Source organism: Streptomyces sp. SD15, from assembly GCF_054462255.1.
Genome location: NZ_JBTLMO010000007.1, coordinates 112161 through 169831 on the forward strand (window position 1 = coordinate 112161; position 57671 = coordinate 169831).

The 57671-nt window shown below is 70.6% G+C and carries 46 protein-coding genes and 1 pseudogene (1 of these 47 only partly in view); 21 read left to right on the forward strand and 26 right to left on the reverse strand.

Going from position 1 to position 57671, the window contains the following annotated elements; all coding sequences use genetic code 11:
* Positions 1-58: 58 nt before the first annotated feature.
* The 5 genes from ACX28W_RS09520 to ACX28W_RS09540 form a co-directional block, all read right to left on the reverse strand.
* Positions 59-799 (reverse strand): chaplin, encoded by a 741-nt coding sequence (locus ACX28W_RS09520; protein ID WP_458998330.1) that lies wholly within the window; start codon positions 797-799, stop codon positions 59-61.
* A gap of 283 nt (positions 800-1082) precedes the next feature.
* A complete protein-coding gene (locus ACX28W_RS09525) occupies positions 1083-1220 on the reverse strand; it encodes a hypothetical protein (protein WP_458998331.1) in 138 nt (45 codons plus the stop codon).
* A gap of 343 nt (positions 1221-1563) precedes the next feature.
* On the reverse strand, positions 1564-3156 hold the full coding sequence (locus ACX28W_RS09530; RefSeq protein ID WP_458998332.1) for a vWA domain-containing protein: 1593 nt from the start codon (positions 3154-3156) through the stop codon (positions 1564-1566).
* Positions 3157-3319: 163 nt separating this feature from the next.
* Positions 3320-4183 carry an ABC transporter permease gene (locus tag ACX28W_RS09535; protein ID WP_458998333.1) on the reverse strand — a complete coding sequence of 288 codons (864 nt, stop codon included), beginning with the start codon at positions 4181-4183 and terminating at the stop codon, positions 3320-3322.
* Positions 4180-6837 (reverse strand): alpha/beta fold hydrolase, encoded by a 2658-nt coding sequence (locus tag ACX28W_RS09540; protein WP_458998334.1) that lies wholly within the window; start codon positions 6835-6837, stop codon positions 4180-4182. Before ACX28W_RS09540 ends, ACX28W_RS09535 begins: the two co-directional genes overlap by 4 nt.
* Positions 6838-7154: 317 nt before the next feature.
* On the opposite strand from ACX28W_RS09540, the gene ACX28W_RS09545 reads away from it, so the two are divergent.
* Both ACX28W_RS09545 and ACX28W_RS09550 read left to right on the forward strand, forming a co-directional pair.
* Positions 7155-8540, forward strand: coding sequence for a condensation domain-containing protein (locus tag ACX28W_RS09545; protein ID WP_458998335.1), 1386 nt, complete (start codon positions 7155-7157; stop codon positions 8538-8540).
* A gap of 36 nt (positions 8541-8576) precedes the next feature.
* Positions 8577-9008 carry a GNAT family N-acetyltransferase gene (locus ACX28W_RS09550; protein WP_458998545.1) on the forward strand — a complete coding sequence of 144 codons (432 nt, stop codon included), beginning with the start codon at positions 8577-8579 and terminating at the stop codon, positions 9006-9008.
* Between the two features lie 6 nt (positions 9009-9014).
* Here ACX28W_RS09550 and ACX28W_RS09555 read toward each other — a convergent pair whose 3' ends face one another.
* The 6 genes from ACX28W_RS09555 to iolC all read right to left on the reverse strand — a co-directional run bounded on the left by ACX28W_RS09555 (position 9015) and on the right by iolC (position 16871).
* Entirely contained in the window at positions 9015-10421 is a 1407-nt protein-coding gene (locus ACX28W_RS09555) for an APC family permease (protein WP_458998337.1), read from the reverse strand.
* 326 nt (positions 10422-10747) lie between these two features.
* Positions 10748-12250 carry a CoA-acylating methylmalonate-semialdehyde dehydrogenase gene (mmsA, locus tag ACX28W_RS09560; protein ID WP_458998339.1) on the reverse strand — a complete coding sequence of 501 codons (1503 nt, stop codon included), beginning with the start codon at positions 12248-12250 and terminating at the stop codon, positions 10748-10750.
* A gap of 14 nt (positions 12251-12264) precedes the next feature.
* Positions 12265-14148, reverse strand: a complete 1884-nt coding sequence (iolD, locus tag ACX28W_RS09565) for a 3D-(3,5/4)-trihydroxycyclohexane-1,2-dione acylhydrolase (decyclizing) (protein WP_458998341.1) — start codon at positions 14146-14148, stop codon at positions 12265-12267.
* On the reverse strand, positions 14145-14969 hold the full coding sequence (gene iolB, locus ACX28W_RS09570) for a 5-deoxy-glucuronate isomerase (protein ID WP_458998343.1): 825 nt from the start codon (positions 14967-14969) through the stop codon (positions 14145-14147). The genes iolD and iolB overlap by 4 nt, the downstream gene beginning before the upstream one ends.
* A 7-nt stretch (positions 14970-14976) precedes the next feature.
* A complete protein-coding gene (locus ACX28W_RS09575; RefSeq protein ID WP_458998345.1) occupies positions 14977-15924 on the reverse strand; it encodes a Cgl0159 family (beta/alpha)8-fold protein in 948 nt (315 codons plus the stop codon).
* Positions 15921-16871 (reverse strand): 5-dehydro-2-deoxygluconokinase, encoded by a 951-nt coding sequence (gene iolC / locus ACX28W_RS09580; protein ID WP_458998347.1) that lies wholly within the window; start codon positions 16869-16871, stop codon positions 15921-15923. The genes ACX28W_RS09575 and iolC overlap by 4 nt, the downstream gene beginning before the upstream one ends.
* Before the next feature lie 122 nt (positions 16872-16993).
* Here iolC and ACX28W_RS09585 point away from each other — a divergent pair, with 122 nt between their 5' ends.
* Positions 16994-17923, forward strand: coding sequence for a sugar phosphate isomerase/epimerase family protein (locus tag ACX28W_RS09585; RefSeq protein ID WP_458998349.1), 930 nt, complete (start codon positions 16994-16996; stop codon positions 17921-17923).
* A 267-nt stretch (positions 17924-18190) separates the two neighbouring features.
* Entirely contained in the window at positions 18191-18388 is a 198-nt protein-coding gene (locus tag ACX28W_RS09590; RefSeq protein WP_458998351.1) for a helix-turn-helix transcriptional regulator, read from the forward strand.
* 93 nt (positions 18389-18481) lie between these two features.
* Here the strand turns inward: ACX28W_RS09590 and ACX28W_RS09595 are convergent, their stop codons facing one another.
* Positions 18482-19516, reverse strand: a complete 1035-nt coding sequence (locus tag ACX28W_RS09595) for a zinc-dependent alcohol dehydrogenase family protein (protein WP_458998353.1) — start codon at positions 19514-19516, stop codon at positions 18482-18484.
* Between the two features lie 221 nt (positions 19517-19737).
* On the opposite strand from ACX28W_RS09595, the gene ACX28W_RS09600 reads away from it, so the two are divergent.
* Together ACX28W_RS09600 and ACX28W_RS09605 are read left to right on the forward strand one after the other, a co-directional pair.
* Positions 19738-19977, forward strand: a complete 240-nt coding sequence (locus ACX28W_RS09600; protein WP_458998355.1) for a heavy-metal-associated domain-containing protein — start codon at positions 19738-19740, stop codon at positions 19975-19977.
* Positions 19978-20069: 92 nt separating this feature from the next.
* Entirely contained in the window at positions 20070-22433 is a 2364-nt protein-coding gene (locus ACX28W_RS09605; protein ID WP_458998357.1) for a heavy metal translocating P-type ATPase, read from the forward strand.
* A gap of 691 nt (positions 22434-23124) precedes the next feature.
* On the opposite strand, the gene ACX28W_RS09610 is transcribed toward ACX28W_RS09605, so the two are convergent.
* Both ACX28W_RS09610 and recD2 read right to left on the reverse strand, forming a co-directional pair.
* The gene (locus ACX28W_RS09610) at positions 23125-24414 is read right to left on the reverse strand and encodes a citrate synthase (RefSeq protein ID WP_362078833.1); all 1290 of its coding nucleotides are present in this window, start codon (positions 24412-24414) and stop codon (positions 23125-23127) included.
* 297 nt (positions 24415-24711) lie between these two features.
* Positions 24712-26958 carry an SF1B family DNA helicase RecD2 gene (gene recD2 / locus ACX28W_RS09615; protein ID WP_458998359.1) on the reverse strand — a complete coding sequence of 749 codons (2247 nt, stop codon included), beginning with the start codon at positions 26956-26958 and terminating at the stop codon, positions 24712-24714.
* Between the two features lie 214 nt (positions 26959-27172).
* Here recD2 and ACX28W_RS09620 point away from each other — a divergent pair, with 214 nt between their 5' ends.
* From ACX28W_RS09620 to ACX28W_RS09645, 6 genes are all read left to right on the forward strand, one after another.
* On the forward strand, positions 27173-28219 hold the full coding sequence (locus ACX28W_RS09620) for a LacI family DNA-binding transcriptional regulator (protein ID WP_458998361.1): 1047 nt from the start codon (positions 27173-27175) through the stop codon (positions 28217-28219).
* Positions 28216-29751, forward strand: a complete 1536-nt coding sequence (locus ACX28W_RS09625; RefSeq protein ID WP_458998363.1) for a sugar ABC transporter ATP-binding protein — start codon at positions 28216-28218, stop codon at positions 29749-29751. The genes ACX28W_RS09620 and ACX28W_RS09625 overlap by 4 nt, the downstream gene beginning before the upstream one ends.
* A complete protein-coding gene (locus ACX28W_RS09630) occupies positions 29741-31690 on the forward strand; it encodes an ABC transporter permease/substrate-binding protein (protein WP_458998364.1) in 1950 nt (649 codons plus the stop codon). Before ACX28W_RS09625 ends, ACX28W_RS09630 begins: the two co-directional genes overlap by 11 nt.
* A 68-nt stretch (positions 31691-31758) precedes the next feature.
* Positions 31759-32658, forward strand: a complete 900-nt coding sequence (locus ACX28W_RS09635) for a ribokinase (protein WP_458998366.1) — start codon at positions 31759-31761, stop codon at positions 32656-32658.
* A complete protein-coding gene (gene rbsD, locus ACX28W_RS09640; RefSeq protein ID WP_458998368.1) occupies positions 32655-33044 on the forward strand; it encodes a D-ribose pyranase in 390 nt (129 codons plus the stop codon). The genes ACX28W_RS09635 and rbsD overlap by 4 nt, the downstream gene beginning before the upstream one ends.
* Before the next feature lie 422 nt (positions 33045-33466).
* Complete coding sequence (locus ACX28W_RS09645) at positions 33467-33859, forward strand: DUF937 domain-containing protein (protein ID WP_458998370.1); 393 nt, start codon at positions 33467-33469, stop codon at positions 33857-33859.
* An 88-nt stretch (positions 33860-33947) separates the two neighbouring features.
* Here the strand turns inward: ACX28W_RS09645 and ACX28W_RS09650 are convergent, their stop codons facing one another.
* Genes ACX28W_RS09650 through ACX28W_RS09660 form a run of 3 tightly spaced genes read right to left on the reverse strand, consistent with a single transcriptional unit; the run spans position 33948 to position 37083 of the window.
* Positions 33948-34748 carry a sugar phosphate isomerase/epimerase family protein gene (locus tag ACX28W_RS09650; protein WP_458998547.1) on the reverse strand — a complete coding sequence of 267 codons (801 nt, stop codon included), beginning with the start codon at positions 34746-34748 and terminating at the stop codon, positions 33948-33950.
* A gap of 32 nt (positions 34749-34780) precedes the next feature.
* Positions 34781-35935 carry a dihydrodipicolinate synthase family protein gene (locus ACX28W_RS09655; protein WP_458998372.1) on the reverse strand — a complete coding sequence of 385 codons (1155 nt, stop codon included), beginning with the start codon at positions 35933-35935 and terminating at the stop codon, positions 34781-34783.
* Entirely contained in the window at positions 35932-37083 is a 1152-nt protein-coding gene (locus tag ACX28W_RS09660) for a Gfo/Idh/MocA family protein (RefSeq protein ID WP_458998374.1), read from the reverse strand. Before ACX28W_RS09660 ends, ACX28W_RS09655 begins: the two co-directional genes overlap by 4 nt.
* Before the next feature lie 396 nt (positions 37084-37479).
* On the opposite strand from ACX28W_RS09660, the gene ACX28W_RS09665 reads away from it, so the two are divergent.
* The gene (locus tag ACX28W_RS09665; protein WP_458998376.1) at positions 37480-38529 is read left to right on the forward strand and encodes a LacI family DNA-binding transcriptional regulator; all 1050 of its coding nucleotides are present in this window, start codon (positions 37480-37482) and stop codon (positions 38527-38529) included.
* A gap of 294 nt (positions 38530-38823) precedes the next feature.
* The gene (locus tag ACX28W_RS09670; protein ID WP_458998378.1) at positions 38824-39501 is read left to right on the forward strand and encodes a formylglycine-generating enzyme family protein; all 678 of its coding nucleotides are present in this window, start codon (positions 38824-38826) and stop codon (positions 39499-39501) included.
* A gap of 3 nt (positions 39502-39504) precedes the next feature.
* Here the strand turns inward: ACX28W_RS09670 and ACX28W_RS09675 are convergent, their stop codons facing one another.
* Complete coding sequence (locus tag ACX28W_RS09675; protein ID WP_458998380.1) at positions 39505-40392, reverse strand: NAD(P)-dependent oxidoreductase; 888 nt, start codon at positions 40390-40392, stop codon at positions 39505-39507.
* A gap of 49 nt (positions 40393-40441) precedes the next feature.
* Between ACX28W_RS09675 and ACX28W_RS09680 the strand changes: the two genes are divergently transcribed.
* On the forward strand, positions 40442-40792 hold the full coding sequence (locus ACX28W_RS09680) for a winged helix-turn-helix transcriptional regulator (protein WP_458998382.1): 351 nt from the start codon (positions 40442-40444) through the stop codon (positions 40790-40792).
* Positions 40793-40948: 156 nt separating this feature from the next.
* On the opposite strand, the gene ACX28W_RS09685 is transcribed toward ACX28W_RS09680, so the two are convergent.
* Positions 40949-41302 carry a winged helix-turn-helix transcriptional regulator gene (locus ACX28W_RS09685; RefSeq protein ID WP_458998384.1) on the reverse strand — a complete coding sequence of 118 codons (354 nt, stop codon included), beginning with the start codon at positions 41300-41302 and terminating at the stop codon, positions 40949-40951.
* A 76-nt stretch (positions 41303-41378) separates the two neighbouring features.
* On the opposite strand from ACX28W_RS09685, the gene ACX28W_RS09690 reads away from it, so the two are divergent.
* The 4 genes from ACX28W_RS09690 (at position 41379) to ACX28W_RS09705 (ending at position 45555) form a co-directional block, all read left to right on the forward strand.
* Positions 41379-42269, forward strand: coding sequence for an NAD(P)-dependent oxidoreductase (locus ACX28W_RS09690; protein ID WP_458998386.1), 891 nt, complete (start codon positions 41379-41381; stop codon positions 42267-42269).
* 139 nt (positions 42270-42408) lie between these two features.
* Positions 42409-43338 carry a GNAT family N-acetyltransferase gene (locus ACX28W_RS09695; protein WP_458998388.1) on the forward strand — a complete coding sequence of 310 codons (930 nt, stop codon included), beginning with the start codon at positions 42409-42411 and terminating at the stop codon, positions 43336-43338.
* 24 nt (positions 43339-43362) lie between these two features.
* Entirely contained in the window at positions 43363-44163 is an 801-nt protein-coding gene (locus ACX28W_RS09700; protein WP_458998389.1) for a sugar phosphate isomerase/epimerase family protein, read from the forward strand.
* Between the two features lie 93 nt (positions 44164-44256).
* On the forward strand, positions 44257-45555 hold the full coding sequence (locus tag ACX28W_RS09705; protein ID WP_458998391.1) for an MFS transporter: 1299 nt from the start codon (positions 44257-44259) through the stop codon (positions 45553-45555).
* A 56-nt stretch (positions 45556-45611) separates the two neighbouring features.
* On the opposite strand, the gene ACX28W_RS09710 is transcribed toward ACX28W_RS09705, so the two are convergent.
* The 3 genes and pseudogenes from ACX28W_RS09710 to ACX28W_RS09720 form a co-directional block, all read right to left on the reverse strand.
* Positions 45612-46187 (reverse strand): GNAT family N-acetyltransferase, encoded by a 576-nt coding sequence (locus ACX28W_RS09710; protein ID WP_458998393.1) that lies wholly within the window; start codon positions 46185-46187, stop codon positions 45612-45614.
* A 174-nt stretch (positions 46188-46361) separates the two neighbouring features.
* On the reverse strand, positions 46362-47600 hold the full coding sequence (gene aroA, locus ACX28W_RS09715; RefSeq protein WP_458998395.1) for a 3-phosphoshikimate 1-carboxyvinyltransferase: 1239 nt from the start codon (positions 47598-47600) through the stop codon (positions 46362-46364).
* Between the two features lie 76 nt (positions 47601-47676).
* A pseudogene (locus ACX28W_RS09720) lies at positions 47677-47790 on the reverse strand (EamA family transporter); the annotation flags it as partial.
* A 319-nt stretch (positions 47791-48109) separates the two neighbouring features.
* Between ACX28W_RS09720 and ACX28W_RS09725 the strand changes: the two are divergent.
* Positions 48110-49963 (forward strand): glycoside hydrolase family 3 protein, encoded by a 1854-nt coding sequence (locus ACX28W_RS09725; protein WP_458998397.1) that lies wholly within the window; start codon positions 48110-48112, stop codon positions 49961-49963.
* A 111-nt stretch (positions 49964-50074) separates the two neighbouring features.
* Positions 50075-50704 (forward strand): hypothetical protein, encoded by a 630-nt coding sequence (locus ACX28W_RS09730; RefSeq protein WP_458998398.1) that lies wholly within the window; start codon positions 50075-50077, stop codon positions 50702-50704.
* An 88-nt stretch (positions 50705-50792) separates the two neighbouring features.
* Here ACX28W_RS09730 and ACX28W_RS09735 read toward each other — a convergent pair whose 3' ends face one another.
* The 4 genes from ACX28W_RS09735 to ACX28W_RS09750 all read right to left on the reverse strand — a co-directional run.
* Entirely contained in the window at positions 50793-52232 is a 1440-nt protein-coding gene (locus ACX28W_RS09735) for a S28 family serine protease (RefSeq protein WP_458998400.1), read from the reverse strand.
* A 97-nt stretch (positions 52233-52329) separates the two neighbouring features.
* A complete protein-coding gene (locus ACX28W_RS09740) occupies positions 52330-52719 on the reverse strand; it encodes a hypothetical protein (protein ID WP_458998402.1) in 390 nt (129 codons plus the stop codon).
* A gap of 83 nt (positions 52720-52802) precedes the next feature.
* On the reverse strand, positions 52803-56534 hold the full coding sequence (locus ACX28W_RS09745) for an ABC transporter ATP-binding protein (RefSeq protein WP_458998403.1): 3732 nt from the start codon (positions 56532-56534) through the stop codon (positions 52803-52805).
* Between the two features lie 60 nt (positions 56535-56594).
* Positions 56595-57671 carry the 3' portion of an esterase-like activity of phytase family protein gene (locus tag ACX28W_RS09750; RefSeq protein WP_458998405.1) on the reverse strand. 3 nt of this gene lie beyond the right edge of the window, so only the last 1077 of its 1080 coding nucleotides appear in the window; its start codon lies beyond the right edge, outside the window; it ends in the stop codon at positions 56595-56597.

Here is a 57671-nt window from a genome sequence, read left to right on the forward strand (position 1 = left end):
TGCTCGGCCGGAGTGGGGGGCGGGTGCCGGGCGGGTTGCGTCCGGCACCCAGGAGCACCTATCGGTGGGAGGCGGCGCGGCCGCGGCGGTACATCACCACCCCGCCCGCGATCAGTGCGGCACCGGCGGTCGAGGCCGCCACCAATCCCCCACTGCCGGTCTCGGCCATCGTGGGCGGCTCGCCGGGCTGCTCGTCGGCCGGAGGCGGCGTCACGCGCGTGGGAGGCGGCGTCACGCGCGTGGGAGGCGGGGTGGTCTTACTGGGGGGCGGAGGCGTCTGACTCGTACTTGGCGACGGAGGCGTCTCCTCCTCCGTGCCGTAGCCGTCATCGCCGTACGAGACGTTGTCGCAGGGGTTGCCGACCGCATAGTTGAACGCCGAGATCGCACCGACGGTGTTGCCGCACAGGTTCACCGGCACCTCGACCGGCACCTTCACGCTGTTCCCGGACAGCGGACTGGAAGAACCCCTTGCGACTCCTGTCACACGCGTGTCGGCAGTGCCGTCGCCGGAGTCACCGGAGTCGCGCTCGGGCGACCCGTACTCCGTCTTGTCCGAGGTGTTTCCGCAGGAGTTGCCGGAGGCGTGGTTGAGCACCGCGAACGCATCGACGGTGTTGCCGCACAGGTTCACCGGCACCTCGACCGGCACCTCCATGCTGTTCCCGGACAGCACACCGGGATCCTCGGCGGCTCCCGCCGCGTGCGTGTCAGCGAAGGCGGAGCTGCCGTACAGGGACAGAATGCCCGTGGCGGCCGCGGCCGCCGCGAACACTCCCCTGCTCAGGGTCTGTCGCAATGTCCTGTCTTCCTGCTTGAAGAATGGGGAAAGCCGACCTTGGAACGGAGATCGACGTCCAAGGCCGGCCATGACACAGCCGGGAGGCTGGTGCGTTGGGCGGTCAGTCGTTCTTGCAATTGCTGCCGATCGCCGGTTTCAGCGCGATGATGAAGTTGACCGAGTTGTCGCTGACTCGCCCGTCTGCCTTGCGCCACCATGTGTTTGACCCTCAGCTCACAAGCGAGATTGCCTGCGCCGAAAAGTCCGTGTGACCGCGGACGGCCCGGGCTGAGGAGTCGGCTCAGCGTTCCTCGCCGTCGCTGTTCGCAACGGTCGGTCCCCTGTCGTCGACGAGGGCAAGCGCCGTGGGAGCGGTCGCCGTCGGCATGCCGACGGCAAAAGCGCCGACCGCTGCGGCGACCATTGCCTTCTTGAGCACTGCGCGTTCCCTTCTCGTAGCGTCGCAAGCTCTACTGCTTCATCAGCTTCATCAACCCGACGCGTGAGAATTGGTTTCGCAGGTTCACCCGGTTGGACCGCGCCTCATTCGGAAACGACGAATTATTTCGATGACCCCGATGGCGCGGAGCAGGTCGCCGCCTCACCGGCTACGGCACCACGTCCTTGCGGGCGAAAACCGGAACACCAAGGCGAACAGCACGAGTGCGTATGTCAAGGAAATTCGCGGGGCCCGGGATCATGCCCGACCCCTCGGGCCGGCGGCCGCGGGCCGCGAGGTCGGTGCGCCGCTCGCGCCGTGCGGGGCCGGCCGACTCCCGTCGTCAACCGGCGAGTTCGCTCGCCTGCTCGATCGCGTTCGCGAGGTCTCGTACCTGCGTGTCCTCCGTGGCGGTGGCCACCCGATGGGCGCGGTCGGCGAGTTCGTGCAACGGGAGGGCGCCCGGCAGGGGGTTCCAGCGGTTGTCGCCGGTGCGCAGGGCGTCGGCGAAGTACGCGGCCACGGCGTCGACCTGGAAACGGGTGGGCGATGTCCACAGGCCGTCGTCGAGGGAGCCGGTCTCCAGCTGGCCGGACTCCTCGTGCGGGGTGCGGGTGTCGGGGTCGAGCCAGCGGACGCTCGCGGTGGCGAGGTGACCGGAGGCGCCGGGCCTGGTGCGGACGGCGTACAGCGCGGTGACCGTGTGGCCGGGGCCGACCTCGCCGCCGTCGACGCGGTCGTCGCGGAAGTCCTCGTCGGCCACCTGGCGGTCGTCGTAACCGATGAGCCGGAACTGTTGCACCGTCGCCGGGTCGAAGGCGACCTGGGCCTTGGCGTCGCGGGCCGTGAGGTCGACGTTCTGCGGGAGCTGCTCGCTGAAGACCTTGCGGGCGTCGTCCTCGTTCGAGACGTACGTCGTGTGGCCGTCGCCCTTGTCGGCGAGGCGTTCCATGAGGTCGTCGCCGTACTCGCTGCCCACGCCGACGCCGAAGAGGGTGATGCCGTGCTCGCGGCGGGCGTCGGAAATGCGCTCCAGTATCGAGTCCGCGTCGGTGTCGCCCGTGTTGGCCAGCGCGTCGGAGATCAGGACGACGCGGTTGGTGGCGCCCTTGCGCAGACCCTCGACGGCCGTCTCGTACCCGGTGTCCACGCCCGCGCCGAGGTTGGTCGACTCCGTCGGCTCCAGCTCGTCGATGGCGTCGTGGACGCGGCCGCGGTGGTCGCCGAGGCGGGTCATCGGCAGCACGGTCTCGGCCTCGTCGCTGAAGGTGACCAGGGCGACCGAGTCGTCGTCGCGCAGCCGGTCCGTCATCACGCCGAGGGAGTCCTTGGCGAGGTCGAGCCGGCCGGGTTCGGCCATGGAGCCGGAGATGTCGATGACGAAGGTGAGGGCGGCGGGCGGGCGTTCGCCCTCCTGTTCGGCGGTGCGGGTGGCGAGGCCGACGCGGACGAGCGACCAGTCCTCCTCGTCGGTGCGGGCGCCGTCGACGGTGACCGAGAAGCCGTTGCCGTCGGGGCGTTCGTAGTCCTGGCGGAAGCTGTTGACGAACTCCTCGGGGCGGACGGTCGCCGGGTCGGGCATCCTGCCGTCGGCGAGGGTGCGGCGGGCGAAGCCGTACGAGGCGGTGTCGACGTCGAGGGCGAAGGTGGAGAGGTGGTCGGGGGACGGCGCGATCTCGCGGTTCGCGTCGCCCGTCTGCTCGCCCTGGGACGTGTCCGAGGACTGGTCGGGGGCCGGGGCGGGCCACTGGCCCGTACCGCCGCCGGAGCCGTACGAACCACGCGACTTGTTCGAACCGTCGGAGGAATTGCCGCTGTCGCTCGCGCCGCAACCGGTGAGCAGCAGGCCGCCCGCGAGCGTCAGGGCGAGCAGCGCGCCACCCGGTCGCCCCCGTCGCAGCGATCGTCGCGGTCGCCCTATGTGGTCGTTCCCCATCCGTGCCCCCTCGGTGAGTCACCCGTCCGCCCACGTCTGTGGGCCGATGTCTGTGACTGTGACGTCCGAGGGGGCCGAGCCGTGCGCTACGGAGCGTTGCGGATGCGTCTCGAAGCGGCCACGGTGGGCGGCCGTCGAGACCGGTGGGTGATCTTCCGGAGACCTAGGACACGATGTCCTTGCGCCGGAAACCCCGGAAGGCCAGGGCGAACAGCACGAGCGCGTACGTTATCGAAATCGCCGTGCCCTGGATCATGCCGGCCCACTCCGGGGTCGGCTGGATGGCGTCGGCCCAGGCGAACTGCCAGTGCGCGGGCAGGAAGTCGCGCCAGTCGCCCAGCGCGGTGACGGCGTCCAGCACATTGCCCACGATCGTCAGGCCGACCGCGCCGCCGACCGCGCCCAGCGGCGCGTCCGTCTTGGTCGACAGCCAGAACGCGAGTCCCGCGGTGACCAGTTGGGACACGAAGATGTACGCGATCACCACGAGAAGGCGCTGGGCCGCCGTGCCCGCGGCGAGCTCGCCGCCGGTGGGGATCTCCAGCGGACCCCAGCCGTAGGCCGCCGTGCCCACCGCCAGCGCGACGATCGGCAGCAGCACCATCGCGGCGAGGCTGAGGCCCAGCGCGACGGTGAGCTTGGACCACAGCAGCCGGGACCTCGGCACGGGCGCCGCGAGCAGATAGCGCAGCGACGACCAGCTCGCCTCGGAGGCGATCGTGTCACCGCAGAACAGCGCGACCGGGATCACCAGCAGGAAGCCCGCGGACACGAACAGGTTCACCGCGGCGAAGTTCGCGCCCGATGCCGTCGCCGTGTCCATCAGCGTGACCTGGCCGCTGCGCGAGCCCGGTTCGCCGCCGATCGCGAAGGCGACGACGAGCACGAAGGGCAGCACCGCGAGGATCGCCCCCATGACGAGCGTGCGGCGCCGCTTCAACTGCCGGAGCAGTTCCACGCGCAGCGGCAACGTCCGCCGCGCCCGGTACCCGTCCGCCGTCTCGGCCCGCTCGACGAGCGCACTCATGCGGCACCTCCGATCAGGGTGAGGAACGCGTCTTCCAGGCGACGATGGGGGCCCACCGACTCCACGGGTACTTCGAGCCGTACGAGCTCCACGACCAGGCGCTGGGCGCTGCCGCCCTCGTCGAGGCGGACCAGGAGCCCGCCGTCGGCGGCGACGGCCGAGGCCACGCCCGGCAACGCACCGATCTTCTCGACGACCGGCTCGTCCACCGGGGAACCGGTGCCGACCAGGAGCGTGTCGCCCGAGCCCACGATCTCGGAGACCGGGCCCGCCTGGATCAGCCGGCCGCGGTCCATGACCACCAGGTGGGTGCAGGACTGCTCGACCTCGGCGAGGAGGTGACTGGAGACGATGACAGTGCGGCCGGCCGCGGCGTAGCGGATCATGACCTCGCGCATTTCGCGGATCTGGGGCGGGTCGAGGCCGTTGGTCGGTTCGTCGAGGATGAGGAGGTCCGGGAGGCCGAGCATCGCCTGGGCGATGGCCAGGCGCTGGCGCATGCCCTGGGAGTACGTGCGCACGGCTCGGGCCAGCGCGTCGCCCAGGCCCGCGATCTCCAGCGCCTCCTCCAGGTGCGCGTCCTCGGGCGGGCGGCCCGTGGCCTGCCAGTACAGCTCCAGGTTCTCGCGGCCCGAAAGGTGCGGCAGGAAACCCGCGCCCTCGACGAAGGCCCCGACCCGGGAGAGCACCGGCGCGCCCGGCCGGATCTCGTGTCCGAAGACGCGGATCTCGCCGGCGTCGGGCGTGATCAGGCCCATGAGCATGCGCAGGGTGGTCGTCTTGCCCGCGCCGTTCGGCCCCAGCAGGCCCAGGACCTGCCCCTTCTCCACGCGGAACGACAGGTCCCGTACCGCGTACCGGTCCACCGCCTTCGCGTAGCGCTTGCTCAGGTCCGTGATCTGGAGCGGGACTTCGGCGAGCTCGGGATCGGGCGCTCCCGCAGTGGTGCGGCGGCGGCCGGTCAGCAGGAGTGCCAGGGCGGCCAGCGCCGCGACCGGCGGCAGCCACCACACCCACGCGGGCAGCGACGCCGCGGCGGTCGTCACCGCGGGGGCGGTCGGGACCTTCAGGTCGCCCTTCAGGGACACGGTGTACGTCGCCGGGGCCGCCGGAGACGCGTAGCCGAGGTCCGTCGAGGAAAGGACCAGGCGCAGCCGGTGGCCCTTCTGGACGTCGTAGTCGATGGCCGGCAGCGTGAGGGTGACGTCCTTGCCCGCCTTCGCACCCTCCACCCGCACCGGTGTCACCAGCTGGGACGGCAGCACCTGCTGGGTGCCGCCGGGGCCGACGTCGTACACCTTCCCGAAGAGGACCGCGTCGTCGGTGCTCGACTCGACGTGGACCGTGACCGTGGGCGACCCGGTGATCCGCAGGTCGCTGCCGAAGGCCGAGGACTCGAACCGGGCGAACTGGCCCGGGAAGTCGAGCGAGACTCCCACGCCGAGCGAGGAGAGCTGCGACAGGCCGCCGGTGCCGCCGATTCCGGGGAGGGCGGAGATCGCGGGCGGACTGGCGCCCGCGGGATTCTGGAAGGTCTGCTCGCGGCCGGTCAGCGCGACCGTGCGCTGCCCGCTCTCCAGGCCCGGGTACGTGGCCGCGCTCGCGCCCCGCAACTGTGCGGCGCCGTCGGTGGAATCGATGCCTCCGGTGCGGGTGACGCGGAAGGCGGGGCCCGTGTCGGCGCCCTTGTCGTCCTTCAGGTACCGGTCGAACCAGAAGCCGACGCGGGACTGGACGCGGTCCGCCTCCATGTCACCGCCGTCGTGCCCGCCGGAGATCCAGTCGACGTCCACGGGCGCGCCATTGGCCCGGATCGCCTTGGCCATCGCGTCGGCCTGACCGAGCGGGAACAGGGAGTCGGACTGGCCCTGCACGATGAGCGTGGGCACCTTGATGCGGTCGGCGACGGCGGAGGGGCTGCGCTCCTCGAGGATGCGACTGGCCGCCAGGTCCGGTGTGCCGGACTCCGCGACCCGGTTGTACATGGCGCACAGCCGCGCCTCGAAGTTGTCGCAGCCGCCGCCGGAGTTGATGAAGATGCCGGCCCAGAGCTTCTTGAACACGCCGTTCGGGAACAGGGCGTCCGACAGGTTCCAGTACGTGACCGCCGGGGCGATCGCGTCGACCCGCTGGTCGTACCCCGCCGCCAGCAGCGAGACCGCCCCGCCGTACGAGGCGCCGGTGACGCCCACGCGCGGGTCGCCGCTCTTGTCGAGCTGGACGTCCGGGCGCTTCGCCAGCCAGTCGATCAGCCGGGAGACGTCGGCGACCTCGCCCTTCGGGTCGTTCAGACCGATCTTCCCGGTGGACCTGCCGAAGCCGCGCGCCGACCACGTCAGCACCGCGTACCCGTCACGGGCGAGCTGCTGCGCCTCCTCCCGGACGTCGTCCTTGCTGCCGCCGAAGCCGTGCGCGAGCAGCACGGCGGGGCGGCGGCCGGAGCTCGAGCCCGCGGTGAAGTACGAGGTGTCGATGCTCACCCCGCCGCCCATGTCCATGACGCGGTCGGCACGGTGCACGGGCGGGGCGCCATCGGAGGCGACAGCCGTCCACGTCCCGGCCCCGGCGAGCACGACAACGGCGGCCGCGGCGGCAGCCCACCGTCGCGGCCTCCGCGGTGCGGGCCCTCGAAGTCGGGGCAGTCGAAGATCCATGCGTCAACGGTAAGGCCCGCCGCCGACAACCGATGCCGTCACCGGTCTGAACCCTCGCCCCTCCTGCGGGAGTACGACGCCGAGGCCACGTACCGCAACCGGAGTACGAAGACGCGTGCCGTCACCCACACCTGAGGCGGCGGAACGGCCCGGAGCGGCCTCGACGTCACGCACGCTTTGCTGAGCACCGTTGTTCGAGATGCCACTCGATCCACTGAAAACCCGGGACACCGCAGGTGAATGGCGTGCGTCGGCCACATACTGGGCGTTCTCTTGAACGGATCCGATCCCATCTGCGAACGGAAACGCCCGTGCGAATGACCGACATCCAGCGCTGCGAGGTCCGGCCCGGGCGGCTCGTCGAGTGGGGGCTCTCGCCGGCGACCGTCGGGGCGGCGGCGGGCCTGTCGGAGGACTCGCGGCCACCGGCGTATGTCCAGGAATCGCACATCAGAACGGCCCGCTGCGTACGCGAGGACGGCCTGTTCGTACCGACCTGGAGCGGCACGGCCTTCGACATCCCGGGCCGGGTCGACCTCGACGCGTTGCAGGACGCGCTGCACAGCTGGACGCTGCGCCACGAGACACTGCGCAGCGGTTTCCGCTGGTCGGGAGCCGAGATGCACCGGTTCACGCTCGACGCCGAGGATGTGTCACTGCACCGCGAAGTGATCGGCGACTTCACCGACGCGGCGGAACTCGTGCAGCACCTCCAGTACCGCTTCGACGTCGCGGCGGACGCGCTCGGCTGGCCGAACTTCCTCTACACGGCGGTGGTCCGGGACGACGGCGCGAGCGTGTACATGGCCTTCGACCACAGCAACGTCGACTCCTACTCCATCCAGCGCATCCCCGCCGAGATCGACGAGTTCTACACGGCGGGCATCGAGGGCCGCACCGTGGCGGAGACGCCGGTCGGCAGTTACGTCGACTTCTGCGAGAGCGAGCGGGCGGCCGCGGACCGGATCGACGACACCCACGAGATCGTCGCCCGCTGGCGGGAGTTCATCGACCGGTGCGGCGGGCAACTGCCGAACTTCCCCGTCGACCTCGGCCTGGAGCCCGACGGAAACCTGCCCACCCAGAAACTCATGCGAGAGATGCTCGTGGGCGCGGACGACGCCGCCGCGTTCGAGGCGTACTGCCGTCCCTTCGGCGGGAGCCTGGTCGGTGTCCTGGCCGCCACGAGCCTCATCGCCCACGAGATCGGTGGAGAGCCCGTCTACCGCGCGATCGTACCGTTCCACACCCGGGTGAAGTCCCAGTGGTCGGACTCCGTGGGCTGGTACGTCGGCGGCGCGCCGATCGAGGTGCCCGTCGCGCAGGACCCCGACTTCCGCAGCACCCTGGAAGCCGTGCGCACCACGCTGCGGACCAACAGGTCGATGGCCCGCATGCCCCTCGCCCGTGTCCTGCGCCTGCTCGGCTCGGACTTCCGCCCCACCTCGCCCGACCTGTACTCGATCGTCTCCTTCGTCGACGCCCGGGGCATCCCCGGCTCCGATCGCTGGGCCGATCAGAAGGCGTACGGACTGATCAGAGTCTCGTACGGCGACAAGGCGTGCGTCTGGTTCAACAGGCTCCACGAGGGCCTGTGGTTCGGCTGCCGCTACCCGGACACCGAAATCGCGTACAAGAACATGCGGCTGTACGTCGAGCGCCTGCGGGACCTCATCACCTCGGTGCCCCGTGTGAAGGGATGACTGCTGCCGCACACCGTGGCCGTGCTACGAAGGCCCATGGGCATCCCCGTGATGCGCCGCGCCGGCACCGTCGCCGAAGTGGCCGCCGCCGAGCACCTCTTCGACCATCCCGTCCGCACCGAGTGGGCCGAGCGGTTCCTGACCGCCGGCGGGCACCATCTCTTCCTCGCCTACGCGGACGGCGAACCGGCGCCCGTCGGTTTCGTCAGCGGTGTGGAGACCGTCCACCCCGACAAGGGCGGCACCGAGATGTTCCTGTACGAGCTGGGCGTGGCCGAGCCCTGTCGCAGACGCGGAACCGGGCGGGTCCTCGTCGAGCGGCTCGGCGCGCCGGCCCGCGAGCTCGGCTGCCACGGCATGTGGGTGCTGATCGACACCGGGAACGACATCGCCCTCGCCACCTATCGCAGCGCGGGTGGCAAGGACGACGGGACGTGCTCGGTGATGACGTGGGGCTTCACGGAGTGAAGTCGCCTACGCCTGCGCGTCCTCCGGGATCGTCACCAGCCACCGGGTCGCGCGGCGCGGCCGCAGGTAGAAGGCCCAGTAGAGGGTGGCGACGGCCGTGATGCCGCCGGTCCACAGCAGGTAGGTCGTCTCCTGCCGGCTCAGGATGTACGCGAGGACGGCGATCAGCAGGAGCGGCATCGCGGGCCACAGCGGCATGCGCCAGGCGGGCGTGTGGGCGTGCTTGCCGCGTCGGGCGAGCAGCGCGGCGACCGCGACCAGCAGGTACATGCCCGTCACCGACACACCGGTCACGCCGTACAGGGTGTCCAGGTTGACGAAGCAGAGGAGGGCGCCGGGGACGCCGACGAGGAGCGTGGCGACCCAGGGGGAGCCGAAGCGGCCGAGCCGCGAGAGGCCCTTGTTGACCGGCTCGGGCCACGCCTTGTCGCGGGCCGAGGCGAACAGCACCCGCGAGTTCTGGATGACCATGACGATGCCCGCGTTGATGATCGCGAGGGCCACGCAGAGGCTGACGAAGGTGCCGACGGCGGAGCTCGACCAGGCCGTGACCATGCCGCTGATGTCGCCGCCGGTGAGGGTCGACAGGTCCGGGGCGCCCAGAGTGATCGCGACGACCGGGACCAGGATGATCACGGACGAGATGGCGAGCGTGGCCAGGACCGTACGGGCCACGTTGCGGCGCGGGTTCTCCAGTTCCTCGGAGAGGTAGACCGCGGTCGAGAAGCCCTGGGTGATGAAGAGGGCGATCGCGAGCCCCGAGACGATCAGCATCGCCGTCACGGTGTCCGTGCCGCCCGCCGAGCCCGCCACCTGCATCGACACCAGGCTCCCGGCGCCGCGCTCGCCGTGCGCGAATCCCAGGACCGCCACGACGGCCGCCGCGATGACCTCCAGGACCAGGAAGACGCCGGTGATCCAGGCGTTGGCCCGCAGGTCGAGCAGGCCGGCGAGGGTGGCGAGCAGCATGACGCCCGCGCCTGCCAGCGACGGGTCGAGGTGCACGATCGGCGCCAGGTAGTCCGCCGTGCCCATCGCGATCACCGGCGGCACGATCATGACGACCAACAGGGAGAGCACGAAGACCAGCCAGCCCGCGAGCCGTCCGGCCAGCGTCGACACCATGGCGTACTCGCCGCCCGCGCTCGGGATGAGGGTGCCCAGCTCCGAGTAGCAGAGCGCCACGGCGATACAGAGCAGTGAGCCGATCGCGATGGTCAGCGCAGTCGCCGTGCCGAGCGAGCCGAACAGGTCGGGCACGACCACGAAGAGCGTGGACGCGGGCGTCACGCAGGAGAGCGTGAGCAGGGTGCCGCCGACGATGCCGATGGAGCGCTTGAGCTTCTGCGGGCTCTCTGGACTGTCCGATACCTCTGTGACGGCGGTCTCGACAGGGCGGAGCGTGTCGGTCATGGAGCGGTTCCGATCGACTCGTGCGTCAGGTGACGGCTCATGCGTCAGGTGAATCGGTCGGGAGCGCTATCGCCTCCGGCGGCTCGCGTCGTACGTCTCGTCTCTTCGTCCGCTCCCGATCGCGCTGATGGAACCCCGACGAAAACCATCACGTCAATAGCTGTTCACCTACGGAATCCGCAGCGGTAACCCCCTCCGAATGTCGTCAAGGGCGCATCAAGGCCGTACGCCCGGCCCCCGCTCCCCGTACGGGAATCGCACCGCGTGCCGGAAAAAAAGCGGGGCCGTCCGCGATGCGGACGGCCCCGGAGCCCTGGAGAGCGGCCTCAGTGGTTGCGCGGGAAGCCCAGGTCGACGCCGGTCGGGGCCTCGGACGGGTCCGGCCAGCGGGTGGTGACGACCTTGCCGCGGGTGTAGAAGTGCGTGCCGTCGTTGCCGTAGATGTGGTGGTCCCCGAAGAGGGAGTCCTTCCAGCCGCCGAAGGAGTGGTAGCCGACGGGCACCGGGATCGGCACGTTCACGCCGACCATGCCCGCCTCGATCTCCAGCTGGAAGCGACGGGCGGCGCCGCCGTCCCGGGTGAAGATCGCCGTGCCGTTGCCGAACGGCGAGGCGTTGATCAGCGCCACGCCCTCCTCGTACGTGTCGACGCGCAGCACGCACAGCACCGGGCCGAAGATCTCGTCCTTGTACGCGTCCGAGGTCACCGGGACGCGGTCCAGCAGCGAGAGGCCGATCCAGTGACCGTCCTCGTAGCCCTCCACCGTGTAGCCGGTGCCGTCGAGGACGACCTCGGAGCCCTGCGCCGCCGCGCCCGCCACGTAGGACGCCACCTTGTCGCGGTGCGCGGCCGTGATCAGCGGGCCCATCTCGGAGGTCGGGTCGTTGCCGGGGCCGATCTTGATCTTCTCGGCGCGCTCGCGGATCTTGTCGACCAGCGCGTCGCCGATCGAGCCGACGGCCACGACGGCGGAGATCGCCATGCAGCGCTCGCCCGCCGAACCGTAGGCCGCGGACACGGCCGCGTCCGCCGCCGCGTCCAGGTCGGCGTCCGGGAGGACCAGCATGTGGTTCTTGGCACCGCCGAGGGCCTGGACGCGCTTGTGGTGGGCGGCGGCGGTGGTGTGGATATAGCGGGCGATGGGCGTGGAACCGACGAAGGACACGGCCTTCACGTCCGGGTGTTCGAGCAGACGGTCGACGGCCACCTTGTCACCGTGGACGACATTGAACACGCCGTCCGGCAGACCGGCCTCGGCCAGCAGCTCGGCGACCTTCATCGCCGCCGACGGGTCCTTTTCCGACGGCTTCAGTACGAAGGTGTTGCCGCACGCGATGGCGATCGGGAACATCCACATCGGCACCATGGCCGGGAAGTTGAACGGCGTGATGCCCGCGACGACACCCAGCGGCTGCCGGATCGAGGCCACGTCGACCTTGGAGGCCACCTCGGTCGACAGCTCGCCCTTCAGCTGCACGGTGATTCCGCACGCCAGGTCGACGATCTCCAGACCGCGCGCGACCTCGCCGAGCGCGTCCGAGTGCACCTTGCCGTGCTCGGCGGTGATCAGCTCGGCGATCTCGTCGCGGTGGGCGTCGAGCAGCGCGCGGAACTTGAACAGGATCGTGGACCGCTTGGCCAGCGAGGACTGCCCCCAGGTCGCGTAGGCGTCCTTCGCGGCGGCGACCGCGGTGTCCACCTCGTCGACCGTCGCGAAGGCGACCTTCGTGGTGACCGCGCCGGTCGCCGGGTCGGTGACCGGCCCGTACGTACCCGACGCGCCTTCGACGGTCTTGCCGCCGATCCAGTGGTTGACGATCTTCGTCATGACCAAGAACTCCTTCACAGATGGCGGCGTCGGGCGGCGACGTGCCGGTCGTACTCCTCGCGCGCCTTGACCGCCGACGATCGGGTCGCGGTCTCGGCCACAGGTACATCCCACCAGGCCTGGGCCGGGGGCGCCCCCGACACTGTGTCTGCCGTTTCGGTCTCCACGTAGACACATGTGGGAGTGTCCGCGGCGCGCGCCTCGGCAAGGGCCGCCCGCAGGTCACGCACCGTCTTCGCGCGCAGCACCCGCATGCCGAGGCTGGCCGCGTTGGCGGCGAGGTCGACGGGCAGCGGCGCCCCCGTGTACGTACGGTCCTCGGAGCGGTAGCGGTACGCGGTGCCGTACCGCTCGCCGCCCACGGACTCGGAGAGGCCGCCGATGGAGGCGTACCCGTGGTTCTGGAGTATGAGGACCTTGATGGCGATCCCCTCCTGCACGGCGGTGACGATCTCCGTCGGCATCATCAGATACGTGCCGTCGCCGACCAGCGCCCACACGGGACGGTCGGGGGCCGCCATCCGCACGCCGATCGCGGCCGGGATCTCGTAGCCCATGCACGAGTAGCCGTACTCGACGTGGTACTGGTCGCGCGAGCGCGCCCGCCACAGTTTGTGCAGGTCACCGGGGAGCGAACCGGCCGCGTTGATCAGGATGTCGTCCTCGGTGACCAGCTCGTCGAGGACGCCGAGGACCTGTGGCTGGGTCGGCCGGATGTCCGGGTCCTCGGACTCGTAGGCCGCGTCGACCCGGTACTCCCAGCGCTCCTTGTCGTCCGTGTACTCGGTGACATATGCGGGCTCGGCGCGGTGGTCGTGCAGCATGAGCGCCTCGGTGAGCTCCTCGAGCCCTACGCGCGCGTCCGCGATCAGCGTCTGCCCGGACAGCTTGTGACCGTCGTACGGCGCGATGTTGAGGTTCAGGAAGCGGACGCCCGAGGCGTTGAAGAGGGTGCCGGAGGCGGTGGTGAAGTCGCTGTAGCGGGTGCCGACGCCGATCACCAGGTCGGCGGTGCGGGCGAGTTCGTCGGCGGTCGCCGTGCCGGTGTGGCCGATGCCGCCGACGTCCTGGGGGTGGTCCCAGCTCAGAGACCCCTTGCCCGCCTGGGTGGAGGCGACGGGGATGCGGGTGGCGCCGGCGAGTTCGGCGAGCGCCTCCTCGGCGCGGCTGTGGTGGACACCGCCACCCGCGACGATGAGGGGGCGCCGGGCCTCGCGGATCGTGTGTACGGCGGCGGCCAGCTCGGACGCGTCGGGCGCGGGGCGGCGCACGGACCACGTCCGCTCCGCGAAGAACTCCTCCGGCCAGTCGTATGCCTCCGCCTGCACGTCCTGCGGCAGCGCGAGCGTGACGGCGCCGGTCTCGACCGGGTCGGTGAGCACCCGCATGGCCTGGAGGGCGGCCGGGATGAGCGCCTCGGGACGGGTGACGCGGTCGAAGTACTTCGACACCGGGCGCAGACAGTCGTTGACCGACACATCGCCCGCGTACGGGAGTTCGAGCTGCTGGAGCACCGGGTCGGCCGGGCGGGTCGCGAAGGTGTCGCCGGGGAGCAGCAGCACCGGGAGGTGGTTGATCGTCGCGAGGGCGGCGCCGGTGACGAGGTTCGTCGCGCCGGGGCCGACGGAGGTGGTCACGGCGTGCGTCGACAGCCGGTTGGACTGGCGGGCATAGCCGACCGCCGCGTGCACCATGGACTGTTCGTTGCGCCCTTGGTGGTACGGCATGTCGTCCGCGTACTCGATGAGCGCCTGGCCGATCCCGGCGACGTTGCCGTGGCCGAAGATGCCCCAGGTGGCGCCGATCAGCCGCCGCCGTTCGCCGTCCCGTTCGGTGTACTGGGCGGCCAGGAAGCGCACCAGCGCCTGTGCGACCGTCAGCCTCGTCGTTGAGGTCATCGGTATCCCTCTGTGCTTTCTACGTGTCCCGGGTGGAAGCAGATCCGCCATTCCCGCTCCTCGCCCGGTCCGGCCATCACGTTCAGGTAGTACATGGTGTGCCCGGGCGCCGCAATGGACGGGCCGTGCCAGCCGTCGGGGACCAGCACTGCGTCGCCGGTGCGGACTTCGGCGAGGACGTCGCTGCCGCCGTCTCGAGAAGGGAATACGCGCTGATAGCCGAATCCGTTCGGGCCGTCGATCTCGAAGTAGTAGATCTCCTCGAGTTCCGACTCGATTCCGGGCCGGTGCTCGTCGTGCTTGTGCGGCGGATACGAGGACCAGTTGCCGCCGGGGGTGATGACCTCGACGGCGATGAGCCTGTCGCAGTCGAAGGCGTCGGCGGAGGCGAAGTTGCGCACCTGCCGGGCGCAGGTGCCGCTGCCGCGGTCTTCGACGGGAACCTCCGGCGCGGGGCCGTAGCGGGCGGGGAGTCGGCGCTCGCACTTCGCTCCTGCCAGGGCGAAGCGGCCTCCCACGCCGGAGGCGATCTGTGCCCGGGCGTCACGGGGCACGTACGCGAAGTCGGTGACCCCCGCGAACACGCTGTCCCTGCCCAGGATTTGGAACTCTTTATCCTCTATGTGCACGGTACAGCCGCCGCTCAGCGGAAGCACGATCCACTCGCTGTCGCCAGTGGTGAACGTGTGTGTGCCGCCCGGCCCGAGCTCCACCACGCGCAGACTGCTGTGGGTCCAGCCGGCCCGTCCGGGGTCGATGTCGAGCGTGTAGTTCGCGCCGGCGGTGGCGCCCTTGGGGACGTACAGCTGGTGGCTCGTCATCGGGTCCTCACAGCAGTCCTACGGCGGTGTCCACGGCGGCGGTCACGTCCCCGTCAGCCGGGTAGAGCAGGGAGCGGCCGACGACCAGGCCCTGCACCGTGGGGAGTTGCAGCGCGCCGCGCCACTTCTCGTACGCGCCCTCCTGGTCCTCGCCGACGTCGCCGCCCAGCAGCACGGCGGGCAGGGTGGAGGTCTCCATGACGCGGGCCATGTCGTCGGGGTTCTCGGTGACGGGCACCTTCAGCCAGGTGTAGGCCGAACTGCCGCCCAGGCCACTGGCGATGGCGATGGACTTGATGACGGCCTCGGCGCTCAGGTCATTGACCAGCTTGCCTTCGGGGGTGCGGCGGCTGAGGAACGGCTCGACGAACACCGGGAGCCGACGCTCCGCCATCTCGTCGACGGCTCGGGCGGTGGACTCCAGGGTGCGCAGCGAGCCCGGGTCGTCGTAGTCGATACGCAGCAGCAGTTTGCCCGCGTCGAAGCCGAGCCGCTCGATGTCCTGGGGGCGGTGGCCGGTGAAGCGGTCGTCCAGTTCGAAGGAGGCGCCCGCCAGGCCGCCGCGGTTCATCGAGCCGAGGACCACCTTGTGGTCGAGGGCGCCGAGGAGCAGCAGGTCGTCGAGGATGTCGGCGGTGGCGAGCACACCGTCGACGCCGGGGCGGGAGAGGGCCAGGCAGAGCCGCTCCAGGAGGTCGGCGCGGTTCGCCATGGCGAACTTCCGGTCGCCGACGGAGAGGGCCCCGCGGGCCGGGTGGTCCGCCGCGACGATCATCAGCCGGCCGGTGTCGTCGACGAGTGGGCGGCGGGGGCGGCGGGCGGCGGCTTCGGCGACGGCCTCGGGGTGGTGGGTGCGCAGGCGGACGAGCTCGGCGACGTTGATGCTGTCGTGCGGGTCGAGGCTGTCGTGTCCTGTGTACGAGGAGGGGTCGCCCCCTTCGTGTCGCGCCTTCATCGGACCGCTCCTGCCGTGAGTGCGTCCTCGACCTCTTCGGGGGTCGGCATCGCGGAGGAGCATTCCAGGCGGGAGGCGACGATGGCGCCCGCGGCGTTCGCGTGCCGCATGATCCGCTCCAGGTCCCAGCCGGCGAGCAGGCCGTGGCAGAGGGAGCCGCCGAACGCGTCGCCGGCACCGAGCCCGTTGAGGACCGTCACCGGGAGGGGCGGGACCTCGGCGGAGGTGCCGTCGCGGTGGACGGCGAGGACGCCCTTGGGGCCCTGCTTGACGACGGCGAGTTCCACGCCGGCTTCGAGGAGGGCGGTCGCCGCCGCGTGCGGTTCGCGCTCGCCGGTGGCGATCTCGACCTCGTCGATGTTGCCGACGGCGACGGTGGTGTGGCGCAGGGCCTCGGCGTAGAAAGGCCGGGCCGAGTCGGGGTCCTGCCAAAACATGGGCCGCCAGTCGAGGTCGAAGACCGTCGTACCGGATGTGGCTCGGTGGGCGAGCGCGGCGAGTGTCGCCGTACGGCTGGGTTCCTCGCTCAGGCCGGTCCCCGTCATCCAGAAGATGCGCGCCTCGCGGACGGCGTCCAGGTCGAGTTCGTGCGCGTCGATCTCCAGGTCCGGGGCCTTGGGCCGCCGGTAGAAGTAGAGCGGGAAATCGTCCGGCGGGAACACCTCGCAGAACGTGACCGGGGTCGGCAGGCCCGCCACCGGGGTGACCCAGCGGTCGTCGACGCCGAAGCCGCGCAGCGCCTCGTGGAGGTACACGCCGAAGGGATCGTCACCCGTACGCGTGATCACCGCAGTACGCCGTCCCAGCCGGGCCGCGGCCACCGCGACGTTCGTCGCCGATCCGCCGAGGAACTTCCCGAAGGACGAGACCTGCGCCAGCGGGACCCCCGTCTGCAACGGGTAGAGGTCCACGCCGATCCGCCCCATCGTGATCAGGTCGTACGCCATCGAGTTCCCTTCGCTTCGGCTGTCCCCAGGTCTAGTCCCGCGCAGGTAGCCCTGTCAACGTTTTGTCCAGACATTCGGACCAGGCCTTGACACCTCCTCCACGTCGCCGGAAGCTGACGCCCATGACGTCGTTGTCACCGCAGGCATCACCTCAGTCCTCACTGTCCCGCATCCGGATCGGTTCGGCGCCCGACTCCTGGGGCGTCTGGTTCCCCGACGACCCCCAGCAGGTCCCCTGGCAGCGCTTCCTCGACGAGGTCTCGCAGTCCGGGTACGAGTGGATCGAGCTGGGCCCGTACGGCTATCTGCCCACCGATCCGGCCGTCCTCAAGGAGGAGACCGCGCGGCGCGGGCTCACCGTCTCGGCCGGCACCGTCTTCACCGGGCTGCACCGGGGTCCCGAGGTGTGGGACGCCACCTGGGCGCACGTCTCGGACATCGCGGCGCTCACCCAGGCGATGGGCGCCGAGCACCTCGTCGTCATCCCGGCCTTCTGGCGGGACGACAAGACCGGCGAGGTGCTGGAGGACAGCACACTCACGCCGGCGCAGTGGCGCGATCTCACCGCTCAGACCGAGCGGCTCGGCCGGGAGGTGCGGGAGCGTTACGGGCTGAGCATCGTCGTCCACCCGCACGCCGACACGCACATCGACAGCGAGGAGAACGTCACGCGTTTCCTCGACGCGACCGACTCGTCGCTGGTGTCGCTGTGCCTCGACACGGGCCACTACGCCTACTGCGGCGGCGACAACGTCAAGCTCATCGAGACGTACGGGGAGCGCATCGGGTACCTCCACCTCAAGCAGGTGGATCCGGAGATCCTGGCCGAGGTGCGGGCGAACGAGGTGCCGTTCGGGCCGGCCGTCGCCCGTGGCGTGATGTGCGAACCGCCGTCCGGTGTACCGGCGCTGGAGCCGGTGCTCGCGGCCGCCCGGAAGCTCGACGTCGACCTCTTCGCGATCGTCGAGCAGGACATGTACCCGTGCCCGCCGGACAAGCCACTGCCGATCGCTCAGCGGACTCGGGCGTTCTTGCGGTCGTGCGGGGCGTAGGGGCTTTGTGTTGAGGCGTTGAGGTGTTGAGGCGTTGAAGTCTTTAACCTTTGAGGCCTAATGCGTCACGCGTGTCACAAAAAACACCTCCCTGTCACGCATGTCGCGTGTACGCGGGTCTTCGGTCACAGCCAGTCGACAGGCACTTCCCGGCGATCACGCTGTGTCGTTCACGGGGCACAGGCTTTGTGATCGCCAGCGCAGCGCTCGGCTCCCCCGACGGCCGCCCCCGGCCGCCGCCGCGGTGCGCGCAGGGAGGTGCCACCCATGACCGACCGTAGGCTCTGGTCGTACAAGGAGATCGCGGCGCACATCAAGGTGCAGCCGGACACCGTGCGGTCGTACCGCAAACACGGGCTGCTGCCCCCGCCCGACCACGTGGAGAACGGAAAGCCCTACTGGTACCCGGAGACCGTCAGGGTCTGGGTCGCCTCCCGCCCGGGAAACCGCGGCCGCAGAGACTGAAGCCGCAGCCACTGAACCCGCACCCCGTCCCTCGCGTGCCCCGTCCCCGCCCAGTGCGTCGGGACGGGGCACGCGGTTCAAAGGGCGAGGCGGTCAGCTCCACGGCTCGATGACCGTCACCCCGGCTCCCGGTGCCGTGCCCATCGCCGCCAGCGCGGCCGGGACCGTGTCCAGCGGGATGGTGGAGGTGACCAGGAGGTCGGGCCGGAGTACCCCGGCGCGCACCAGTTCCAGCATCCGCGGGTAGGCGTGCGCCGGCATGCCGTGGCTGCCCAGGAGTTCCAGTTCGAGGCCGATCACGCGGCCCATCGGGACCTCGGGGTCCTGGGGCAGCAGGCCGACCTGGACATGGCGTCCGCGGCGGCGCAGCCCCCGTACCGAGGCCGCGCAGGTGGCCGGGGAGCCGAGCGCGTCGAGGGAGAGGTGGGCGCCGCCGCCCGTCAGCTCGCGCACCGCCTCCGCCGTGTCGCCGACCCGCGAGCCGTCCACCACCTCCGCCGCCCCGAACTTCCGTGCCAGGTCCAGGGCCCGGGGCGAGAGGTCGACGGCGACGACCCGTGCGCCGCAGGCCGCCGCGATCATCACCGCCGACAGTCCCACGCCGCCGCAGCCGTGCACCGCGACCCACTCCCCCGCCGCCACCCGGCCCTGCGCGACCACCGCACGGAACGCCGTGGCGAACCGGCAGCCCAGGGAAGCCGCCGTCGCGAAGGACAGCTCGTCCGGCACCGCGACCAGGTTCACGTCGGCGTGGTCGAGTGCCACGTACTGCGCGAAGGATCCCCAGTGCGTGAATCCCGGCTGGGTCTGCCGCTCGCACACCTGCTGGTCGCCCGCCGCGCAGGACGGACAGCTGCCGCAGGCGCAGACGAACGGAACGGTGACCCGGTCGCCCGGGCGCCAGCCCGTCACCCGGGCGCCCACCGCCTCGACGACTCCGGCGAGTTCATGGCCCGGCACATGGGGCAGCGTGATGTCCGGGTCGTGCCCCATCCAGCCGTGCCAGTCGCTCCGGCACAGCCCGGTGGACTCGACCCGCACGACCACCCCGTGATCCGCGGGCGCCGGGTCCGCCACCTCACGTACCTCGGCCGGCTCCTCGTACCGCTCGAACACCACTGCCCGCATCCGTCTCGCCCCTCCACCCGGAGATCACCGTTCCGGGGCGAACGCTAGCGGCGAGCCTCGGGCTTGTCGCGTTGCGGCACCAGCGGACAAGCGCCATAAGGTTCGGACAAATCGATCCGATGCGCTCACCGGTGCGGCGCGCCCCCACTTGGAGAAGTACCCCCTAGGGGTATACCTTGGGTGTCACCCGAGCCTCACACGCCTCGACGAGGAGCAACGCCATGACCACGCAGACCGACGCCCCGGGTTCCATCACGACCGTCTACCAGGTGAGCGGTATGAGCTGCGGGCACTGTGAAGGCTCCGTCTCCGGCGAGATCTCCCAGATCGCCGGCGTCAGCTCGGTGAAGGCCGTGGCGGCCACCGGCGAGGTCACCGTGGTCTCCGCCGCACCGCTCGCCGAGGAGGCCGTGCGCGCCGCCGTCGACGAGGCGGGCTTCGAGCTCGCCGACAAGGCCTGAGCGCTCTCCCCGCACACGCCTCTCCACACCGGGCCGTACCGACCAGCTGATACTGGCTCCGTACGGCCCGGCTCAGTCAATGGAGCCCGACCATGACCATCGCAGCACCCGACTCATCCATAGCGGAGACGTCGGCGGAAACGTCGGCGGAAACGTCAGCGAAGACGTCACCCACAACAGAGATCGAGCTGAGCATCGGCGGCATGACCTGCGCCTCCTGCGCGGCCCGCGTCGAGAAGAAGCTCAACCGCATGGACGGCGTCACCGCCACGGTCAACTTCGCGACGGAGAGAGCGAAGGTCTCGTACCCGGAGGGGATACAGGTCGCCGATCTGATCGCCACCGTCACGAAGACGGGATACACGGCCGAGGAGCCCCCGCCTCCCACGCCTCCCCTCGAGGAAACGGCGCCCACCGAGGACCCCGAACTGGCTGCCCTGCGCGGACGCCTCGTCGTATCCGCCCTCCTCGCGTTCCCCGTCGTCCTGCTGTCGATGGTCCCGGCCCTCCAGTTCGACAACTGGCAGTGGCTCTCCCTGACGCTCGCCGCGCCCGCCGTCGTCTGGGGCGGACTGCCCTTCCACCGGGCCGCGCTGACGAACGCGCGGCACGGCGCGGCCACCATGGACACGCTCGTCTCGGTCGGCACGCTCGCCGCCTTCGGCTGGTCCCTGTGGGCGCTGTTCTGGGGGCACGCGGGAATGCCGGGCATGCGGCACGGCTTCGACCTCACCGTCTCGCGTACGGAAGGGTCGTCGACGATCTACCTCGAGGTCGCCGCGGGTGTCGTCGCCTTCATCCTGCTCGGCCGCTATCTGGAGGCCCGTTCCAAGCGGCGCGCCGGAGCCGCCCTCAGGGCGCTGCTCGAACTGGGCGCCAAGGACGTCGCCGTACTGCGGGGCGGCCGTGAGGTCCGGGTCCCCGTCGCACAACTCGAGGTGGGCGACCGCTTCGTCGTGCGGCCCGGCGAGAAAATAGCCACCGACGGCACCGTCGTCGAGGGCTCGTCCGCGGTCGACGCGTCCATGCTGACCGGCGAGTCGGTGCCCGTCGACGTCGCCGTCGGCTCCGTGGTGACCGGCGCGACCGTCAACGCCGGCGGACGGCTCGTCGTCGAGGCGACCCGGATCGGCGCGGACACGCAGCTCGCGCGGATGGCACGGCTCGTCGAGGACGCGCAGAACGGCAAGGCCGAGGTGCAGCGCCTCGCCGACCGGGTCTCCGGGATCTTCGTGCCCGTGGTGCTGCTGATCGCGCTCGGCACGTTCGGGGTCTGGCTCGGCGTCACGGGTGACACGGCCGCCGCCTTCACCGCGGCCGTCGCGGTGCTGATCATCGCCTGCCCCTGCGCCCTCGGTCTCGCGACCCCGACCGCCCTGATGGTCGGCACCGGCCGGGGCGCCCAGCTCGGCATCCTCATCAAGGGCCCCGAGGTCCTGGAGTCCACGCGCCGCGTCGACACCGTCGTCCTGGACAAGACCGGGACGGTGACGACGGGCCGGATGACACTCCAGGAGGTGTACGTCGCCGCGGGCACCGACGAGGAGGAGCTCCTGCGGCTCGCCGGCGCCCTGGAACACGCCTCCGAGCATCCGGTGGCCCGGGCGATCGCCGCGGGCGCTCAGAAGCGCGCTGGGACGCTTCCCCCGGTGGAGGACTTCGAGAACCTCCCGGGGCTCGGCGTACGCGGGCGGGTGGAGGGTTACGACGTCCGGGTGGGGCGGTTCCATGAGGGCACGCTCCATGCGGGTGTACGTCATGAGGGTGTACGTCATGAGGGCGAACGCCATGAGGGCGTACTCGACCAGGTCGCGCTTCCTCAGGAGTTGGCCCGCGCCAAGTCAGAGGCCGAGGCGGCGGGGCGGACGGCCGTCGTGGTCACCCGGGACGGGGTGGCACTCGGCGTCCTGACCGTCGCCGACGCGATCAAGGAGACCAGCGCGCAGGCCGTGCGCGAACTGCGCGCCCTGGGGCTCACGCCCGTCCTGCTGACCGGTGACAACCGGGCGGTCGCGGAGTCGGTGGCGCGTGCCGTCGGCATCGATCTCGCGGAGGTGATCGCCGAGGTACTGCCCGAGGACAAGGTCCACGTCGTCGAGCGGCTGCGGGCCGAGGGGCGGACCGTCGCGATGGTCGGAGACGGGGTGAACGACGCGGCGGCCCTCGCCACCGCCGACCTGGGCCTGGCGATGGGCACGGGCACGGACGCGGCGATCGAGGCGAGCGATCTGACGCTGGTCCGTGGGGATCTGCGGGTGGCGGCCGACGCAATCCGACTGTCGCGCAGGACCCTGTCCACGATCAAGGGGAATCTCGTCTGGGCCTTCGGCTACAACGTGGCCGCGCTGCCGCTCGCCGCGGCAGGACTCCTCAACCCCATGATCGCGGGGGCCGCGATGGCCTTCTCGTCGGTCTTCGTGGTGACCAACAGTCTTCGTCTCAGGGCATTCTCATGACGACGGAGTAAGAGTCCCCCTAGAGTCCAACGGAAGCCTCACATAAGCTCTTCACAAGGCTCGCGCATCCTCCTTACGCTTGGCCCCGGTTGCCTTTTCGGGGCTCTTGCGCATCTTCAGGACATATGCAAGAGACGCAGATCACAGTGATGTGAACGTAACCAACGAAGGGGTTCGTGAGTCTAAGTTGGCGATGCCAGCGACGTCTTGGGGGGCGTTTCTGGCATCGGGGGATGTCTTGGGGGACGTTCCCGGAATTGCGTTGCCGGGGCACGTGCAGCGGGGAGCTTTGAGCGGCCCTCCCGTCGGTACGGGTCCCGGCAGACCGCACCGCAGTACCTAGAGTCTTGCTCGTTTTGCTCACGGCAGCCCCGGAGCAAGCCGCTGGCAAGCTCGCAGCGATTCAGGCGCTGTCCACAGACGCCCGGCCGGATCCCGTGGGGGGAATCCGCACCGGGACAAGGAAAGCGCCCTGACTTCCGGCCCGTGGGGGGACCGGTAGCAGGGCGCTTTCCGTATTTTTTGGGGCTCGGTTCGCCTCCGGGGCGCTTGTGCCGGTGTCGAGAGCCCGATCGTGCTCGGCCCTTCGGGCCTCCGCGCGTTCGGGCTCTCGACACCGGCGCGCCCCTTCGGCTCACTCGCCGTAGGGCACCGGCGTTGTGGGTGCCGTAGAAAGCTGCAGGTGTCGGGGTTAGCGGGCCTCGACCGGGACGAAGTCGCGCTCGACGACGCCCGTGTAGATCTGGCGCGGGCGGCCGATGCGGGAGCCGGGCTCCTTGATCATCTCGTGCCACTGGGCGATCCAGCCCGGGAGGCGGCCGAGGGCGAACAGGACCGTGAACATCTCGGTCGGGAAGCCCATGGCGCGGTAGATCAGGCCGGTGTAGAAGTCCACGTTCGGGTAGAGGCTGCGCGAGACGAAGTAGTCGTCGGAGAGCGCGTGCTCCTCGAGCTTGAGCGCGATGTCCAGCAGCTCGTCGGACTTGCCGAGCGCCGAGAGGACATCGTGCGCGGCCGCCTTGATGATCTTCGCGCGGGGGTCGAAGTTCTTGTAGACGCGGTGGCCGAAGCCCATCAGGCGGACGCCGTCCTCCTTGTTCTTCACCTTGCGGATGAAGGAGTCGACGTCGCCGCCGGAGGCCTGGATGCCCTCCAGCATCTCCAGCACGGACTGGTTGGCGCCGCCGTGCAGCGGGCCCCAGAGCGCCGAGATACCGGCCGAGATCGACGCGAACATGTTCGCCTGCGACGAGCCCACCAGACGCACGGTGGAGGTCGAACAGTTCTGCTCGTGGTCAGCGTGCAGGATGAGCAGCTTGTCGAGCGCGGAGACGACGACCGGGTCGAGCTCGTACTCCTGGGCGGGGACCGAGAAGGTCATGCGCAGGAAGTTCTCGACGTACCCGAGGTCGTTGCGCGGGTAGACGAAGGGGTGGCCGATCGACTTCTTGTACGCGTACGCCGCGATCGTCGGAAGCTTGGCGAGAAGGCGGATCGTCGAGAGGTGACGCTGCTTCTCGTCGAACGGGTTGTGGCTGTCCTGGTAGAACGTCGACAGCGCACTGACCACCGACGACAGCATCGCCATCGGGTGGGCGTCGCGCGGGAAGCCCTGGAAGAAGCGCTTGACGTCCTCGTGCAGCAGGGTGTGCTGCGTGATCTCGTTCTTGAAGGTGGAGAGCTCGTCCACGTTCGGCAGCTCGCCGTTGATCAGCAGAGAGGCCACCTCAAGGAAGGTGGAACGCTCGGCCAGCTGCTCGATCGGGTAGCCGCGGTACCGAAGGATTCCCTGCTCGCCATCGAGATAGGTGATCGCGGATTTATAGGCGGCGGTGTTCCCGTAACCGCTGTCCAGAGTCACCAGCCCGGTCTGGGCGCGGAGCTTCCCGATGTCGAAGCCCTTGTCACCGACGGTGCTGTCGATCACCGGGTAGGTGTACTCGCCATCGCCGTACCGCAGTACTACAGAGTTGTCGCTCACGTCATCCCTCACCGACGTTGTGCCTCTTCTTCGAGGTGCCCTGACTGTCTCTACCATCCCCCATTTGGCCCTGGAGAGTGCACTCGGGGTCGACCATTGGGCCTATTGGCGGCACTCAGTGCCGCCAGCCTGCTCATCCTGCCCCCCTTCGCCCTGGTTCCGGAAGTACTGTGTGACCTTTACGACGAATTTGATCGATCATTTTTGCCGAAGGGGCCCTCACGGGGCGGCGGGAGGGGCGTCAAGGGGAGATCGAGGGGGCGGCCAGGGCGCCATCGAAGGGCGGCTGGAGCTCCATCAGGCGTGTGAGAGCCGGAAGTCCAGGGCCGTGCAGCGCCTGCCGGCCGACACCGTGCGCACCGCCTGGCCGATCGCCTTGCGGGAGCCGACGAGGACGACCAGCTTCTTGGCGCGGGTGACCGCCGTGTAGAGCAGATTGCGCTGAAGCATCATCCAGGCGCCCGTGGTGACCGGGATCACCACCGCCGGGTACTCACTGCCCTGGGAGCGGTGGATCGTCACCGCGTACGCGTGGGCCAGCTCGTCGAGTTCGTCGAAGTCGTACGGCACTTCCTCGTCCTCGTCGGTCAGCACGGTCAGGCGCTGCTCCTCGGCGTCGAGGGAGGTGACCACGCCGACGGTGCCGTTGAAGACGCCGTTCTCGCCCTTCTCGTAGTTGTTGCGGATCTGGGTGACCTTGTCGCCGACGCGGAAGACGCGGCCGCCGAAGCGCTTCTCGGGGAGGTCGGGGCGGGCGGGGGTGATGGCCTGCTGGAGCAGGCCGTTCAGATTGCCCGCGCCCGCCGGGCCCCGGTGCATCGGGGCCAGCACCTGCACATCCCGGCGCGGATCGAGCCCGAACTTGGCCGGAATCCGCCGTGCCGCCACGTCCACCGTGAGCCGTCCGGCCTCCTCGGTGTCGTCCTCGACGAACAGGAAGAAGTCCTTCATGCCGTCGGTGACCGGGTGCTGTCCCGAGTTGATCCGGTGCGCGTTGGTCACCACGCCGGACTGCTGGGCCTGGCGGAAGACCCGGGTGAGCCGGACGGCCGGGACCGGGCTGTGGTCGGCGAGCAGATCCCGCAGGACCTCTCCCGCGCCGACGCTGGGGAGTTGGTCCACGTCTCCCACGAACAGCAGATGGGCGCCCGGAGGCACCGCCTTGGCCAGCTTGTTGGCGAGCAGCAGGTCGAGCATGGAGGCCTCGTCGACGACCACCAGGTCGGCGTCCAGCGGCCGGTCCTTGTCGTACGCCGCGTCCCCGCCCGGCTTCAGCTCCAGGAGCCGGTGCACGGTGGAGGCCTCGGCCCCGGTCAGCTCGGCGAGCCGCTTGGCCGCGCGGCCGGTGGGGGCGGCGAGGACGACCTTGGCGCCCTTCGCGCGCGCCAGCTCCACGATCGAACGGACCGTGAACGACTTGCCGCAGCCGGGGCCGCCGGTGAGCACCGCGACCTTCTTGGTCAGCGCGAGACGGACGGCGTCCTCCTGCTCGGGCGCCAACTCCGCGCCCGTACGCCCCTTCAGCCACGTCAGTGCCTTGTCCCAGGCCACGTCGTGGAAGCCGGGCATCCGGTCCTGGTCGGTGCGCAGGAGGCGCAACAGCTGGGCGGAGAGGGAGAGCTCGGCGCGGTGGAAGGGGACCAGGTAGATGGCCGTCACGGGCTCCCCGCCGTCGGGGCCGGGGACTTTCTCCCGTACGACACCGGGGTCCTCGCCGTCCTCGGCCGGCGCCGCCAGCTCGGCCAGGCACTCGATGACCAGGCCGGTGTCCACCTGGAGCAGCTTCACCGCGTCCGCGATCAGGCGCTCCTCGGGGAGATAGCAGTGGCCCTGGTCGGTGGACTGCGAAAGGGCGTACTGGAGGCCCGCCTTGACGCGCTCCGGGCTGTCGTGCGGGATGCCGACGGACTGGGCGATCTTGTCGGCGGTGAGGAAGCCGATGCCCCAGACGTCGGAGGCCAGGCGGTAGGGCTGGTTCTTGACGACGGAGATGGAGGCGTCGCCGTACTTCTTGTAGATGCGCACGGCGATCGACGTCGACACCTGGACGGTCTGGAGGAAGAGCATGACCTCCTTGATCGCCTTCTGCTCCTCCCAGGCGTCGGCGATCTTCTTGGTGCGCTTGGGGCCGAGGCCGGGGACCTCGATGAGCCGCTTCGGCTCCTCCTCGATGATCTGGAGGGTGTCCAGGCCGAAGTGCTGGGTGATGCGGTCGGCGAAGACGGGGCCGATCCCTTTGACCAGACCCGAGCCCAGGTAGCGGCGGATGCCCTGGACGGTGGCCGGGAGGACGGTCGTGTAGTTCTCCACCGTGAACTGCTTGCCGTACTGCGGGTGGGAGCCCCAAAGGCCCTCCATCCGGAGCGACTCGCCGACCTGGGCACCGAGCAGCGCCCCGACGACCGTGAGGAGGTCGCCGCCGCCTCTGCCGGTGTCGACGCGGGCGACCGTGTACCCGTTCTCCTCGTTGGCGTACGTGATCCGCTCAAGGACGCCTTCCAGCACGGCAAGCTGCCGCACCCCGTTCCCCGCCTGCTTGGACATGATCCGACGGTATCGGGTCCGACTGACAGCACCCCGGGCGGAAGGGGAGGCGATCCGGAAGGCGATCGGCGCCCTCCGCCGGAGCTCACGCCTGCGCTCATCCGAGCGCAATTCATCACGATCTCGTCACGGGGTGTCTTTCGACTCTTGTTAACTCTCATGTAATCGATTCCAATCCTCCGTGTAATCGATTCCACGAGGAGGTGGGGCGATCATGGCGAGCATCAAGGATGTCGCCTTGGAGGCGGGCGTGTCCGTCGCCACGGTGTCCCGCGTGCTGAACGACCATCCGTCGGTCAGCCCGGACGCACGGGCCCGTGTGCTGGCCGCCGTACAGACCCTGGGCTATCGCCCGAACGCCGTCGCCCGCTCCCTGCGCACCGACCAGACCCGCACCCTCGGCCTGGTCATCAGCGACGTACTCAACCCGTACTTCACCAAGCTGGCCCGCTCCGTCGAGGAGGAGGCCCGCGCGCTGGGCTACAGCGTCATCATCGGCAACGCCGACGAACGGCCCGACCTGCAGGACCACCACGTACGGACCCTGCTGGACCGGCGCATCGACGGCCTGCTGGTCTCCCCCACCGACGGCGGCTCCCCCGGCATGCTGGACGCCGCGCGCGCGGGGACCCCGATGGTCTTCGTGGACCGCTGGATCCCGGGCGTCGAGGTCCCCGTCGTACGGGCGGACGGGCGCGCGGCCGTGCGTGACCTGGTCGCCCATCTGCACGGTCTCGGACACCGGCGGCTCGCCATCATCACGGGCCCGACGGCGACCACGACCGGCAGCGAGCGCGTGGAGGCGTTCCGCCAGGCGCTGGGCGAGTACGGCATCGAACTCCCCGACGCCTACATAGGTCAGGGCGACTTCCAGGCCGACAGCGGGCGTCGGGCCACCGAGCGGTTCCTCGACCTGGCCGAGCCGCCCGAGGTCGTCTTCGCCGCCGACAACCTGATGGCGCTCGGCGCGCTGGACGCGATCCGCGCGCGCGGGATGCGGGTTCCGGACGACATCGCGCTCGCCGCGTTCGACGACATCCCGTGGTTCGTGCACACCGATCCGCCGATCACCGCGATCGCCCAGCCGACGGGCGCGCTGGGCCGGGCCGCCGTACGCGCCCTGGTCGACCGGATCGAGGGACGGACCCCGCAGTCCGTCACTCTCCCCGCCCGTCTCGTCGTGCGCCGCTCGTGCGGCGAGTCGGCCCCGATCCCGACCCCCACCCCGCACTCCCCCGCAACGAACAGGAGTAAGTCGTGAGCAACCAGGACGAGTTGCTGCGCATCGAGGGCATACGCAAGGTCTTCCCGGGCGTGGTCGCGCTCGACAGCGTCGACTTCGATCTGCGCCGCAGTGAGGTGCACGTGCTGCTCGGCGAGAACGGCGCGGGCAAGAGCACGCTCATCAAGATGCTCTCCGGCGCCTATCACCCCGACTCCGGGCGCGTCCTCGTCGACGGCGAGGAGGTCCGTATCCAGGGGGCGCAGGACTCCGAGCGTCTCGGGATCGCGACCATTTACCAGGAGTTCAACCTCGTTCCCGATCTGACGGTCGCCGAGAACATCTTCCTGGGGCGGCAGCCGCGCCGCTTCGGGATGATCGACCGGAAGACGATGGAGGCCGAGGCCGCCGAACTGCTCGAGCGGGTGGGTGTCGACGTGTCCCCCCGCGCGCGGGTGCGTGAACTCGGTATCGCACGCCTGCAGATGGTCGAAATCGCCAAGGCGCTCAGCCTGAAGGCGCGCGTCCTGATCATGGACGAGCCGACCGCGGTGCTCACCTCCGAAGAGGTCGAGAAGCTCTTCACCATCGTGCGCCAGCTGCGCGAGGACGGTGTCGGCATCGTCTTCATCACGCACCACCTGGAGGAGATCGCCGCCCTGGGCGACCGGGTCACGGTCATCCGGGACGGCAAGAGCGTCGGCCAGGTGCCCGCGTCCACGCCCGAGGACGAGCTCGTACGCCTCATGGTGGGCCGTTCCATCGAGCAGCAGTATCCGCGCGAACGCACCGATTCCGGGGCCGCGTTGCTGACCGTCGAAGGGCTGACCCGTGACGGTGTCTTCCACGACGTGAGCTTCGAGGTGCACGCCGGTGAGGTCGTCGGTATCGCCGGGCTCGTGGGGGCCGGACGTACGGAGGTCGTCCGGGCCGTCTTCGGGGCCGATCCGTACGACAAGGGTGCCGTGAAGGTCGCCGGTGCCGTGTTGCGCCGTCATGACGTGAACGCCGCGATGGAGGCCGGCATCGGCCTCGTACCCGAGGACCGCAAGGGTCAGGGGCTTCTCCTCGACGCCTCCGTCGAGGAGAACCTCGGCCTGGTCACCCTGCGGGCGGCGACCCGCGGCGGACTCGTCGACCTCAAGGGGCAGCGGGAGGCCGCCGCGCGGATCGCCGAGCAGCTCGGCGTCCGGATGGCCGGGCTCGGCCAGCATGTGCGCACCCTCTCCGGCGGCAACCAGCAGAAGGTCGTCATCGGCAAGTGGCTGCTCGCCGACACCAAGGTGCTGATCCTCGACGAGCCGACCCGCGGCATCGACGTCGGCGCCAAGGTCGAGATCTACCAGCTGATCAACGAACTGACCGCCGCCGGCGCCGCGGTCCTGATGATCTCCAGCGATCTGCCCGAGGTGCTCGGTATGAGCGACCGGGTGCTGGTGATGGCCCAGGGGCGGATCGCGGGCGAACTCGCCGCCGACGAAGCCACCCAGGACACCGTCATGGCTCTCGCCGTCAGCACGAACACCACCAGCACCACCAGCACTGAGAAGGAGGCCCCCCGTGGCCACTGACACGCTCAAGAAACCAACGGGCGCGAGTGGCGCCTCGGCGGTCCGCCGACTCCTGCTCGACAACGGCGCGCTCACCGCGCTCATCGCCCTCGTCATCGTGATGTCGGCGCTGTCCGGCGACTTCCTGACGACGGACAACCTGCTCAACATCGGCGTCCAGGCGGCCGTGACCGCCATCCTCGCCTTCGGCGTCACCTTCGTGATCGTCTCGGCGGGCATCGACCTCTCGGTCGGCTCCGTCGCCGCGCTCTCCGCCACCGTCCTGGCCTGGATGGCGACTTCGGAGGGCGTCCCGGTCTGGATCGCGGTGATCCTCGCGGTCGTCACCGGCATCGCCTGCGGCCTGGTCAACGGCGTGCTGATCGCGTACGGGAAGCTGCCGCCGTTCATCGCGACGCTCGCCATGCTCTCGGTGGGCCGCGGTCTGTCCCTCGTCATCTCGCAGGGCTCGCCGATCGCCTTCCCCGACTCCGTCTCGCACCTCGGTGACACCCTCGGCGGCTGGCTGCCGGTGCCGGTGCTGGTCATGGTCGTGATGGGGCTCATCACCGCGGTGATCCTCGGCCGTACGTACATCGGCCGTTCCATGTACGCGATCGGCGGCAACGAGGAGGCGGCCCGCCTCTCCGGCCTCCGGGTGAAGAAGCAGAAGCTCGCGATCTACGCGCTGTCCGGGCTCTTCGCGGCCGCCGCGGGCATCGTGCTCGCCTCCCGCCTCTCCTCCGCGCAGCCGCAGGCCGCGCAGGGCTACGAGCTGGATGCCATCGCCGCGGTCGTCATCGGCGGCGCCTCCCTCGCGGGCGGCACCGGCAAGGCGTCCGGGACGCTGATCGGCGCGCTGATACTGGCGGTGCTGCGGAACGGTCTGAATCTGTTGTCGGTCTCCGCCTTCTGGCAGCAGGTCGTCATCGGTGTCGTCATCGCGCTCGCCGTCCTGCTCGACACCGTGCGGCGCAAGGCCGGGGCGACCCCGGTCGCGGCCGGTGCTTCGGGTGGTGGCAAGGGCAAGCAGGCGGCGACGTATGTGATCGCTGCCGTGGTCGCGGCGGCCGTCGTCGGCGCGATGTCCTTCCTGCACAACGGTTCGTCCTCGTCGACGACGCAGAAGGTGGGCCTGTCCCTCTCCACCCTGAACAACCCCTTCTTCGTACAGATCAAGAAGGGTGCGCAGGAGGAGGCGAAGAAGCTCGGCGTGGACCTGACCGTCACGGACGCGCAGAACGACGCCTCGCAGCAGGCCAACCAGCTGCAGAACTTCACCAGCTCGGGCCTCGGTTCGATCATCGTCAACCCGGTGGACTCGGACGCGGCGGGCCCGGCGGTGCGCTCCGCGAACAAGGCCGACATCCCCGTCGTCGGCGTGGACCGGGGCGTGAACAAGGCCGACACGGCCGCGCTCGTCGCCTCCGACAATGTCGCGGGCGGCAAGCTGGGCGCCCAGGCGCTGGCCGAGAAGCTCGGCGGCAAGGGCAAGATCGTGATCCTGCAGGGCCTGGCCGGTACGTCCGCGAGCCGCGAGCGCGGCGCGGGCTTCGCCGAGGGTCTGAAGGCCTACCCCGGCATCAAGGTCGTCGCCCAGCAGCCCGCGGACTTCGACCGCACCAAGGGTCTCGACGTCATGACGAACCTGCTCCAGGCGCACCCGGACATCCAGGGCGTGTTCGCCGAGAACGACGAGATGGCGCTCGGCGCGGTCAAGGCGCTCGGCTCCAAGGCGGGCAAGTCGGTCTCGGTCATCGGCTTCGACGGCACCCCGGACGGTCTGAAGGCGGTCAAGAACGGCACGATGTACGCCTCCGTGGCCCAGCAGCCGACGGAACTCGGCCGGATCGCGGTCGAGAACGCACTGAAGGCCGCTGAAGGCGAGAAGGTCGAGAAGACGGTGATGGTCCCGGTGAAGGTGGTCACGGCGCAGAACGTGGCCGACTTCACCGGATGACACCGGGGACGGCCGGGCCGCGTATGCCGCCCGGCCGTCCTCGTCGTTCTGCTTTAGGGAGACAGTTCATGTACGACTACGACCTCCTGGTCGTGGGATCGGCCAACGCCGACCTCGTGATCGGGGTCGAGCGGCGGCCCGCGGCCGGCGAAACGGTGCTCGGCTCCGACCTCGCCGTCCACCCGGGCGGCAAGGGCGCCAACCAGGCGGTCGCCGCCGCCCGCCTCGGGGCCCGTACGGCCTTGCTGGCCCGGGTCGGTGACGACGCGCACGGCCGGCTACTGCTCGACTCGCAGCGGGCGGCCGGTGTCGACACGGTCGGCGTCCTGGTCGGCGGGGCACCCACCGGGGTCGCGCTGATCACGGTCGACCCGTCCGGGGACAACAGCATCGTGGTCTCGCCGGGCGCGAACGGCCGTCTGGCACCGGAGGACGTCCGCGCGGCCGTCGGCCTCTTCCACACCTCCCGAGTGGTCTCGGCGCAGCTGGAGATCCCGTTGGAGACGGTCGTGGAGGTCGTACGGAATCTCGCTCCCGGCGGCCGTTTCGTACTGAATCCGTCGCCGCCGCGCGCTCTTCCCGCCGAGGTCCTCGCGGCCTGCGACCCGCTGATCGTGAACGAGCACGAGGCGCGAGTGATCGTCGGCACGGACCTGGGTGACTCGCCGGAGGACTGGGCGACGGCGCTGCTCGCGCTCGGCCCGCGCTCGGTGGTCATCACGCTGGGCGCGGAAGGCGCGCTGGTGGCGGATTCCGCGGGAGCCGTGCGGGTGCCGTCCGTGAAGGTGCAGGCGGTGGACACGACCGGGGCGGGTGACGCGTTCACGGCGGCGCTGGCCTGGCGGCTGGGGCTGGACGAGCCGCTGCCCGTCGCCGCCGCGTACGCGGCCCGGGTCGGGGCCGCCGCCGTCACACGCCCCGGCGCGCAGATATCCTTCCCGACCGCCGAGGAGGTCGCGTCGCTATGAAGAAGGCCGGAATTCTGAACCGCCACCTGTCGGGCGCGCTGGCCGAGCTGGGCCATGGGGACGGGGTGCTGGTGTGCGACGCGGGCATGCCCATACCGGAGGGGCCGCGCGTCGTGGACCTGGCCTTCCGGGCCGGGGTGCCGTCCTTCGCCGAGGTGCTCGACGGGCTGCTGGCGGAGCTGGTGGTGGAGGGCGCCACGGCCGCGAGCGAGGTCCGCGAGGCGAACCCGGAGGCGGCGGCACTGCTGGACGCGCGCTTTCCCGCGCTGTGGACGGTCCCGCACGAGGAGCTGAAGTCGCTGTCGGCGGGCGCGCGACTGATCGTCCGTACGGGGGAGGCGCGGCCGTACGCGAATGTGCTGCTGCGGTGTGGGGTGTTCTTCTAGGACCTGTCCGGTCGATCACGGTGGAGGAAAGCAGCGGTGCCTGTCCGATGCCGGTGAGCGGGGTGTGGTGCGTGCAGCTGCAAGGCGGAGGAGGGCGGCGACGCGGAGCGTCGGCAACCGACGACAACGCGGCAGATGCGCGTGCCACACCCCGCGTCTCCGCCGTGATCGACCGGACAGGTCCTAGCGCCCGCGCTTGGCGCCGCGCTCTCCAGCGCTGTCGGAAGACTTCGAGGGGCCCGGCCCGTCGACCAGGCCCCTCGGCTTTCCCCTCCCCCACATCAGAACCCCCGCGATCCCCCCGGATCCCCCTCCAGAAGTCCTGATGCCAAGTACGACCCACGTGGTGCGGAAAGGGTTGCACGGTCTTCTGAGATTTTTTCGGCGTGCCGACGAAACGGGGCGGACGTAGCGTTTCCGTCATGAGCGAAGATCCCGGTGCATCCCTGGAGGACGAGGTCCTCGACGAGCTCGACGACGACAGGCTCCAGGAGATCGCGAACCTGCTGGGGACGGATGACACCGGGGCCCGGGAGATGGTCGGTACGACGGTTTCGGCACTCTCCGGCGAGGTGCGCGCCGCGCCGGCCCCGGAGACCCCGCCGGAGGAAGCGCCCCTCCAGGGCGTGTCGACCCTGGGCGGGTTCGCCACCGGCGGCCTCATGGCCGGCGTACTGGCCAAGGTGAGCAAACCCGTCGCGAACGCCGTCGCCAAGAAGACGGGCATCCCCGCGGCGACCGTCACGCGCGTCATCGAACTGCTGATCCCGGTGGTACTGACGGTGCTGACGAAGCGGGCGGCGAGAAAGAGATGAGCACGGGATGAACGGCACTGCCCCACCCCGGAACATCCGGGGTGGGGCAGTGCGCGAGCGCGGTGCCGGCTGTCGACGTGCGTCCGGTTCACCGCATCGCGTGCTCCACGAACCGCGCCGCCGTCTCCGCCAGGACCTCGCGGCCGTCCCGCGCCCACAGCCCCTCGTTGAACAGCTCGACCTCGATGGGGCCGGTGTAACCGGCGGCCTCGACGTACGAGCGCCACTCCCGCATGTCGATCGCACCGTCGCCGATCTGGCCCCGGCCGTTCAGGACGCCCTCCGGCAACGGAGTGGTCCAGTCGGCGAGCTGGAAGGTGTGGATGCGCCCGCCCGCGCCCGCCCGGGCGATCTGCGCGGGGGCGTTGTCGTCCCACCAGATGTGGTACGTGTCGACGGTGACGCCCACCTGGTCCGCGGGGAAGCGTTCCGCGAGGTCCAGGGCCTGGGTGAGGGTGGAGACGACACAGCGGTCGGAGGCGTACATGGGGTGGAGGGGTTCGATGGCGAGCCGGACGCCGTGCGCTGCGGCGTACGGGCTCAACTCCCCCAGCGCGTCCGCGATGCGCTCGCGCGCTCCGTGCAGGTCCTTGCTGCCCGCCGGCAGGCCGCCGGAGACGAGCACCAGTGTGTCCGTACCCAGCGTCGCCGCCTCGTCGATCGCCGCCCGGTTGTCGTCCAGGGCCCGCGCCCGCTCCTGCGGGTCGATCGCCGTGAAGAAGCCGCCGCGGCACAGCGTCGTGACGGACAGGCCCGCGTCGCGGACGAGTTTGGCCGTCGCCTCGACGCCGTACGACTGGACCGGCTCGCGCCACAGACCGATGCCCGGGACGTCGAACTCCAGGCAGGCATCGACCAGTTCGGGCATGGACAGCTGCTTGACCGTCATCTGGTTGATGCTGAAACGCTCAAGGGCATTGCTCACTGGGCCACTCCGTACAGTGCGAGCAGGTTCTTCATCCGGGCCTGGGCGAGGGCAGGGTCCGGGAACAGGCCCAGCCCGTCGGCGAGTTCGTAGGCCCGCGCGAAATGGGGCAGCGAGCGCGCCGACTGGAGTCCGCCCACCATCGTGAAGTGGGACTGGTGGCCCGCGAGCCATGCCAGGAACACCACGCCCGTCTTGTAGAACCGGGTCGGGGTCTGAAAGAGGTGGCGGGACAACTCGACGGTCGGGTCGAGGAGTTCGCGGAACCCCTTCACGTCACCCGTGTCCAGCACCCGTACGGCTTCCGCCGCCAGGGGGCCCAGCGGGTCGAAGATGCCGAGCAGCGCGTGGCTGAAGCCCTGGTCGTCGCCCGCGATCAGCTCGGGGTAGTTGAAGTCGTCGCCCGTGTAGCAGCGCACGCCGACCGGGAGGCGGCGGCGCAGGTCGATCTCCCGCTGGGCGTCCAGGAGGGAGACCTTGATGCCGTCGACCTTGTCGGGGTGGGCGGCGATGACCTCCAGGAACACGTCCGTCGCCGCGTCCAGGTCGGACGAGCCCCAGTAACCCTCCAGCGCCGGGTCGAACATCGGGCCGAGCCAGTGCAGGATCACCGGGTCGGAGGCCTGGCGGAGCAGGTGGCCGTACACGTCGAGGTAGTCCTCGGGGCCCTTCGCGGCCGCCGCCAGCGCCCGCGAGGCCATGAGGATCGCCTGCGCGCCCGTCCCCTCCACGAGCGCGAGCTGCTCCTCGTACGCCGTCCGGACCTCGTCCAGGCCGGCCGGGGCGGTGAGCTGGTCCGTGCCGACGCCGCACGCGATGCGCCCGCCGACGGCCTTCGCCTCCGCCGCCGACCGGCGGATGAGTTCCGCCGCGCCCGCCCAGTCCAGGCCCATCCCGCGCTGCGCCGTGTCCATGGCCTCGGCCACGCCCAGCCCGTGCGACCACAGGTGGCGGCGGAAGGCGAGCGTCGCGTCCCAGTCGACGGCGGCGGGCGAGTCGGGGGACACATCCGCGTACGGGTCGGCGACCACGTGCGCCGCCGAGAAGACCGTACGGGCGGTGAAGGGGGCGCCGGTGGTGAGCGCGAGGGGTTCGGAGCGGGGCGTGTAGGCGCGCAGCCCTCCGCTCGCGTCCGGGAGGTGGAGGGTCACAGCGCGATCTCCGGTACGTCGAGACGGCGGCCCTCGGCCGAGGACTTGAGGCCCAGTTCGGCGAGCTGGACGCCGCGGGCGCCGGCGAGGAGGTCCCAGTGGTAGGGCGCGTCGGCGTAGACGTGCCGCAGGAACAGCTCCCACTGGGCCTTGAAGCCGTTGTCGAACTCGGCGTTGTCGGGGACCTCCTGCCACTGGTCGCGGAAGGAGTAGGTGGCGGGGATGTCGGGGTTCCAGACCGGCTTGGGGGTCGCCGAGCGGTGCTGGACGCGGCAGTTGCGCAGGCCCGCGACCGCCGAGCCGTCCGTGCCGTCGACCTGGAACTCGACCAGTTCGTCGCGGTTGACGCGCACGGCCCAGGAGGAGTTGATCTGGGCGATCGCACCGCCTTCGAGTTCGAAGACCCCGTACGCGGCGTCGTCCGCCGTCGCGTCGTAGGGCTTGTCCTGCTCGTCCCAGCGCTGCGGGATGTGGGTCGCGGTGAGGGCCTGGACGGAGGTGACCCTGCCGAAGAGCTCGTGCAGGACGTACTCCCAGTGCGGGAACATGTCGACAACGATGCCACCGCCGTCCTCGGCACGGTAATTCCAGGAGGGGCGCTGCGCGGTCTGCCAGTCGCCCTCGAAGACCCAGTAGCCGAACTCCCCGCGGATGGACAGGATCCGGCCGAAGAAGCCGCCGTCGATGAGGCGCTTGAGCTTGAGCAGGCCGGGGAGGAAGAGCTTGTCCTGGACGACGCCGTGCTTGATGCCCTTCTCGCGCGCGAGGCGGGCCAGCTCCAGGGCGCCGTCGAGGCCGGTGGCCGTGGGCTTCTCGGTGTAGATGTGCTTGCCCGCCGCGATCGCCGCCTTGATCGACTCCTCGCGGGCGGAGGTGACCTGCGCGTCGAAGTAGATGTCGATGGTGGGGTCGGCCAGCACGGCGTCCAGGTCGGTGGACCAGTGCTCGAGCCCGTGCTGCTCGGCCAGCGCCTTCAGGGCGTGCTCGCGGCGCCCGACGAGGACCGGTTCGGGCCACAGCACGGTGCCGTCACCCAGGTCCAGACCGCCCTGGTCGCGGAGGGCGAGGATGGAGCGGACGAGGTGCTGGCGGTAGCCCATGCGTCCCGTCACGCCGTTCATGGCGATGCGCACCGTCTTGCGTGTCACGTCATTCCCTTCGTACGCGTCCGGCTCCCCGTACGCCCATCGGCGAGCGTCGCAGCAAGCGCTTTCTATCTGGTGAGAAGCTAGCCTCTGAGCAGCGGATCGGACAAGACCGTATGGAAGACGAGTTGTTCGAGCGGGCGAACAGGGTGGGGCGTGGGGCCGTAGGGTCTGCTCGGGCGTTTGCCCGAGAACCATGCGGACGGCACGGGGCTGTGGGTCTGAGGGCGGTTACCGGCCCATGGGCTCGGTGGCCCTGAAGGCGGTTACAGGCCCACGGATCCTGTGGACCTGAAGGCGGTTACAGGCCCACAGACCATGTGGACCCGAAGGCGGTTACAGACCTATGTGCCCGCGAGACGAGGACGAGGACGAGATGCGCGACCGGAGGACGACGAGATGACGGTGACCCTGGCGGACGTGGCGGCTCGCGCGCAGGTCTCCCCCGCGACGGTGTCGCGCGTGCTGAACGGGAACTATCCCGTGGCCGCCTCCACCCGTGAGCGGGTGCTGCGGGCGGTGGACGAGCTGGACTACGTGCTCAACGGGCCGGCGAGCTCACTGGCCGCCGCCACTTCCGACCTGGTCGGCATCCTGGTCAACGACATCGCCGACCCCTTCTTCGGGATCATGGCGGCCGCGATCCAGTCGGAGATCGGGGGGCCCGGGGGCCGTGCGGGCGGGGAGCGGCTCGGCGTGGTGTGCAACACCGGCGGCTCCCCGGAGCGCGAACTGACGTACCTCACGCTTCTTCAGCGCCAACGCGCTGCCGCGGTCGTCCTGACCGGCGGCGCCGTCGAGGACGCGCCGCACGCGGCGGCGGTCTCGGCGAAGCTGCGCAAGCTCGAGGACGCGGGGACCCGGGTGGTCCTGTGCGGGCGCCCGCCCGCGCCCGACGCCGCCGCGGCGATCGCGCTCACCTTCGACAACCGCGGGGGCGGGCAGCAGCTCACTGAGCATCTGATCGGGCTCGGGCACCGGCGCATGGGCTACATCGCGGGGCCCGAGGAGCGGACGACGACCCGCCACCGTCTGGAGGGGCACCGCGCCGCGCTCGCCCGGCACGGCATCGAGGACGATCCGCGGCACACGGTCCACGGACGCTACGACCGCCGTTCCGGGTACGAGGCGACGCTCGAACTCCTCCGCCGTGACCCGTCGTTGACGGCCGTCGTCGCCGCGAACGACACCGTCGCGCTCGGCGCGTGCGCGGCGCTGCGGGACTCCGGGCTCCGTATCCCGGACGACGTGTCCGTCGCCGGCTTCGACGACCTGCCGTTCAGCATCGACGCGGTGCCCGCGCTCACGACGGTGCGGCTGCCGTTGTCCGAGGCGGGGGCGCGGGCCGGGCGGATCGCGATGGGGCGCGAGGAGCCGCCGCCGGGCGGGATCGCCACGGTGCGGGGGGAGTTGATGGTGCGGGGGTCGACGGGGGGGCCGCGGGTCTGACGGGCGTGGTGGGGCGGTGGACCCAGTGGACCCAGTGGACCCAGTGGACCCGGTGGTCCTGGCTGACCCGGTGGACCCGCTGGCCATGGCGGGCCCGGCGGGCCCTCGCGGGCATAGCGGGCCCGGCGGTCGTGGCGGCCCCGGTGGTCCTGGCGGCCTCGTTGCTGCGGTGCGGGAGCCGGGAGCTCGGGGTGTCCTTCCGGCGGGCGCCCGCTGTCGGGGTACGGGGCGCAGGCCCGAGGGAACGCCGGCCGTACGGCGTCCATGGGCAGGCGCCGGTACGATCACCTGCCCATGGACGCCGCCGCAGGAAACGAAATGATCTCCATCCCGCCGGGGCGGGTCACGCTGTCGGACCGGCGGACGCGGCGCAGCTGGTCGGCCGAGCTCGCGCCCTACCGGCTCGCGGCGTTCCCGGTCACGCAGGCGCAGTACGCGGAGATCACCGGCCGACGGCCGAGCACCGCCCATGGGGACCGGTTGCCCGTCGAGGGCGTTTCCTGGTGGGACGCGGTCCGCTTCTGCAACGCCCTGTCCGAACGTGACGGGTTCGCGCCCGCCTATCACCTCGATGTCGCCCACGAGGGCATCGCATGGGACGCGTCCGCCGACGGATACCGGCTGCCGACCGAAGCCGAGTGGGAGCACGCCTGCCGCGCCGGTACGACCGGACCGCATTACGGGCCGCTCGACGAGATCGCCTGGTACCGCGGCAACGCGCACGAGCGAATCCACGACGTGGGCGGCAAGCGGCCCAATCCCTGGGGCCTGTACGACATGCTCGGCAACGTCTGGGACTGGTGCTGGGACCTCTACGACGCCGAGGTCTACGGCACCTACCGGGTGCTGCGCGGCGGCGGCTGGTTCGACGAGCACTGGAGCTGCCGGGCCTCCGCGCGGCGCCGCAGCCACCCGACCTACCAGGTCGACGACGTGGGATTCCGCATCGCGCGTTCCGAGGCGGGAATGTGACGCCTAGCGGCGGCCCAGGAGTTCGGCGATCCGGATGAACCCGTCGGAGCCGTGCCCCTGCCCGATGGCTCGGCGGGCGAGGCCTTCGGCCGCGCGCATCACGCCCGCGTCGATGCCGTGGGCCTCGGACGTGTGGACGATATGGGCCATGGACGACACCGCCGAGGTGAGTGGGTTGCCCTCACCGGAGAAACGTCCGCTGTCCAGTTCCTCCGCGTCCTGTTCGAAGATCGGCGGGAGAATGGCACCGATGCCTCTGGCGAACGGTGCGAGCTCCCGTGCGGTGACCCCTTCCGCCCGCGCCACCGCCAGGGCGTGCGCGTACCCGGCCATCGCGGTCCAGAAGATGTCGAGCAGCGCGATGTCGTACGCCGCCGCCCGGCCGATGCCCTCGCCGAGGTGGGTGTGGGTGCCGCCCAGTGCGTCCAGCACCGGCCGGTGCTCCTGATAGAGATCCGCCGGACCACTGTGGAGGAACACCGCCGCCGGCGTTCCGATGGTCGTGGTCGGCGTCATGATCGCACCGTCCAGGTAGCGGATACCGTGCCCCGCCGCCCACGCCGCGGCGTCACGGGCCCGCTCCGGGGTGTCGGCGGTCAGGTTCACCACCGTGCGCCCCTTGAGCGCGTCGGTGACCGCACCGCGCCGCAGAATGGCGTCCACCGCGTCGTAGTTCACCACGCAGGTCACGGTCAACCCGCTCGCGGAGACCGCCTCCTCGGCCGACCGGGCGGGCAACGCACCCCTCTCGACCAGTTCTCCGTCCCGGCCCGGCGTCCGATTCCAGACCGTGGTCCGCAGACCGGCGTCCAGGAACGCCCCGGCCAGAGACCGGCCCATCGGCCCCAGGCCGAGCACGGTGACGGCAGACTGTTCGCTGCGCGAGGACATGACTCAACTCCCGTATGAAGTAAGACAATTGATAACGAAGAGGACGGCGATGACGCGCACTCGTGCCCAGGACCCGAACGTCTGTGGAGTAACCGCCGCGATCGCCGTGATCGACGGAAAGTGGAAGACGGCTCTGCTCTGGCTGCTGGAATCCGGTCCGCACCGACCTGGCGAGCTGCGCCGGCGGCTCCCCGGCCTCAGCGAGAAGGTGCTGACTCAGGCGCTCCGCGAGATGGAGACCGACGGGCTGGTGCACCGAGAGGCGTACGACGTGCTCCCGCTGAAAACCGTGTACTCCCTGACCCGATTCGGTCGAGAACTCTCCGAGGCACTGGCCCCTCTCTCCGACTGGGGCCACCGCCGCTTGGAGAAGCTCACGGAGCCCCGCTCGACCTCCTGACCGTTCGCATGGTTCGCGTCACCGCCCCGTTCCCCATCAGGGTCGTACCTCCACCCGCCCGTCGCCAAGTACCCACAAAAAAGTGGCCACCGCGCGCCGCACTCCGCCGCTCGGTCGAAGCACCGGCCCGGGGCCGGCTGGAACTGCCGGAACACGCTACGAAGACCTGGGCTCGTCGTCTGCGCCAGGTCCACCGAGGAGGTGCTCCCGGCCCCAGGCGCCCAGGGGACCCAGCGCCTCGTTCAGGGAGACGCCGAGCGGGGTGAGGGCGTAGGTGACGCGGCGTACCTCTCCTTCGATCGCCTCCTCGCGGGAGACGATGCCGTCGGCCTCCAGCTCCCGCAGATGCGAGGCGAGGACCTTCTCGGTGACACCGGGGATGCCGCGCCTCAACTCACCGAACCGGCAGGGCCCTTCGCCCAGCGCCCACAGGATGAGCACCTTCCACTTGCCACCCACCACGTCGATCGCCGCGTCGATGCCGCACACGTACGTGTCCCGCCTGGTCATCCACCCACTTTAAGGTAACCACCCACAAAAGAGTGCGTACTTGATCATGGTTCGGGCGTATACGAACCTGATCGGCATGGACACCCACACCACCTCCAAAACCCCCGTCACCCTCCTGGGCCTCGGCGACATGGGCACCGCACTCGGCCGCGCCTGGCTCGCCGCGGGGCACCCGCTGACCGTCTGGAACCGCACCCCGGAAAAGGCCGAACCGCTGGCGGGCGCGGGCGCCCGGGCGGTGGCCACCCCGACCGAGGCGGTAGCTTCGGCAACCGGTCCGGTCGTCCTTTGCCTCCTGGACGACGCCTCCGTGGGCGCGACCTTGGACGGCACCGACCTGAACGGCAAGGACGTGGTCAACCTGACCACCAGCACCCCGGCCCAGGCCCGGCAGCGCGCCCGCTGGGCCGAGGAGCGCGGCGCTCGTTTCCTGGACGGCGGGATCATGGCCGTACCACCGATGATCGGCTGGCCGGAGACCGGCGGCTACATCTTCTACAGCGGCGACCGCGCCCTGTTCGAGCGCCACCACGAGGCACTGGAGGCTCCCGCCGGTGTGAAGTTCGTCGGCGAGGACCCCGGCCACGCGGCGCTGCACGACATCGCCCTGCTCAGCGCGATGACCGGCATGTTCGCGGGTATCACCCACGCCTTCGCCCTCGTACGCCCCGAGAAGGACCTCGACCAGGCCGGATTCGCCACCCTGCTCGCGGAATGGCTCGGTGCCATGTCGGGTCTCACCCACGGCATCGCCGCGCAACTGGAAAGCGGCGACTACACGGAGGGCGTCACCTCCAACCTCGCCATGATGACGGCGGGCAACGACGGGCTCCTGGCGACGGCGAAGGACCAGTCCGTCGATCCGCGGCTCCTCACCCCCTATATGGAGCTGATGCGCCACCGGGTGGCCCAGGGCCACGGCGACGAGGGCCTGGCGGGCACGGTCGGCCTGCTGAGAGGCGAGTGATACAAGCCCTGGCCCGGACGATCGTGGCGCGAAGGCCGGCCCCGAGGTCCGGCCGTCGCCCCCATGGACGACTCGTTGAAAACGGTCGTAAGCTGACACCACATCTCTGACTGAGTCAACCATCCGGGATGGATCAGCCATGACCGTTCACGACATCCGCTCGTTCAACCGCTTCTACACGAACCTCATCGGCGCGCTGGACTACGGCCGCCACCTCTACGCCCCGTACACGCTGACGGAGTCCCGCGTGCTGTACGAACTCGCGCATTCACCCCGTACGGACGCCGCCGACCTGCGCACCGAACTCTCCCTCGACGCCGGGTACTTGAGCCGCATCCTGAACAAGTTCGAGCAGGACGGGCTGGTCGAGCGGACGCCGTCGGAGCGGGACCCGCGGCGCCGCCGGATCACGCTCACGACCCGTGGCCGGGAGACCGCGGACCTGCTGGACGAGCGGGCGCGGGAATCGGTCAGCTCGCTGCTCGCGACCATTGCGGCCGACGACCGCCCCCGCCTCGCCGAGGCGATGCGGACCGTGCGCACGCTGCTCTCCGACGGGCGCCCGCCCCGTCGCGAGGACGTCGTCCTGCGCGAACCCGGCCCCGGCGACCTCGGCTGGATCGTGCAGCGCAACGCCGCGCTGTACGCCGCCGAACACGGCTGGAACGCCGACTACGAGGGGTTGGTGGCGAGGATCGTGGCCGACTTCGCCGAGGACCACGACCCGCACCTCGAACGCGTGTGGATCGCCGAGCTCGACGGTCGGCCGGTGGGGTGCGTGATGTGCGTACGGGACGACGCGCCCGGAAGCGCCCGGCTACGGCTCCTGCTCGTCGAGCCGGACGCGCGCGGGCTCGGGATCGGCGACCGGCTCGTCGAGGCCGTCGTCGACTTCGCGCGGGGCGTCGGCTACCGCGAACTCGTCCTGTGGACCAACGACGTCCTCGACGCCGCCCGCCGCGTCTACCAGCGCCACGGCTTCACCCTCGTCACCGAGAAACCGCACCGTTCCTTCGGCGCGGACCTCGTCGGCCAGGACTGGCGTCTGGACCTGCACGGCACGGAGTGACGTTGCCGGGTAGGGTCCCGGAGCATGAAGCTGGCCTTCTCCACGCTCGGCGTGCCCGGGCTTCCGATCCCCGATGTCGTACGACTGGCCACCACGCACGGCTACCACGGTGTGGAGCTGCGCGCGCATCCCGAGGAGCCGGTGCACCCCGGCATCGGGGCCGCCGAACGGGCCGATGTGGCCGCCGAGTTCAAGGCGTCGGGCATCGAGATCCTGGGCGTTGCGGGATACGTGCGCGTGGCGGCGCCGGGCGACGACGAGCCCGTACTCGCCGAGATCCGCGAACTCCTCGACCTCGCACACGACTTGGGCGCCCCCTTCGTACGGGTCTTCCCGGGCGCGGCCCCCGAGCAGAGCCCCGAGGAGGCGGACGCGACGGCGGCGCGACGGCTCGGCACGGCCGCGGAGTACGCCGCCGACCTGGGCGTACGCATCCTGCTGGAGACCCACGACTCGCACCGCACCGGCGCCGACGCGATCCGGGTACTCGGCCTGGTCGGCCACCGGCACGTGGGCTCGCTGTGGGACGTGATGCACACCTGGCTCGGCGGCGAACAGCCGACGTCGACGTACGCGGCCCTGTGCACCTACCTCGGCTACGTCCAGATCAAGGACATCGCCTCGGCCGAAGACACCACCCCGCTCCCGCTCGGCGCGGGCGTCCTCCCGCTCGCCGAGTGCGTGGAACAGCTCTCGCGGGCGGGCTGGGACGGCTGGCTGTGCTGGGAGTACGAGAAGCGGTGGTACGAGGGGGCGGCGCCGCTTCCGGAGCTGCTGGGGGCGGGACGGGAGCACCTGGCTCGGCTCCTGAACGAGTCCGCGTAGGGGCGGGACGTAATGCGGTGGCGGTGGTGCGGGGGTGGTGGGTTAGCCTCCGGCGGTGATTGAGCACCATTCACCCCGAGATCCGGCCGCCCCGTGGGCCTGACGCGTACCTTGATCGACGTCCGGCCGCTGCGGACCTCGCCCGTCTTCCGGCGGCTGCTGATCGGCCGGACGCTGTCCGTGCTCGGCAGCATGATGACCATGGTCGCCGTCATGTTCCAGGTCTGGCGGTCGACGCACAGCACGGTGTGGACCGGTGCGGTCGGGCTGGCGCAGGCGCTGCCGCTGATCGCGTTCGGGCTGTTCGCCGGTTCGCTGGTGGACCGGGGGGACCGGCGGCGGCTCTATCTGGCCTCCCAGGCCGGGCAGGCGGTGTGTTCCGTACTGCTGGCGCTTCAGGCCTTCGTCGGGCATCCGCCGGTGCTCGTCGTCCTCGCCCTGGTCGCCGCGCAGTCCGCCTTCGGAGCGGTCAGCGGCCCGGCGGCGGGCACGTTCGTGCCGCGGCTGCTGCCCAAGGACCAGGTGGGGGCCGGGCTGGCCCTCAACCAGATCACCTCCCAGGCGATGCTGCTGGTGGGCCCGGCGCTCGGCGGTCTCCTGCTGGGCTGGGTGGGCGTGGGCGGCTGCTACGTGGTGGACGCGCTCAGCTTCGGGCTGTCCTTCTACGGAGCGTTCGGGCTGCCTCCGCTGCCTCCCGAGGGGGAACAGTCACGGGCCGGACTGCGCGGCGTCCTGGACGGGCTGGCCTTCCTGGCCGGTCACCGCGTGGTGCGCGGCGCGCTGATCACCGACCTCGCCGCCACCGTGCTGTCGATGCCGCTGAGCCTGTTCCCGCTGGTCAACGCCGAGCGGTTCGGCGACAACCCGCGCACGCTCGGTCTGTTCCTGTCGGCCCTCGCCGTCGGGGGTGTCGCGGCCTCGGCCCTGTCCGGCTCCCTCACCCGCCTCGCCCGCCCGGGGGTGGCGATGCTCTGGGGCGCGGCGACCTGGGGGATCTCCCTCGCCCTCTTCGGCCTGATGACCAACCCGTGGGTCGGGCTCGCGCTCCTCGTCCTCGCCGGGGCCGGCGACACCGTCTCCGTCATCTCCCGCAGCACCATCGTCCAGACCCGTACGCCGGACGCGCTACTGGGCCGGGTCACCGCCGCCGAGCAGATCGTCGGCCAGGCCGGGCCCAACATCGGCAGCCTGCGCGGTGGCCTGGTCGCGGGCTGGACCTCCGGGGTGACCTCTCTGGTCAGCGGCGGCCTGCTGTGCGTGCTCGCGGTGGTGGTCGTGGGCGCGAGTACGCCGGAGCTGCGGGGCTCCGGGTCCGACCCTTCAGCCGATCACCCGGACCCGGACGGTCTTCCCGAGACCGCGTCGGGGTCGAAGGACCTCACTACCGGGTGACCGGGTGGCGCGTAGCACGACACTGGCCAAGAAGCGGGCGGACCCAACTGTGCCGGTCAAAAGCCGCCCACCCGCGACTCCAGCCGCTTGCGGCACTCCGGCCACTCCGCCGCCGTGATGGAGTAGATCGCGGAGTCGCGCAGGCGGCCGTTCTCGCCCGGGGCCCAGGAGCGGGACCAGTTGCGCAGGACGCCTTCGAAGCGGGCGCCCACGCGCTCGATCGCGGCGCGGGAACGGCTGTTGCGGGCGTCCGTCTTCAAGTCCACGCGCGCGACACCCCACTCCTCGAAGGCGTGCCGGAACAGCAGGAGCTTGGCCTCGGCGTTCACTCCCGTGCCCTGGGCGGATGCGGCGAGCCAGGTGAACCCGACCTCGATGGCGTCGAGTTGATCGTCCGCCAGCCAGAAGCGCGGCTCCCAGTACGACGTGGTGCCGACCGCTCGTCCCGAGGCGAGGGACACCTGGGCGTACGGTGCGAGCTTGCCCGTCGCGGCCCGGGCGAGCTGTGCGTCGATGTACTCCCCGACCTCGGCGGCCCTGGGAACCCAGGTGAACTCGTACGAGCCCCGGTTCTCCTCCGCCGCCACGGCGAGGTCGGCCGCGTGACGATGGCCGAGCGGCTCCAGTCGCACGAGCGCACCTTCGAGAACCGGCCCCTCCAACTGGAAACCCGACACCCGACATCCCTTCGCAAGCAACGGCCGACGACGCGCACTCCGCGTGGAAACGCGGAGTGCGCGGAAGTCCGGCGAAGTCTGCCGTACACGCCCGAGGCCGTCGAACGAAATTCCCGGGACCCGGGGGATTCACGATTCCGCCCAGGCCCCGAACGCCTCGTGGAACCCGGGGAACGTCTTGCGTACGCACCCCGGGTCGTCGAACTCGATCCCCGGCACCCGCAGCGACGTCACCGCGAAGGACATGACGACGCGGTGGTCGCCGTACGTCTTGATGTCCGCGCCGACGGGAGCGGCGCCCGGGTGGATCTCGATCCAGTCGGGGCCGGTGTCCACACGTACGCCCAGCCGCCGGAGGTTCTCCGCGCAGGCGTCCAGACGGTCGCACTCCTTCACCCGTGTGTTGGCCACGTCCTCGATGCGGACCGGGCCGGAGGCGAACGGCGCGATCGCAGCCAGCGTCGGCATCGTGTCGGAGATGTCCCGCATGTTGACGGTGAGGCCGCGCAGTTCGCCGGTGCCCCTGACCGTCGTGCGGTCGGATGCGGTCTCCACGTGTGCGCCCATGCGCCGCAGTACGTCCACGAAGCCGAGGTCGCCCTGGAGCGCACCCTCGCCCAGGCCCTGGACCGTGACCTCGCGGCCGGTCAGCGCCGCCGCCGCGAAGAAGTAGCTCGCGGTGGAGGCGTCGGGCTCGATGGAGTAGGTGGTGGCACGGTAGCCGCCGGGTTCGACGACGAAGACCTCGCCGCTTTCGCCCTCGCGGCGTACGGTCGCGCCGAACGCGCGCATCATCGCGAGCGTGATCTCGACGTACGGCGCCGAGACCAGGTCCGTGACGGTGATGCGCAGGCCCTTGCGGGTCAGCGGGCCGAGCAGCAGAAGCGCGGTCAGGTACTGGGAGGACTGGCCGGCGTCCAGCGTCACGTCCCCGCCCTCGACCCCCGCCGCCGCGATCCGCAGCGGGTGATGCCCCTCCGCCTCCTCGTGCCGCAGGTCCACGCCGAGGTCGCGCAGGGCGCGGGTCAGCGGGGCCAGCGGGCGGCGGCGCATCTGCGCGGAGGCGTCGAAGCGGTAGGTGCCGTGTCCGGCGGCGGCGAGCGTCGGCAGGAAGCGGGCGGTGGTCGCGCCGTCCCGGCAGTACACGTCGGCGTCCGTGGCCGCCGGGCCCTGCGGGCGGCCGTCGACCTGCCAGGCGCGCGGCGTACGGCCGACCCGGTAGCCGAGCCGGGTCAGACCTTCCGCGAAACCCTCCGTGTCGTCGGACCGGAGCGGCCGTACGAGGGTGGTGACCCCGTCGGCCGCCGCCGCCAGGAAGAGGGCACGCGCGGTGATGGACTTGGAACCGGGGATGTCGACAACGGCCATGCCCTCATGCTGGCTCCCCGACCCGGTCCGGCGCCGGAACGTCCGCCAAATGGACCCCATTCGGCGGTGTCATTCACGTCAGCGCCACACCTCCCACCAGCAGCGCCGCCGCTCCCCACCGCAGCGGGCCGATCGGTTCGCCGAGGAACAGGGCCGCCGATGACATGCCGAAGACCGGGACCAGGTGGGAGGACACCGGCTGAGCCGGTTTCACCACTCCCGCCCGACACACCCGTACCAACTTCACTGGACCTCCGAAATCCGGGGAACCCGGACCCCCGCCGGTTCGTCCAAAGCGCATGCTGCCGGAGAGTCTCCGCAGAGCGGTGTCGGCCTCGCTGCTGGCTGCGAACGCTGACCACCCTCTCCGCCGCCTGCGGCCGACAGCACGCCGTCACCGGCGCGCCCCCCTCCAACTGCGCCGGTGACGGCCCCTGCCCGGGTTACTGTGCACACCCTTGACTGGAAGAAACTTCCCGGATATTCGTGACTCCTCGGAAGTTTCCTTCATGAGGGAAGGAGCGCACGTGCGCGACTCCAGCACGGGAAGCACCGCACAACCGTCCAGACGTACCGTTCTCGCCGCCACCGTGGGAAGCACCGCCGCGCTGGCCATCAGCACGGCCGTCCCCGCCCGAGCGGCCGATGACCACCACGCCGAAGCGTCACTCCGCTCCCTCGTCTCCCGTATGACGCTGGAGGAGAAGGTCGGCCAGCTCTTCGTGATGCGCGTGTACGGCCACTCGGCCACCGCGCCCGACCAGGCCGACATCGACGCCAACCTAAGGGAGATCGGCGTCAGAACGGCCGCCGAGCTGATCGCCAAGTACCGGGTGGGCGGAATCATCTACTTCACCTGGGCGCACAACACCCGGGACCCCCACCAGATCGCCGCTCTCTCGAACGGCATCCAGCAGGCCTCCCTCGCCCAACCGCGGGGGCTGCCTGTTCTCATCTCCACCGACCAGGAGCACGGGATTGTGGCCCGCGTGGGCCGGCCCGCGACGCTGTTCCCGGGCGCGATGGCGCTGGGGGCGGGAGGCTCGCGGGAGGACGCCCGTACGGTGGGGCGCGTCGGCGGCGCCGAGTTGCGCGCGCTGGGGATCCGCCAGGACTACACCCCGGTCGCCGACGTGAACGTCAACCCGGCCAACCCCGTCATCGGCGTACGCTCCTTCGGCGCCGACCCGGACGCGGTGGCCGGGCTGGTGGCGGCCGAGGTGAAGGGGTATCAGGGCTCCGGTGTCGCCGCCACGGCCAAGCACTTCCCGGGGCACGGCGACACCGCCGTCGACAGCCACTTCGGGTTCCCGGTCATCACGCACAGCCGGGAGCTGTGGTCGGCCCTCGACGCCGTGCCCTTCCGGGCCGCCATCCGCGCCGGCATCGACTCGATCATGACCGCGCACATCATGGTCCCGGCGCTCGACCCGGCCGGCGACCCGGCCACGCTCTCCCACCCGATCCTCACCGGCATCCTGCGCGAGGAGCTCGGCTACGACGGGGTCGTGGTCACGGACTCGCTCCAGATGGAGGGCGTACGGACGAAGTACGGCGACGACCGCGTCCCCGTCCTGGCCCTGAAGGCCGGGGTCGACCAGCTCCTCAACCCGCCCTCCCTGGACGTGGCATGGAACGCCGTCCTGAACGCGGTGCGCGGCGGCGAGCTGACCGAGGCCCGCCTCGACGAGTCGATCCTGCGCGTCCTGCGGCTGAAGGCGAAGCTCGGGCTGCTGCGCGACCCGTACGTCACCGACGGCGGCGTCGACCGCGCGGTGGGCGTCGCGGCACATCTGAGGGCAGCCGACCGGATCGCCGAGCGCACGACCACCCTGCTCGTCAACCAGCGAGGCCTGCTGCCTCTTTCGCGGCGTTCACAGGTGAACGTCCTCGTTCTGGGTGCCGACCCCGCCTCCCCGTCCGGCACCGACGGACCGCCCACCACCGTCCTCGCGAGGACCCTCACCGAGCTGGGTTTCGCGGCGACGGCGCTGTCCACCGGGACGGCGCCCACCCAGGCGACCATCGACAGGGCGGTGGCGGCGGCCAAGGGCAAGGACGCCGTGATCGTCGGGACGTACAACGTGACGGCGACCGGTTCACAGAAGAACCTCGTCGAACAGCTCGTCGCGACCGGCGTCCCGGTCGTCGCGATCGCATTGCGCAACCCGTACGACGTGGCCCAACTCCCCTCAGTGGGCGCCTGCTTGGCCGCATACTCCTGGACGGACGTCGAACTGCGCGCCGCCGCACGGGTGATCGCGGGCGAGGTGAAGCCCCGCGGCAGGCTTCCGGTTGCGGTGCAGCGGGCGGACGACCCGGCGCAGGTTCTGTATCCGATCGGGTACGGATTGACGTATTAGTCCTACGTCGCACACCCGGCGCACCACCCCCAAGTGGCGCAAAGCACCCCGGATGTCTGGCGTGTGCCCGCCGCGACGGGTCACGCTGGACCGGGGTATCGGGGGGAAGCCATGCGAGCCAACTCGTTGGGTCGGCGTTCCGTTGGGGTGGTGTGCGCGCTGCTGATGGCCACGGTCGCGGGATGCGACCGCTGGTCCGGCGGCTCCGGGGGCGCCGAACCCGGCGCGGCGCCGACGTCGACACAACCCTCGGGGTACGGGGCGGTGTTCCTCGCGGTCGACGAGTGCAGCTCCTTCGGCACGACCAGTTTCACGGAAGTGCTCTGCAGCAGCGAACGGGCCGCCGCGCGCGTGATCGCCCGCTACGACGGCAAGGTGGCCGACGGGCCGCTGTGCCCGGCGACCACGGACTTCGTCCTGCACATCAGCGAGACCAGGCCCGCCTCGGACGAGAACGGCGACGGCGTGATCCCGCAGGGCTACGCCTGCATGCGCAAACTCGAGCGCCCGCACCCCGGCGATCCGGGCGGCGGCGGAGGCCCCCGCACGATCGTCGGCGACTGCGTCTACAGCTCCGGCAGCGGCCAGGTCCGCGAGACCGCCTGCGACGGCCAGGGGAAGATGCCCCCGGAGTACAAGGTGACGTCGGCGGTCGTCGAGCGGGCCACATGCCCCGCGTCCACCGAGTTGTATGTACAGCTGGGCGGAGACAAACCGGTGGGCTGCGCCCGGCCGGTGTGACGACGCCGGTGCGGCGGACAGAAGGTTCTGTCCGCCGCACCGGCGAGCGACCATGACGGCGCGGTGGTCCGGCGGTGCCGAACCGGCGTTACGGGCGCAGCGACAGTTCGCGGTCCGCCTCGTGGCGGTCCAGCTTCGCGTCGAACTTCGCGAGCGGCTTGGCCGCCGACGGGTTCGACTGGACCGTCGCCGAGGCGACGCCCGCCCACTCCAGGATGCGGGCCGTGGCGAGGGCCTTCTCGTCGGCGACGAGGCCGCCGACGTTGGCGCCGTGGTTCAGGCCGGGGGCCGTGAGGACGTACGAGTCACGCGCGCCCTTGCCGAGGCGGAAACGCTCCGCGCCCCACGGGTCGTTCTGGCCGTAGACGAAGAGCATGTGGTCGGCGTGGTGGCGGACCCAGGAGTCCACGTCCCGCATGGCCGACGGCTGGAACGTCATCGGGATGGAGCGTGGCACGAAGTTCCGCGGCGGCTGGTAGCCGTAGCGGACCAGCTTCTTCTCGATGTGCGGGAAGCCGATCGTGGGCGCGCCGAGCTGTGTGCCCGCCTGGTAGTAGTACGGCGTGTACGGCTCCAGGCCCTGGTCCGTGTAGAAGGAGAACCCGGAGATGGTGTCGATGGAGGTCCAGATCTCCTCGTCCGTGGCGTTCGCCGCGTCCGCGGGGATCGTGTCGCAGTCGGCCAGCAGGCTGTACTGCCAGAAGCCCCACACGTAGTCGAGGACGACCGCCTCGTACGCCTTGTCGAGGCTGCCGACCGTCGTGAACGTGAAGCCGTTCTCGGCCGCGAGCGCCTCGTACCTCTTCTCCAGCGGCTCCCGGCGCACCAGCGCCTCGCGCTGTACGGCGTTCAGCCGGTCGCGGCACTCCTTGGTGCCGACGGTGGCGAAGAAGCGGTCGTACGCCGAGTCCTCCTTGTTCACCACGTCGTTGGGGGCGACGTAGGCGACGACGCCGTCCATGTCACGCGGGTAGAAACGCTCGTAGTACGTGGCGGTCATGCCGCCCTTGGAGCCGCCCGTGGAGATCCACTTCTGGTGGTAGAGCGGCTTGAGGGCCTTGAAGATGCGGTGCTGGTCGCTGGCCGCCTGCCAGATGTCGAGCTTCGTCCAGTCGGCCGGGTCGGGCCGGGACGGGGTGAAGAAGCGGTACTCCATCGACACCTGGTTGCCGTCCACGATCTGGGTCGGCTCACGGCGGCTGGGAGTCGTCGAGACGTTGTAGCCGCCGGTGTAGAAGACCGTCGGGCGCGAGGTGTCCTTGTGCAGCACGGTGATGCGCTGCTGGAACGTGCCCTTGGACGGGTGCCGGTGGTCGATCGGCTGGGTGTAGTTGAGGACGAAGTAGCGGTAGCCGGTGTACGGCTTCTCCTGGATCAGGCTCATACCCGGTATCGCGAGGAGCCGGTCCTTTATGTCCGTGGTGGTCGTGCCGGTGGCCTCCGGCTGGGCGGCGGTGGCCGCCCCGGCCGTGCTCAACGTGCCTATGAGCACCGTGAGCGCCAGCAGCCATCTGAGCGCCTTGCGCATGCACCCTCCCCTGTGAAACAGATGTGCGCTGGAAGCTATCGGAGCAACTCACAGGCGCACCAGGGGAGATGGGGAAAACCCTCGACGGGAGGGCGACTCAGCAGAGGATCCAGCCCGAGCTCACCGAGCCCGAGCCGACGGAGCCCTTGATACGGACACAGCGGCGGCCGGCGTGAGCGACCACCGGGCCCGCGTGATGCGTGAAGCTGCCCTCGTCGACCACCGGCCGGTTGCCGCGCGCCTGCACGCTGACGGACATCGCCCTGGCGTAGGGCTTCTGCGTCTTGGGGAGGGTCACGGCGCAGACGTAGCCGCCACGCTTGTAGACCTGGACCGAGCCGGTCGAGAAGGACAGCGTACGGACCTTGCGTCCCGAGCAGTACGAGCCGGCCGCCGCGGTGCCCGGGTTCAGCATCGCGAGCAGTCCGGATGCGGTCAGCACGGCCAGGCCGAGCGCCAGGCGCCGGCGCATCGCACCACGGTCCACTGTCGTCCCTCCCCCACTCATCAACGTACTGGTGTACGGACGCAGGACGTACGTCGGATGGTTCCGCCCCCCCCGAAGGAGACTCAGGCGGAGGAGCCGACCGGCTCCTCCGGCTCCGGCGCTCCCACGAACGTCCGCCACAACTCCGCGTACTGGCCGTCCAGTCGAAGCAGCTCGTCGTGCGTACCGTCCTCCGCGACCCGGCCGTGGGCCATCACCACGACGCGGTCCGCACGGGCGGCCGTGGTCAGCCGGTGGGCGACCACCAGCGTCGTACGGCGGCCTGCCAGCCGGTCGGTCGCCTGGTTGACCAGGGCCTCCGTGGCCAGGTCGAGCGCGGCGGTGGCCTCGTCGAGCAGCAGGACGTCCGGGTCCACGAGTTCGGCGCGGGCCAGCGCGATCAGCTGGCGCTGCCCGGCGGAGAGGTTGCGGCCGCGCTCGGCGACCTCGTGGAGGTAGCCGCCGTCGAGCGTGGCGATCATGTCGTGCGCGCCGACCGCGCGGGACGCGGCCTCCACCTCGGCGTCGGTCGCGTCGGGACGGCCGTAGGCGATGGCGTCACGGACCGTGCCCTGGAAGAGGTACGCCTCCTGGGGCACGACACCGAGCCGGTGCCGGTAGGAGGTGATGTCGAGGGCGCGCAGATCGGTGCCGTCCACGGTCACCCGCCCGCCGGTCGGGTCGTAGAAGCGGGCGACCAGCTTCACCAGCGTCGACTTGCCCGCGCCGGTCTCGCCGACGAAGGCGACGGTCTGCCCGGCGGGGATGCTCAGACGGACCCCGCTGAGCGCCTCCTCGTCGTCGCCGTACGCGAAGTCGACGTCCTCGAAGGCGATGTCGCCGTGCAGCGCGGGCACGTCGAGCGGCTTGTCGGCGGTCTTCGTCGACGTCGGCTCCTGGAGCAGTTCCTGGATCCGGCCGAGCGAGACCGTCGCCTGCTGGTAGCCGTCGAAGACCTGTGAAAGCTGCTGCACGGGGGCGAAGAACAGGTCGATGTAGAGGAGGTACGCGACGAGCGCGCCGGTCGTGAGCGTCCCGGCGTCCACCCGGTGCGCGCCGACGATCAGCACCGCGGCCGCCGCGACCGACGACAGCAGCTGGACGAAGGGGAAGTAGACGGAGATCAGCCACTGTCCGCGGACACGCGCCCTGCGGTAGCTGTCGCTGCCCTCCGCGAACCGCTTCCCGCCCGAACGCTCACGCCGGAACGCCTGCAGGATCAGCAGCCCGGAGACCGACTCCTGAAGGTCGGCGTTGACCACGGACACCCGCTCACGGGCGAGTTCGTACGCCTTCACACTCGCCCGGCGGAAGAAGAACGTGCCGACGATCAGCACCGGCAGCGTCACGAAGACGACCAGCGCCAGCTGTACGTCGATCACCAGCAGCGCGGCCATGATGCCGAAGAAGGTGACGACGGAGACGAAGGCGGTGACCAGGCCGGTCTGCAGGAAGGTCGACAACGCGTCGACGTCGGTCGTCATCCGGGTCATGATCCGACCCGTCAACTCCCGTTCGTAGTAGTCGAGTCCGAGCCGCTGCAGCTGTGCGAAGATCTTCAGCCGGAGCGAGTACAGGACCCGCTCCCCGGTCCGTCCCGTCATCCGCGTCTCGCCGATCTGCGCCGCCCACTGGACGAGCACGGTGACGAGCGCGAGCGCGGCCGCGACCCACACCGCGCCGAGGGCCACCTGGGACACACCCTGGTCGATGCCGTGCCGGATCAGCACAGGCAGCAGCAAACCCATACCGGCGTCGATGCCGACCAGGCCGAGGCTGACCAGGAGGGGGAGCCCGAAGCCCCGCAGCAGCCTGCGCAGTCCGTACGACTCCTCGGACGTGACCGCGCGTGCCTCGTCGACACCCGGGGTGTCGGTGGCCGGGGGCAGCGCCTCGACCTGGGCGAGGAGCTCAGGTGTGGCGGGCGTTCCTTCCAGTGCCGTGTCCCGGCGCTCGCGGTCACCCGTCCACAGATGCGAGGTGACCCCCCGCTCGGCGTCGAACTCGGCGTCCAGTTCGTCCCGTACGGAGGTGTCCTCCGTCGGCGCGGCGGGCTGGGCGTGTCCCGGGGAGACCCCACCGAGCCCGTCCGGGTCCGTGAGCAGCCGCCGGTAGAGCGGGGACCGCTGCTGGAGTTCCTCGTGGGTGCCGATGTCGGCGAGCCGGCCGCCGTCGAGCACGGCGATGCGGTCGGCGAGGTTGAGCGTGGAGCGGCGGTGCGCGATCAGGAGGGTCGTCCGGCCCTCCATGACCTGTTTCAGCGCCTCGTGGATCTCATGCTCGACGCGGGCGTCCACGGCGGAGGTGGCGTCGTCCAGGACGAGCAGGCGCGGGTCGGTGAGGATGGCGCGGGCGAGGGCGACGCGCTGGCGCTGGCCGCCGGAGAGAGTGAGGCCGTGCTCGCCGACCTTGGTGTCGTAGCCGTCGGGCAGCTCGGCGATGAAACGCTCCGCCTGCGCGGCTCGGGCGGCCTCCTCGATCTGTTCGTCGGTGGCGTCCGGGCGGCCGTAGGCGATGTTGGCGCGCACGGTGTCGGAGAAGAGGAAGGAGTCCTCGGGTACCAGCCCGATCGCGGCCCGCAGCGACTCCTGGGTCAGCTCGCGCACATCGTGGCCGCCGATGAGGACGGCGCCGTGCGTCACGTCGTAGAAGCGGGGCATCAGCAACGAGATCGTCGACTTGCCGGAGCCGGACGAGCCGACGACGGCCAGGGTCTCGCCCGGTCCGATCTCGAAGCTCAGCCCGTCCAGGACCGGCCGCCCCTCCTCGTATCCGAACGACACGTCGTCGAACTCGACGGTCGCGGGCGCCTCGGCCGGAAGGGTCTTCGTCCCGTCCTGGATCGACGGCTCGGTGTCGATGAGTTCGAGCACGCGCTCGGCACCGGCGCGGGCCTGCTGCCCGACGGTGAGGACCACGGCGAGCATCCGCACCGGCCCGACGAGCTGGGAGAGGTACGAGGAGAACGCCACGAACGTACCGAGCGTGACCTGCCCGCGCACCGCGAGCCAGCCGCCCAGCGCCAGCATCGCGACCTGGCCGAGGGCGGGCACGGCCTGGAGGGCCGGGGTGTACTTGCTGTTGAGCCGGATCGTGCGCAGCCGCCCCGCGAAGAGCCGCCGCCCGACCTCCCTGAGCTTCCCGGTCTCCTGCTCCTCCTGTCCGAAGCCCTTCACCACGCGTACGCCGCTGATGGCGCCGTCCACCACGCCCGCGACGGCGGCGGCCTGGGCCTGCGCGTACCAGGTCGCGGGGTGCAGCTTGGCGCGGCTGCGCTTGGCGATGAACCAGAGGGCGGGGGCGACGGCGAGCGCGACCAGGGTGAGCGGCAGCGAGAGCCAGGCCATGATCCCGAGGGAGATCAGGAAGAGGAGGAGGTTCCCGATGGTCATCGGGAGCATGAACAGCAGGCTCTGAATCAGCTGGAGGTCGCTGGTGGCGCGGCCGACGACCTGGCCGGTGGACAGCTCGTCCTGGCGCCGCCCGTCGAGCCGGGTGATGGTGCCGTACATCTCGGTCCGCAGGTCGTGCTGTACGTCGAGGGCGAGCCGGCCGCCGTAGTAGCGGCGGATGTAGGTGAGGACGTAGACGACGACGGCAGCTGCGATGAGCGCGCCCGCCCAGGGGGCCATGCTGCGGCTGTGACCCCCGACCACGTCGTCGATGATCACCTTCGTGATCAGCGGGACGACCGCCATGACGGCCATGCCGGCCAGCGAGGAACCGAGCGCGAGCAGCACGTCCTTCGGATACCGCCACGCGTACCCGGCGAGCCGCCGTGCCCAGCCGCCCTTCTCCCCCTGCTGCGCTGCCACGCCGGTGCCTTCCGTAGATCTCACTCCGCCGGAAGGCACCAACGCTCAGTCAAGCGGATTTCATCCCTCCGCAATAAACGGCAGACGTGCGCGCAGGGAGTACAGGCGGGTTATCTGGACCGCGTTCTGGTTGTCGTCGCTGACCAGAAGGAGGTTCAGGTCCTTGTCGGAGCGGCCGGTGACGACGAGGCCCTCGATGTTGTCGAGGAGGGGGTTGGGCTGGGGCTGTTCGGCCTGGGCGCCCAGTGAAGGACAGTTCACGAGATCGGCGAGGAGGGTCTTGCGGGCGAGACGGACGCCGCTCTGGCCGGTGAGGGTGTCCACGGCGCTGGTGTCCGTGGCGTGCCGCAGGTCGGCCAGGTAGAGGCGGACGGTGTTGCCGACGCCGGAGGTGAAACCGCGCTCCAGGACGAGCAGGCGGCCATCAGGGGTGGCGGTGGCTTCGGAGACGCCGAGGCCGGTGTCGGTGCGGTAGCCGTACTGGGCGGCGAGCCGGAAGTCGCTGTTCTTCTTACGCTCCCACGTCTGGAAGCGCACGATGCCGCTGGTGTCGCCGCTGAGGCTGCCCTCCATCGCGGCGAGCAGGGTGCGCCCGCCGGGCAGCAGGGTCAGCCCTTCGAAGGTCTGGTTCGAGGTGGCGCGGCCGGCGGGGGCGACCCTGAGCGCGTCCGGCACGGGGAGGCTGTCGACCAGGGTGCCGTCCCGCTCGTAGCGGAGTACGACGGGCTCGGACTCCGAGCTGACCAGGCGGGTGCCGATGGGGGTCCTCCCCCCGCTCGAGCGAAGCCGAGAGTGGGGGAGGTCGACGACCAGACCCTCGGAGTCGAGCGCGGCACCCTTCCCGTCGGCGAGCGGGACGACACCGGTGGGCTTCAGCGTCTTCCGGTCCAGGGTGAAGAGGGAAGACCGGTCGGAGAGCGCGGCGATCGATCCGTCGCGGTCCACGGCGAGCGCGGAGAGATTGCCGACGAACGTGCCCTCGTACGTCGTCTTGTCGAGCGCGTCGGAGTAGCTCTGGATGGAGACCGAGGGCGAGCACGCGTTGCCGCTCGGGGCGGCGACGGCGGGCCCGGCGGCGGTCAGACAGGTGGCCGCCGCCAGGCCGGCGGTGACGGTGGCGAGTACGGTTCTGGGGCG

Bases quoted from the DNA above. Each gene is read 5' to 3' on its own strand.
- ACX28W_RS09530 (WP_458998332.1), bottom strand. From the start codon at position 3,156: ATGGGGAACGACCACATAGGGCGACCGCGACGATCGCTGCGACGGGGG.
- ACX28W_RS09535 (WP_458998333.1), bottom strand. From the start codon at position 4,183: ATGAGTGCGCTCGTCGAGCGGGCCGAGACGGCGGACGGGTACCGGGCG.
- ACX28W_RS09540 (WP_458998334.1), bottom strand. From the start codon at position 6,837: ATGGATCTTCGACTGCCCCGACTTCGAGGGCCCGCACCGCGGAGGCCG.
- ACX28W_RS09545 (WP_458998335.1), top strand. From the start codon at position 7,155: ATGACCGACATCCAGCGCTGCGAGGTCCGGCCCGGGCGGCTCGTCGAG.
- ACX28W_RS09550 (WP_458998545.1), top strand. From the start codon at position 8,577: ATGGGCATCCCCGTGATGCGCCGCGCCGGCACCGTCGCCGAAGTGGCC.
- ACX28W_RS09555 (WP_458998337.1), bottom strand. From the start codon at position 10,421: ATGACCGACACGCTCCGCCCTGTCGAGACCGCCGTCACAGAGGTATCG.
- mmsA (WP_458998339.1), bottom strand. From the start codon at position 12,250: ATGACGAAGATCGTCAACCACTGGATCGGCGGCAAGACCGTCGAAGGC.
- iolD (WP_458998341.1), bottom strand. From the start codon at position 14,148: ATGACCTCAACGACGAGGCTGACGGTCGCACAGGCGCTGGTGCGCTTC.
- iolB (WP_458998343.1), bottom strand. From the start codon at position 14,969: ATGACGAGCCACCAGCTGTACGTCCCCAAGGGCGCCACCGCCGGCGCG.
- ACX28W_RS09575 (WP_458998345.1), bottom strand. From the start codon at position 15,924: ATGAAGGCGCGACACGAAGGGGGCGACCCCTCCTCGTACACAGGACAC.
- iolC (WP_458998347.1), bottom strand. From the start codon at position 16,871: ATGGCGTACGACCTGATCACGATGGGGCGGATCGGCGTGGACCTCTAC.
- ACX28W_RS09585 (WP_458998349.1), top strand. From the start codon at position 16,994: ATGACGTCGTTGTCACCGCAGGCATCACCTCAGTCCTCACTGTCCCGC.
- ACX28W_RS09590 (WP_458998351.1), top strand. From the start codon at position 18,191: ATGACCGACCGTAGGCTCTGGTCGTACAAGGAGATCGCGGCGCACATC.
- ACX28W_RS09595 (WP_458998353.1), bottom strand. From the start codon at position 19,516: ATGCGGGCAGTGGTGTTCGAGCGGTACGAGGAGCCGGCCGAGGTACGT.
- ACX28W_RS09600 (WP_458998355.1), top strand. From the start codon at position 19,738: ATGACCACGCAGACCGACGCCCCGGGTTCCATCACGACCGTCTACCAG.
- ACX28W_RS09605 (WP_458998357.1), top strand. From the start codon at position 20,070: ATGACCATCGCAGCACCCGACTCATCCATAGCGGAGACGTCGGCGGAA.
- recD2 (WP_458998359.1), bottom strand. From the start codon at position 26,958: ATGTCCAAGCAGGCGGGGAACGGGGTGCGGCAGCTTGCCGTGCTGGAA.
- ACX28W_RS09620 (WP_458998361.1), top strand. From the start codon at position 27,173: ATGGCGAGCATCAAGGATGTCGCCTTGGAGGCGGGCGTGTCCGTCGCC.
- ACX28W_RS09635 (WP_458998366.1), top strand. From the start codon at position 31,759: ATGTACGACTACGACCTCCTGGTCGTGGGATCGGCCAACGCCGACCTC.
- rbsD (WP_458998368.1), top strand. From the start codon at position 32,655: ATGAAGAAGGCCGGAATTCTGAACCGCCACCTGTCGGGCGCGCTGGCC.
- ACX28W_RS09645 (WP_458998370.1), top strand. From the start codon at position 33,467: ATGAGCGAAGATCCCGGTGCATCCCTGGAGGACGAGGTCCTCGACGAG.
- ACX28W_RS09650 (WP_458998547.1), bottom strand. From the start codon at position 34,748: ATGACGGTCAAGCAGCTGTCCATGCCCGAACTGGTCGATGCCTGCCTG.
- ACX28W_RS09665 (WP_458998376.1), top strand. From the start codon at position 37,480: ATGACGGTGACCCTGGCGGACGTGGCGGCTCGCGCGCAGGTCTCCCCC.
- ACX28W_RS09670 (WP_458998378.1), top strand. From the start codon at position 38,824: ATGGACGCCGCCGCAGGAAACGAAATGATCTCCATCCCGCCGGGGCGG.
- ACX28W_RS09675 (WP_458998380.1), bottom strand. From the start codon at position 40,392: ATGTCCTCGCGCAGCGAACAGTCTGCCGTCACCGTGCTCGGCCTGGGG.
- ACX28W_RS09680 (WP_458998382.1), top strand. From the start codon at position 40,442: ATGACGCGCACTCGTGCCCAGGACCCGAACGTCTGTGGAGTAACCGCC.
- ACX28W_RS09685 (WP_458998384.1), bottom strand. From the start codon at position 41,302: ATGACCAGGCGGGACACGTACGTGTGCGGCATCGACGCGGCGATCGAC.
- ACX28W_RS09690 (WP_458998386.1), top strand. From the start codon at position 41,379: ATGGACACCCACACCACCTCCAAAACCCCCGTCACCCTCCTGGGCCTC.
- ACX28W_RS09695 (WP_458998388.1), top strand. From the start codon at position 42,409: ATGACCGTTCACGACATCCGCTCGTTCAACCGCTTCTACACGAACCTC.
- ACX28W_RS09700 (WP_458998389.1), top strand. From the start codon at position 43,363: ATGAAGCTGGCCTTCTCCACGCTCGGCGTGCCCGGGCTTCCGATCCCC.
- aroA (WP_458998395.1), bottom strand. From the start codon at position 47,600: ATGGCCGTTGTCGACATCCCCGGTTCCAAGTCCATCACCGCGCGTGCC.
- ACX28W_RS09725 (WP_458998397.1), top strand. From the start codon at position 48,110: ATGAGGGAAGGAGCGCACGTGCGCGACTCCAGCACGGGAAGCACCGCA.
- ACX28W_RS09730 (WP_458998398.1), top strand. From the start codon at position 50,075: ATGCGAGCCAACTCGTTGGGTCGGCGTTCCGTTGGGGTGGTGTGCGCG.
- ACX28W_RS09735 (WP_458998400.1), bottom strand. From the start codon at position 52,232: ATGCGCAAGGCGCTCAGATGGCTGCTGGCGCTCACGGTGCTCATAGGC.